The following is a 55,867-nucleotide window of genomic DNA, read 5'->3' as shown; positions in this document are numbered from 1 at the left end:
CCGCCGAGGAACTCAAAGTCGCGCAGCAGTCGCTGGCCTTGCAGAAGCAACGCGCGGACGTGTCGCGCCGGCTGCGCGACGCGGGTCGCGGCAATCAACCCGATGTGACGCGCAACCAGACCCAGGTCGATACCCTCGCGGCGGATATTCCCCGTTACACGGCGCGGCGCCAGATTGCGCAATACCGGCTCGCGGCGCTGCTCGCACGCGCCCCGTCCGATTTGCCGCCGGCCGTGCTGGCCTGCAACACGCTGCCGCAAATCCGTCAGCCGATTCCAATCGGCGACGGCGCCGCGCTGCTCAAACGCCGTCCGGACGTGCGCGAGGCCGAGCGTCAACTGGCGGCTTCGACGGCACGCATCGGCGTCGCAACGGGTGCGCTGTATCCAAGTGTGAGCATCGGGGCATCGGCGGGTTTGACGGGGGTTCTGGAGGACCTCGGCACGTCGCCTACCGCGCGCTGGGCGTTCGGCCCGCTGATCAGCTGGACCTTCCCGACGAATGGCGCGCGTGGCCGCGTGCGTGAAGCGCAAGCCTCGAGCAACGTCGCGCTGGCGAAGTTCGACGGCGTGGTGCTGACCGCATTGCGCGAAACCGAAACCAGCCTCGCGACCTATGCGTCCGACACCATGCGCGCCGACGCGTTGCGTGCCGCACTAAAATCGGCCGCCCAGTCGGCGGATGAAACCCATCGGCTATACCTCGCCGGACGCGAGTCGTTCATTTCGGATCTGGATGCGACGCGCACGCTGACTTCGACGAAGTCTCAGGTGGCGGCCGCGGAAGGTCAGGTCGCCATCGATCAGGTCAACCTGTTCCTCGCGCTGGGCGGTGGGTGGGAGACCGATACGCAAACGGCGCCGGGGGCTGTGGGGTCGAACGCTGGGTCTAGCGCTGGATCTAACCCTGGACCCAGCGCCACAACGCCCGCTGTTGCGGCACCGGCCAAGGCCATGCCCACGGCCGCCGTCAAAGCGCCCTGACTCGGTTTGGGACGCCTTAGCCCGGCAACGACCCGACAACCCGAAAACCGCGCTCGCAGGTCCGCACGTTTTGCAGCTCAGCCTGCAAATCACGTGCGATCTGCGCGGCCGCGTCTTCAGGACGCGCCTTGCCGCACATGAAAATATCGAGCGCCGCAAAGCGATGCTCGGGCCACGTGTGAATGGTAATGTGCGACTCCGCGAGCAGGACCACGCCCGTCACGCCATGTTCGCCGCCGAAGTGATGAAAATGCGCCGACAGCACCCGCGCCCCAGCCGCACCCGCGGCGCTTACGAGAATCGTTTCAAGCGCTGCGGCGTCGCGCAGCAACGTCGCAGCGATGCCGCTCAGATCCGCCAGCACATGTGAGCCGCAGGCCTCGCGCGGAGTGGGCACGGATGTCATGACAGCGCGCTCACTTATGCGCCCCATACGATGAATAACCGCTGCGTGCGGACGTACTGCCGTAGCCGCCGCCGCTGCTGCCGCCGCCATTTCCGGTCATGGATGTGCAACTGAACATGACGACCACAACGAGCGCGTAAAGCACGTATAAAAGCTGTCTCACGCTTACCTCGACGTGCTTCGTGACGCGCTCTTGCGCGACACGGCAGAATCTTCATGTACCGCGCGCCAGATCCACTCCGGCGCCCACAAGGCGACCATGCCGACGATCACCAGCACCGTCGAGCCGTCGAATTCGAACAGTTTGTTGAAGTTGATAAACGCCATCGCGACGGTGGCGATCCAGGGCCACGGGCCGAACGCGCCTTTCCTCGGCCCTTCGCTTATCCCCGTCACGTTGCCGCTCGCAGACCCGGCCGCACCGCGGCTGGCCGTCTCGACCGACAGGTCCGGCACGCCGAATCGTTCGGCCACCTTGCTATTGCTCAAAGGCTTTGCGTACGACCAGACGATTTCGTCGGCGGTGGTTTCGCGCGTCATCTTGAAGTCGCGCCACGCGAAATCGGTGATCGACGTCTTGTCGCCCACCTCAACTCGCCAGTTGAAAGCACCCGCCACATACACGACTTCCGCGTCGTAGCGCTCGCGTTCGCGGTAGGTCTTGCCGGCCTCGAGCACCTGGCCGTCCTGGCTGATCATCGGCCAGCGGTTCAGCACATCGACACGCTCCCAGTTGCCTTCGCTATGCACGAGCCAAAGAAAACCGCGTTCGAGGTTGTGAAGCAGATATTCATCCCAGTTTGATTCGGCGCCGGGCGTACGGCAGCGCATCAAACCGAGCACCGTGTATTTCGCGCCGTCAAACGTGGCGCTCGCGCCCAGCTGCAGCGCGGTTTCGATCGCCTCGACGCTGCGCTGCTTCGAAAACAGCGTGGCCTGTTCCGCGCTGCAATCGACACCCGCATGGCACGATCCGCAGATCACGTAGTTCGCCACGCCGGCCGGGCAATCAAGCGACGCCCCGCAACTCGGGCAGGCGAATGCAGCAAGCTCGCCCCGATAACGGCCGGCGGATTCGCGAATCTGCGCTTCGTCGCGCAGCCCCTGGCAGGCGAGCGCGGCCAACTCGACCGACTCGCCCTCATACACCACCGGTTTGCCAGACTGCTGGTCCGCATCGGAATAGTCGAGCGTGACGAACCTGTCTTCGTAGCGGAAATCCGCGACACGCGCCTGCCAGCCGTCACCGACGCGAAACGGCAACTCACCCTCGCCGCCAACGCACTGCGCCGTACGAATATCCGACGCGAGATAGCGCTTGCCGCTGAATTCGAACGGCACGCCCGGGCTCAGTGAATCGAATGACGGAAGAGCACTACCGTTACCGTCGAGATCCTTTTGCGTGGTGATCGCGTATTGCCCCGATGCATCGGAGAGCCACGCAAACGTGCCGTCGTCGAAAGCGGCGTACCACTCGGTCCAGTAACCCGCGTCGTAGCGTAGCTGGATGCGTCCTAGCAGCGTGAAAGTACGCGAAGCATGGAGGCCAGTGGCGCCGAGTTGCAGCGGCGAATAGTCCTCGAACACCGAGGCCATCTCGCCGATCCGTTCGACCGCTTCGCCGCGCTTGAGCAAGGTGCTGCGGCATGACTCGCACACGGCCATCACCGCCGCGGCGGAGCGGAATTCGAGCGGCGCGCCGCATTGTGGACACGAAGTACTGAACATCGAGCGTGTTTATTTCGTCAGCTTGGCGAGAATCTCGGCTTTCGCCTTTGCGTAGTCGTCTTCGGTGACGAGGCCCTTGTCCAGCAGCGTCTTGAGTTGCTGCAGGCGCTCCACATAATCGTTCGAGGGGGCTTGCGCGGGTTGTCCCGTCTGCCCTTGGGTCTGCGTCTGCGGATTGAGCGCGCCCGTCATTGCCTGACCGATCGCCGCGCCGGCCGCCATACCGGCACCCACACCGGCGATGCCGCCTGCGTTCTGCGCCGCCAAGGGGATGGATTGCGCGGCCTGGTACTGCGCGAACTTGTTCAGATCGCCGCTCATGCCGACGCTGATACGTGCATCGAGCGTCTTTTGCAGCGCCTCGGGCAGCGACACGCTTTGCACGGTGAACGAATCCAACGCAACGCCGTAGCGCGCGAATACCGGCGCGAGCGCCTGGCCAATGCGCTGCGACAGCAGTTCCTGATTCGCGGCCATATCGACGAACGGGACATCCGCCGTTCCGAACGCCACGCTCATTGCGGTCACGACCAGGTTGCGCAATTGCTGTTCGAGATCGTCGACGGTGTAGATCGCGCGCGTGCCGCTGATCTCACGATGAAACGACGGCACGTCGACCACGCGATACGAATAGATGCCGAATGCACGCACCTGCACAAGCCCGAATTCACGATCGCGGATCGTGACGGGCTGCGGGGTGCCCCAACGGCGGCCGAGCTGCAAACGCGTGCTGAAGAAGTACACGTCGGACTTGAACGGCGACTCGAACAGCTTGTCCCAATTGCGCAAGCTGGTCAGCACAGGCAACGTGCGGGTGCTCAAGGTGTAAAGCCCTGGACCGAATACATCGGCAATCCGCCCTTCGTTGACGAACAGCGCCATTTGCGATTCGCGTACCGTGAGTTGACCACCGTACTGGATTTCCTGGTCTTCCATCGGATAACGCCAGGCTAATACGCCGTCGCGCTCTTCCGTCCATTGCAGAACGTCGACGAATTGCTTGCGAATAAATGATCCGAGACTCATTTTGCACTCCTCGCGCGAGGCGCCCGCTTACAAGGCAATTGTGTGAATTGGGTTGAACGGAAATCAGGTCAGACAGGCCGCGTTGATAATCCCGACAACCAGCGACGCGCTGCCCATCAGCCCGCCCATAGCAGTATTGCGCGTTTCGATCGCGTGGTTCATGCCGGGCAAAAGCCGGGTAAGCAAAGCGTAAGTAGCGACCTGCACGATCATCGCGCCGAATGCCCAGATCAGCACCAGCAGCAGCGTGGAATTGTGCGCGATGCTCGAGGCCAGCGTCAGGCAGAAACCGACCAGCGCGCCGGCGAAGGAAAGGAGTGCCGCGATATTGCCTTCGCGTATCAAAGCCAGTTCGTCGAACGGCGTGACCTTGAGGTAAACTGCCGCGAATCCGAGGATCAGCGCAAAAGCCGACAGTAAATGAATCCCATAAGAAAAGGCGTCACCCATTTATTCCCCCGGATTTTGCATGCCGCGCATGCCGTTTCTACCGGCCTTGATTATGCCGGCAGCGCCGATCGACGGCTCGCAGAAATCGCCGCCAGTATATCCAGATCGGACCGGGGTGCCCAGCACGATGAATAAACATAATCGCACGCTGATTCTCTCCGTACTGGTGCTGGCCTCATGCGGATTGGGTTACGAACTGATCAGCAGCACGCTGTCGAGTTATTTGCTGGGCGACTCGGTGTTGCAGTTCTCGTCGGTCATCGGCTGTTATCTGTTTGCGATGGGCGTCGGTTCCTGGCTAGCCAAATTCATCGACGATGACGACGTGCTCGATCGCTTCGTCGATATCGAATTGCTGGTGGGTTTGCTCGGCGGTCTGTCGGCGGCCATGCTGTTCGGTGTGTTCGCGTGGCTCTCGGCGCCGTTTCGCGCGGCGCTCTATGCGGTGGTGCTGGTGCTCGGCGCCTTGATCGGCATGGAGATTCCGCTCGTGATGCGCGCGTTCCAGCAGCGCCGCCAGGCGTTTCGCCATACCGTCAGCGATGTCCTGAGCTTCGACTACCTCGGCTCGCTCGCGGTCTCGCTGCTGTTCCCCCTCGTGCTCGCGCCACGTCTCGGCCTGCTGCGCACCGGCTTTCTGTTCGGCATTCTCAACGCGCTGGTCGCGTTGTGGACCACGCACACGTTCCGCGCCGAAATCAGCAATGTGCCGTCCAAGCTGGCCCGTGCCGCGCTCGTGATCAGCCTGCTCGCGGCAGGCTTCGTGCTCTCGGAGCGTCTCACCCATTGGGCCGAACACGGTCTTTATGGCGACGAGACGATCTTCTCCGAAACCACGCCGTACCAGCGCATCGTGCTCACGCAATGGCACGACGACATGCGCCTGTACCTGAACGGCAATCTGCAATTCTCGTCGCGCGACGAGCATCGCTATCACGAGGCATTGATTCATCCGACGCTCGAAGCGCTGCCGTGGGCCAAACATGTGCTGGTGCTTGGCGGCGGCGACGGTCTTGCCGTGCGTGAAATTCTCAAGCATCGCAACATCGAAAGCGTGACGCTGGTCGATCTCGATCCGGCGATGACCACCCTGTTTTCGAATTCCGCGCCGCTCGTCAAACTCAATCAAGGCTCGCTCAAAGATCCCCGCGTACATGTGATCAACGACGACGCCGTGCGCTGGCTCGAATCGAATGCCGAGGTATTCGACGCCATCGTGGTCGATTTCCCCGATCCGACCAACTTCGGTTTGGGCCGTTTGTATTCGGTGCCGGTGTACCGGATGCTCTCGCGGCATCTCTCGGAAAACGGCTATGCCGTGATTCAGTCGACCTCGCCATATTTCGCGCCGCACGCGTACTGGACCATCGTCGATACCTTGCGCGAAGCGGGCTTCAATACGTGGCCGTATCACTGCTATGTGCCTTCGTTCGGCGACTGGGGGTTTGTGATCGCGGGCAAGCGGCGCGATTACACGATCCCAACGCACTATTCGGTGCCCACGCGCTGGCTCGACGCGCAAACCGCCGTCGAGATGTTTCACTTCCCCGCCGATATGCCGGCCTTGCCGATGGCGCCGAACCAGTTGAACGACCAGCCGCTCGTCCGCCTTTTCGACGAGGACTGGAAGCACGTGCTGCGCTGATGGATCGCCGCACTTTTCTGCTCGCCGGCGCGGCGGCTTCGCTTGCCGGCTGCGGCCGCACCGGCTGGATCGAGACGACGCCGGTGATCGACAGCCCAGGCATGCGCGAAGGCCACGCGCTGCGCGACCATCGCAGCTTGCCGGCGCCCTCGGGCACGATCGAAACCGATATCGCGATTCTGGGCGCGGGCGCCGCGGGCTTGTCGTGCGCGTGGCAACTCGCGCGTGCGGGGCACAAAGATTTCGTCGTACTGGCCGGACCGGAGTTCGGCGGCAATGCGGCGGGCGGCCAGTATGGCGATCTCGGCTATCCGAAAGGCGCGCACTACCTGCCTTTGCCCTCGATGGAGTCGACGCACCTGCGCGATATGCTCGCCGACCTCGGCGTGATTGAAGCCGATCCGTTTACAGCGCGACCGGTGTTCGATGAACGCGTGCTTGTGCATGCGCCTGACGAGCGCCTGCTGATCGACGGCCAGTGGCAGGACGGTCTCGTGCCCACCCTCGGCATCAACCAGGCAGAACTCGCCCAGCAGCAGCGTTTTTTCGCTTATACCGACTCGTTGCGCACGGCGTTCGGCGAGGACGGCCGCAAAGTGTTCTGCATTCCGCTCGCGCAGTCGTCGCAAGATGCGCGGTGGCGAGCGCTTGACAAGCGCTCGTTCAGGCAATGGCTGCTCGACGAGGGTTATACCGCGCCGTCGCTGCACTGGTATCTGAACTACGCCTGCCGCGACGATTTCGGCGCGGGTTACGAACGTGTCTCCGCATGGGCCGGCTTGCATTACTTTTCGGCGCGCGGCGGCCATGCGCGCAACGCGGAGGATGGCGCGGTGCTGACCTGGCCGGACGGCCTGCACAGCATGGTGACCCGGCTGAGCGCGTCCATCGGCAAGCGAGTGGGCGAGCACGCATGGTCGCTGCCCGGCTTCGCTGCCCGTGTCGACGAGAAAGCCGGCGGCGTCGAGGTGCTATGTGTTCGTATCGACAGCAACAACGTGCCCACCACCTTCGTGCTGAAAGCGCGCCGCGCGGTCTGCGCCATGCCGCTCTTCGTCGCGCAGCACGTGATGCCGCAATCGCTGCACGCCTACGGTTTCGACGCCGCACGCGATCTGCCGCCGCGCGCGCCGTGGCTGGTGTCCAACTTCCTGATGGACGGCATGCCGCGCGAAGCGCAAGGCGTGCCGCTCGCGTGGGACAACGTCGTTTATCGTGGCGACGGTCTCGGCTACGTGGTCTCGACGCATCAATTGATCCGCTTGTCGCCGCCGCAGCGCTCGGTGTTCTCGGCTTACCAGGCACTGAACCTCGATGCGCCCGACGACACACGCCGCTGGCTCGCCGCCGCGCATCCCGACGACCTGCGTGCCCAGGCAGCGATCGACCTGGTGCCGGCCTATGGCCGCGATCTGTGGCGCCATGCCGCCGCGCTGGAAATCACCGTACGCGGTCACGCCATGGCCACGCCCGACGTGGGCTTCCTGAGCCGCCCCGGCCTGCTCGCCTTACGCGACGCCCCGGGCCCGATTCTGTTCGCCCATGCCGATCTGTCGGGGATGTCGCTGTTCGAGGAAGCGTCCTATTGGGGCGTGTTGGCAGCGAACCGGGCAATCGCCTGAGGATTGCGCCTCGCCATATCCGGGTAAATCGCTATTTTTGATAAGCTTTCTTTTACCTTTCAATTGAGGTTAAATACAAGCCTTCAACTACTCGTTACGGGGCACGTATGTCGAACTTCATGCAAGGCGCAGCCACGTTGGGCGGCTGCATTGGCGTTTTCACGGTAGTAGTGGCGGTCGTGGAGATGCTGGCGAACTGAGCCCGCCGGGCTCGTGACCGGCTCACCCAGGCGTTCCTGTCTGCGGTAATGCCGGCCTTAAGCGGACCGCCGTTTTGCAGCCGCCTGGTGAATCGCCGCCCTTACCCTCGGATACGTGCCGCAACGGCACACGATGTTGGACATCGCCGCGTCGATGTCCGCATCGGTGGGATGCGGTTTCTGTTTGAGCAGCGCGCAGGCCGCCATCAGTTGCGCGCTCTGGCAATAACCGCACTGCACCACATCGAGATCGATCCATGCCGCTTTTAGCGCCTGCGCTTCGGCGCCCTGCACGCCTTCGATCGTCGTGATCTTCTGCAAGTGCAAGCTCGACATCGGCGTCTGGCAGGCAAGGCCCGCCTTGCCGTCCAGGTGAATCGTGCACGCGCCGCAAATGCCCACCCCGCAACCGAACTTGGTGCCGGTCATGCCGAGGTCGCAGCGCAGCACCCACAGAAGCGGCATGTCCGGTTCAGCCTGCACAGCGACCGCCCGGCCGTTGATGTTTAGTGATCCCATGTTTTCTCCGTCAATCTGAGCGTTTTACGCAACCCTCAACGGCAGCGCGCGCAGGCGCTGGCCGGTCAGCGCGAATACCGCGTTGGCCACCGCCGGTGCAACCGGCGGCACGGCCGGTTCGCCGACGCCCTGCGGGTGCATCTGGCTTGGCATGATGTCGACTTCGATCACCGGACAGTCGTTCATCCGCACGACAGGGAAATCGACGAAGTTCTTCTGCGCCACCTGCCCGCCGACGATAGTGATTTCGTCCTGCAACGCAGCCGAGAGGCCGAATACGATGCCGCCCTCCATCTGTTGACGAATCAGGTTTGGATTCACCGGCAGTCCACAATCGATCACGCAGACCACCCGATGCACGCGAATCTGCCTGTTCGCCCCGACCGATACTTCCGCCACCTGCGCGACGACGCTCCCGAACGCTTCGTGCAGCGCGACGCCGCGCGCCCGCTTTGTGCCATCGGCGGCATGCGTCAAGGGATGTCCCCAATCCGATAAGGCTGCAACGCGCCTTAGCACCGCCAGATGGCGCGGATGCTGCGCGAGCAGCGATGCGCGAAACGCGATCGGGTCCTGACCTGCGGCCAAGGCGAGTTCATCGGTAAAACCCTCGGTGAAAAACGCCTGATGCGAATGGCCGACCGAGCGCCAGAATCCAATCGGGACCGGTAATTCAACGATCTTGTGCGCCACGCGCGCGGCGGGCCATTCGTAGGGCTGATCGAATCCGCCCTCGCACGTGGTCTTGTCGATCGGAATGCGCGGCACACCGTAGTAACGCGCGAGCGCTTCCGGCACGATCGCCTGACTCGCTGAAGTGGCATGCCACGCAACGAGCTTGCCGTCTTTGTCGAGACCGGCCTTGAGTCGCGACACGCACGCCGGACGATAGAAATCATGGGTGAAATCCTGCGCACGCGACCAGATTGTTTGTACGGGGCGGCCACCGCCTTCGCGCGCAATCGCCGCGGCTTGAGCGATGAAATCGAGTTCGAGACGGCGCCCGAAAGCCCCGCCGAGCAGTTGCGTTTGCACGTCGACCTTGTCGGCGTCGATGTCCAGCGCTTTCGCGACGTGCTGCCGCGCGAGCGCCGGCATTTGCGTGGAAACCCAAACGGTGGCCGCGCCATCCGCAACCTGCACCGTGCAACTCACCGGTTCGACCGCGCCATGCGCGAGATACGGTGCGTGGTACTCGGCGCTGATCGTGCGCGCCGCGCCGCTCAACGCGGCGTCGACGTCGCCACGGTGGTAGTAGGTGTGGCCGTCGCTGTCATCGAGCGCTTGCGCGAGCTGGGTGTCCACGTTTGCGCTCGACAGATTGGCTGCAGCGCCGTCATTCCACACCACGTTGATAGCGCTGACCGCGTTCATCGCGCGGAACGGGTTATCGGCGATCACCGCGACGCCGCCGCTGCCACCCGCGTAGGGCTCCAGCGAAAAGGCCTTGATAAAGCCGGGCATGGTCCTGGCAGGCGAGGCGTCGAAATGCGCCACCGTGCCGCCTAAAGTGGGACACATCACCACGCTTGCGTAGATAAGACCGTCTGGCAGCGCGTCAATGCCGAAGCGCGCCGTGCCGTTGATTTTCGACGCGGCTTCGATACGCCGCATCGGTTTGCCGATCAATTTGAACTCGGCGGGATCTTTCAGCGCGACCTTGCGTGGCAACGGTTGCTGCGCGGCCATCGTGGACAGTTCGCCGAAGCTCGCCTTGTGGCCCGCTGCGTGCAGTACGTAGCCGCCTTCCGTACGGCATTCGCCGGGTGCCACTTTCCATTGCGCAGCCGCCGCGCCGATCAGCATTGCGCGCGCCGAGGCGCCGGCTTCGCGCATCGGCGTCCATAGATCGTTCATGCTCGATGAACCGCCTGTCATCATCGTGCCGGCGTCGCGCACCAGCTTGCGAGTCATCCAGACCGTGGCGCGCTTCACGGTGCTGTCGTCGTCCGGGCGAAACGGTAGGTCGTCGACGATGTTCTGCACGCTGTTGTAGATCCTGTCGATCGGCGAGTTCTCCACTTGAACCTGCGACCAGTCGGCATCGAGTTCTTCGGCCAGCAGCATCGCAAGGCCAGTGTGGATACCCTGGCCCATTTCCGCTTTGCACACCATGATCGTCACGGTGTTGTCCGCGGCGATCTTGACCCAGCCGTTGAGCGCGACCTGGTTGCCTTCAGCGGGCAAAGGCGTGGTGGGCGTCAGACGCTGCCCCGGCGACAGCACCGACCAGCCGACCAGCAGCACACCGAGCGCGCCGGCGCCGCCTAGCAGGAAGGTTCTGCGCTTTAACATCGTATGGCTCGATCGGCTTGCACGGTGGCGGGGACGCTGTGAAAGCGCGGGCTGGCGCGGGAGTTTGTTTCGCCGGAACAGTAGTAAGACGGAAGAGTGGGTGGGGGACTGAAAGCCAAGAGGTTTCAGCCGAGTTGCACAGTGCAGGCAGAGGCGCTTCGAGGAAAGGGCGGATGCGAGCCGTGTGTCAGTTCATTAAATGTTATTCGTCGCGTGGTGGCACGCTGCAGCGCAACTGGCTTGAACGGCGGAAAAATGCGAGACGTGGCGGATTTTTGCTTTCACCCGCCCTCCCGAATCACCTCAATCAATGCCCGCAGTCCCGCCGGCACATGACGTCGTCCAGGATAGTAAAGACATAACCCGTCGAACGCCGGCGTCCAATCTTCCAGCACACGCTGCAACGTGCCCGCTTCCAGATCCGCCGCCACGTTCCATTCGCTCATATACGCCAACCCGAAGCCCTCGCGCGCCGCCTCCATGATGAGCAACGGCTCATCGAGCGTCAGCATGCCCTGCACATCCACGCTGAAAGTCTCGCCGCGCCGCTCGAACTCCCAGTGATAAATACGCCCGCTCGGCATGCGCATCCGGATGCAACGATGCGCACGCAGATCGTCCGGCATGCGCGGCTTCGGATGTTCGGCGAAATAGGCGGGACTCCCAACGACTGCAAAACGCTGCGGCCGGTTGAACGGCACAGCGATCATGTCCTGCGGCACAATCTCAGCCAACCGAATACCGGCATCAAAGCCCTCTACCACGATGTCGATCATGCGCCCCTCGGTGACGAGATCCAGCTTCATCTCCGGATAACGCCGAAGGTATTCCAGCAGCAAGGGCATCACCTGGCGCGCCGCGCCCGTCGATGTGTTGATGCGCAGCGTGCCCGCAGGCGTGTCGCGAAAGCTGCCGGCCTGCTCGATGGCCACACGGATGGTCGACAACGCCGGCGCCACACTGTCGACGAATTGCGCGCCCGCTTCGGACAACGAGACGCTACGTGTGGTCCGATTGAAGAGGCGCACGCCGATGCGTGCCTCCAACGCCGCAATGGCATGGCTCAGCGCCGATGTCGACACGCCAAGTTCCGTGGCCGCTGTGCGAAAGCTGCGATGGCGCGCCACCGCAAGCACGCCCTCCAGTTCGCTCAAACCAGGCGTCTTCATTATCCCATCCTGCTCAACGAATCATCCTTGATTATATGGCTAGTCGGCTTAATCCATTGAGCCTATCTTTGAGGCAACAACTTTCTGGGTAGGAGCTTTCATGCAGCAAATCGACAAGGTTTATATCGACGGCGCGTTCGTCACCCCGCACGGCGAGGAGTGGTTCGATCTCCACGACCCGGCTAAGGAAACGGTGATCGGCAAGGTGCGTCTGGCCGACGCGGAAGACGCTCGCCGCGCGATCGCAGCCGCGAAACGCGCCTTCCCGGCGTTTTCCCGCACCAGCAAGGAGGAGCGGATCGCGCTGCTCGGACGCATGCACGTCGCGGTTCAGGCGAGAGAAGACGAGTTGTTTGAAGCGATCGTCGAGGAATACGGTGCGCCGGTGTCACGCGCGCGCTGGATGGCGAAGCACCCTGCGGACGTGCTGGCGGAAGTCATCAAGGTCTTGCAGACCTATGATTTCACCCGCCGCGCCGGCACGGCCGACGTCATCATGCAACCGCTCGGCGTCGCCGGACTGATTACGCCGTGGAATAGCAATGGCGGCTTTATCTGCGGGAAGCTGGCCGCGGCGATTGCGGCGGGCTGCACGGCCGTCATCAAGCCGAGTGAAATGAGCGCGCTCCAGACACGCATCATCACCGAGGCGCTGCACGAGGCCGGCTTGCCCGCGGGCGTGTTCAATATCGTTACCGGCCGGGGCGACACCGTGGGGGCGGAAATCAGCGCGCATCCGGACGTGGCGAAGATTTCCTTCACCGGATCGACGGCAGTCGGCAAGACGATTCTGCGCACGGGCGCGGAGACATTGAAACGCGTCACGTTAGAGTTGGGTGGCAAATCGCCGACGGTCATACTCGACGACGCCGATTTCGCGCAAGCGGTGCCGTTGGCGCTCCAGGCAGGGTTCATGAACAGCGGTCAGGCGTGCATCGCCGGTACGCGGATTCTTGTGCCGCAGAGCCGCCTTGCGGAATTCGAAGAGAAGGTGCGCGTTGAAGTCGCTCGCACGCAAGCCGGTGATCCGCGCGATCCAGCTACGCAAATCGGCCCGATGGTCAGCCGCAAACAGTGGGAGCGTGTGCAGCGCTACATCGGCATCGGCATCGAAGAAGGCGCGCGCCTGATTGCTGGTGGCGAGGGCCGGCCGGAGGGCGTGGAGCGCGGCTGGTTCGTGCGCCCGACCGTATTTAGCGGCGTCAGCAACGACATGACCATTGCCCGCGAGGAGATTTTTGGGCCGGTGCTGTCGATCATTGCGTATCGCGACATCGAGGAAGCGATTGCAATCGCCAATGACACGAGCTACGGGCTGCAAGCCTACGTGCTCTCAGCCGATGCGGCGCGGGCTCGCGCAGTCGCCACTCGCATCGACGCAGGACGCGTACTGATCAACACGTTGGCACACGAACCGGCCGCACCGTTCGGCGGCTTCAAGCAATCGGGTATCGGGCGTGAATACGGCACGTTCGGGCTGGAAGCATTCATGGAGCCCAAGTCGTTACTCGGCGTGAACTGAAAACAGCGCCTGGTTGATTGACGGGCGCATCTGATCGCTCAGCCGGCGGCGCGTCAGCATTTGCACGACGCACCGCCGGATGCCGCCTTCACCGCCGATTCGACCCCGACACGACATCGATCCACACGGCCAGCACGAGAATGCTGATCGACCGCAAATGGCGTCCATCTGTGCCCCTCATGACTCGCGCGTTCGGGATATAAACAACGGCTTCCCGGGTTAGCCGATTTCCCGTTCATACAAATTTTTGTATAACCATCAATGATCGATGGAAAACCATTGAGGTTCTGCGGCAATGCATTGGACGACTTGCGCGAATTCCCACTCCCGGCTCGGCGTGACGCCGGCCATCAACTCGATCAAGTCCAGCGTGGCCGTGATCCGGACGATTGGAAGCCAGTCAACACGATAGGCCAAGGAGTACGGGAAATCCGAATTCGAGACGCGGACGGCGCATTCCGGATCATTTACCCGGCCAAGTTCGCCGACGCGGTTTATGTTCTTCATTGTTTTCAGAAAAAGACGCAGAAGACCCGCAAAACTGATCTTGATCTGGCGACCAGGCGCTATCGCGAATTGAACGAGGTTAAGCCATGAGCAATCAAACATTTTCGAGCGTCTGGGATGCCATAGAGGACACGCCGGAACAAGCGCAGAACATGAAGCTCCGGTCAGTCCTGATGATGGCGCTCAAGGACCATATCAAACGTGCCGGAATGAGCCAGGCAGAAGCCGCAAAGCATTTTTGCGTTACCCAGCCACGCGTGTCCGATCTCATGCGTGGCAAGATCAACCTGTTCGCGCTTGATGCACTCGTCAATATGGCGGCAGCGGCGAACATGCGCATCGAGATGCGTGTCTCGGATGCGCCGGCTAAACGCACTAACAGCAGCAGCGCCAAAACAGCCGCGCGCAAGAAGCCAGCAACGCCGGCAAAAAAACCGGTTGCGGCAAAGAAACCCGCTACCAAGGCGCCGGTGCGGCGCAGCAAGGGCGCCACCGTTGCCGACGCGCGCGCCCTCTGATCGGCAACTCAGTCGCGGCAATACCCGATAATTCACGTAATTTCCGCCGAAGTGGCACGGCGGCGCGTCAGCATTTGCATGGCGCACCGCCGGATGCCTCCTTCACCGCCGATTCGACCCCGACACCACATCGATCCACACGGCCAGCACGAGAATGCTGCCCTTCACGATCATCTGCCAATACGCGTCGACGTCGAGCATCGACATGCCGTTATCCAGACTCGCCATCACCAGCGCGCCGATCAATGCACCGTAGACCGTTCCGGAACCGCCGCGCATCGACGTCCCGCCGATAAAGCACGCGGCGATCGCATCGAGTTCGCCCATCGATCCCGCCGACGGGGAGCCGGCCGCGAGCCGCGCCGTATTGACGATGCCGGCGAACGCGCACATCAGTCCCATCAGCGCGAAGATGGCCAGCTTCACACGGTTCGTATTCACGCCTGAGAGCCGCGTCGCTTCCAGGTTGGAACCCACCGCATAGATGCGTCGCCCGAACACGGTCTGCGTCGCGATCCACGTGAAAATACCCAGCAGCGCGAGCAGCAGCAGAACCGGCACGGGAATCCCGCCATAACGATCGAGCGTGGCGACAAACGCCGCCAGAATCACGCCCGCGCCGACCACCTTTACGACGTCTTGCCAGATCGGCACCACGCGTAACTTATAGCGCTGGTGGTTACTGCGTTGCCGCACCGTCAAAAAGGCCAGCACAACAAACAGCACGACGGCAAGCGTATCGCCCACAAGACGTGGCAGATACCCCTGACCAATGAATACGAAATTGTCCGAGACCGGCGCAATGGTCGAACCGCCCGTAACGCCGAGCAGAATGCCGCGATACGCGAGCATGCCGCCGAGCCCGACAATAAACGAAGGCACACGCCGGTACGTCGACCACCATCCGTTGAACATGCCGACAAGCACGCCAAGCAGCATCACCACCGGTACGGTGACCCCGATCGGCCAGTGCCGGTTCACATCGAGAATTGCCGCGACACCGCCGAGCAGACCCAGCAACGAGCCGACCGACAGATCGATCTCACCCGCGATGATCACGAACACCATGCCGCACGCGAGCATGCCGGTAATCGACATCTGCCGCAGCAGATTCGACAGATTGCGCGGCGTCACAAACGCGCCGTGCGTCAGAAAGGAAAAGAACATCCAGATCACGGCCACAGCGATCAGCAACGCGAGAATCTTGTAGCGTGCGAACAGTTGCTGGATGCGCTGCGTGCCGCCGAACGCGCCTCGCGGTGCGGCGCCTTCTGCGGATTGGGAAGTGACGTCGGGAGTCATGCGGCACTCGCTGCGGTTGGGTTCGTGGATCGCTGTACAGGACGGATCGCGGCGCTGAGAATGTCCTCTTGCGTGAGGCCGTCGTTGACGAAATCGCCGCGCAATTCGCCTTCGCCAATCACCAGCACGCGATCGCTGATGCCGAGCACTTCGGGCAATTCGGACGACACCATCACGATCGACATGCCGCGCTGTGCCAGTTGAAAAATCAGTTTGTAGATTTCGTATTTCGCGCCGACGTCGACGCCCCGCGTCGGTTCGTCGAGAATCAGCACCTTCGGGTCGGTCAACAGCATGCGCGTCAGTACAGCCTTCTGCTGGTTGCCGCCCGATAGACTCGCGATCGAAAGCATAGGATGCGCCGCGCGCACTGAGAGCCGCTTCATCTCCGTATGAATCGTATCGAGTTCGGCGGCGGAATCGATTCGCCCCCCCTTCGCGAAGCGTTGCAACACGGCAAGCGTAATGTTGTGGCCGACACTCAGTCCCGGCACGATGCCGTGGCGCTTGCGATCTTCCGGCACCATGCCGATGCCGGCGCGAATCGCATCGACAGGCGCGCGAATCTTCAATGGCTTGCCTTCCATCATCACGCTCGCCTCGCACACACCCGGATACGCGCCGAAGATCGCCTGCATCAGCTCGGTACGCCCCGCGCCGACCAGGCCGGCAACGCCGAGGATCTCACCGCGCCGCAGCGCAAATGACACATCGCTCACACGCTTGCGCCGCGGATTGGTGACATCGAAACAGGTCACGTGGCGAGCTTCGAAGATCACGTCGCCGATCGGATGGGGTTCACGCGGAAACAGGTTCTTGATCTCCCGGCCCACCATCAACGAGATGATGCGGTCGGTGGTCAATGCGTGCATTGGCTCGGTCGCGACATGGCGGCCGTCGCGAATCACGCTGATCGTGTCGCACACGGCCGCGACTTCGTCGAGCTTGTGCGAGATATACACGCAGGCAACGCCGCGCCGCTTCAGATCGCGCACGATATCCAGCAGGATGCTTATCTCTGTGGCAGTCAGCGACGACGACGGTTCATCGAGAATCAACAGTTTCGCGCGCTTGTTCAGCGCCTTTGCGATTTCGATCAGTTGCTGATGGCCGCCGCCGTAATTCATCACGGGTTGCGCGGAGTTGATTCCGCGGATACCGAGTTCGCGCAGCAATTCATCGGCACGCTGATACATGGCCGCGTAATTCATTCTGCCGCCGGGCAACGTGATCTCGTTGCCGAGAAAGATATTCTCCGCAACCGAAAGTTCCGGCACCAGCATCAACTCCTGGTGGATGATGATGATGCCCGCACGTTCCGTGTCCCTGATGCTCGTGGCTTTCAGCGGCTCGCCTTCCCAGACTATTTCGCCATCCCAGGTTCCGTGGGGATAGACGCCGGAGAGCACTTTCATCAGCGTCGATTTGCCTGCGCCGTTTTCGCCGCACAAGCCCACACACTCGCCCGGCGCCACCGTCAGGTCGATGCCATCGAGCGCCTTCACGCCGGAAAATGCTTTGACGATGCCACGCATCGTCAGTAATGGTTCACTCATTCGCTATGCCTCGCTGCAGGGCGCGTGATCGTGCCGATGTGCCTGGCGCATACCAGGTACATCGGCTTGAACTACGCACACGTTACGCTCATTGGCTCGCGAGCTGGGCCTGGGTATAGAAGCCGTCCTTGATGACCACGTCAACATTGCTCTTGGTGAGCAACGTGGGTTGCAGAAGCACCGTGTCGACCTTCTTCTTGCCGTTGTCGTACTGTGCATTAAAGTCCGGCTTCTCGCCCTTCGCAAGCGCGACCGAGAGTTTCGCCGCTTCACTTGCGATCAGCTTTAGCGGTTTGTACACGGTCATGGTCTGCGTGCCGGCAATGACGCGTTTCACCGCCGCAAGATCGGCATCCTGACCCGAAACCGGCACCTTGCCCGCCATGTGCTGTGCAGCAAGCGCCTGAATTGCGCCGCCCGCTGTGCCGTCGTTCGAGGCGACGATCGCATCGATCTTGTTGTTGTTCGCCGTGAGCGCATCTTCAACGATACGCAGCGCCGTCGACGCGCTCCACTCCGGCACCCACTGCTGACCGACGATCTTGATATCGCCCTTATCGATCGCGGGCTTCAACACTTTGAGCTGACCTTCGCGCAACATCTTCGCGTTGTTGTCGGTCGGTGCGCCACCGAGCAGGAAGTAGTTGCCCTTCGGCTGCGCGTTGTAGACACCTTGCGCCTGGAGTTCGCCGACCTTCTCGTTATCGAACGAGATATAGGCGTCCACATCGGCGTCGAGGATCAGGCGGTCATACGAAACGACCTTGATGCCCGCTTTCCTGGCCTCTGCGACCACATTGCCGAGCGTCTTCGAATTGAACGGCACGATGACAATCACGTCCACGCCGCGCGAAATCAGGTTTTCGATTTGTGAAATCTGCCGTTCTTCGCTTGCATCGGCGGATTGAACCGATACTTTGGCCCCGAGTTTTTCTGCTGCGGCAACGAAATAGTCTCGATCGCGCGACCAGCGCTCGACACGCAGATCGTCGATACAGAAGCCAATTTCAGGGTGATCCTTGCTTGCATGCGCGAGCGGCGCGGCAAGCGACAGGCTGGCGAGTACCGCTCCACACACAAGCGAACTCAGTACGGTACGGCGCGTTGCGAATTTCATGTCTCACTCCTGTTCTGATAGCCCGAATACCGGATTGGACGGTCTGTGCTGCGAGCCACAGAGCCGGACAAGCGACAACCGAAAGCGTCTTTTATTCGCGCAGTCAACGTGGCCGCGCGTTTCTTATGTTTTACTGCGTGCCCTGTTTCAGGCGTTACTTCGCGACTACCTTTTAGCGCTTGCTGTAAATCGCCTGATTCACAACGTTTTCCAACTGCTCCTGCCGACCGCTCACATGATGCGGATTCAAACCACGTGTCAGCGCATCCGTGGCCAGCGTCGAAAGCGAATAGTCGCCCTTGAGAATCTTGCGGCCGAATTCCGACTCCCAGCCTGCGTAACGCTGACGCTTAAACTCTTCGAGCCGGTCGTTCTCGATCAACGTCGCGGCACGCTCGACGGCGAGCGCCAGGTTATCGATCGCACCGACATGGCCGAAGAACAGATCTTCCGGATCGACGCTCTGCCGCCGTACCTTTGCGTCGAAGTTCATCCCGCCGCTGGTGAAACCGCCGTGCTTGAGAATTTCGTAGAAGGCCAGCGTCAGTTCCTCGACGCTATTCGGAAACTGGTCCGTATCCCAGCCGTTCTGCGGATCGCCGCGATTCGCGTCGACGCTGCCGAAAATCCCGAGCGCATAAGCAGTGGCGATCTCGTGATGAAACGAGTGGCCGGCAAGCGTCGCGTGATTGGCCTCGATGTTCACGCGAATCTCTTTCTCCAGGCCGTATTGCAGCAGGAAGCCGTGTACGGTCGCCACGTCGTAGTCGAATTGATGCTTGGTCGGTTCCTGCGGCTTCGGCTCGATCAGCAATGCGCCTTTGAAGCCGATCTTGTGCTTATGTTCGACCACCATGTGCAGGAAACGGGCAAGCTGATCGCGTTCACGTACGAGATCGGTATTGAGCAGCGTGTCGTAGCCCTCGCGGCCGCCCCACAACACATAGTTTTCACCGCCGAGCCGTTGCGTCGCGTCGAGCGCGTGTCGAACCTGCGTGGCGGCGAACGCGAAAATCTCCGGATCGGGACTGGTCGCGGCACCCGCCGCGTAACGCGGATGTGAGAACAGATTCGCTGTGCCCCATAGCAGTTTGATGCCGCTATCCTGCTGCTTGCGAGCGAGATAGTCGGCGATGCGCGTGAAGTTCTCGCTATAGGTTTTCAGACTGTCGCCTTCCGGCGCGACGTCGGTATCGTGAAACGTGTAGTACGGCGTGCCAAGCTTCGAGAAAAACTCGAATGCGGCGTCGGCCTTCTGCTGCGCCCGTTCCATTGCGTCGCCAGCTTGCTGCCATGGACGCCGGAACGTCCCCTGCCCGAAGATATCGACGCCTGGCCATACGAACGTATGCCAGTAGCACACGGCGATCCGCAGATGTTCTTCGAGTGTCTTGCCGAGTACGCGCTTGCTCTTATCGTAATGGCGATACGCAAGCGGGTTATCCGATTGCGGGCCTTCGTAGCGAATCGCGGGAATATGTTCGAAGTAGGACATCAGCGTCTCCATTTTTATGCTGCACTGCAACCCGTGCGGCATCGCCGCGCCGGTTGACAAGGTGACGCCATGCTGCCGCTTGCCAGATGCATCGGCAATTGCGAAATTGCGCAGCGAGCTTAATGTTTCTTAGTGCCCACGCGTTTGTTTCACACCGGCGCGAGCTTCGCGGCCTAGAATAACCAGACGCTTAAAAACGGTGCCGCCTTCGGCGTGCATCCAACCGCAACCATCTTGCATGGGACCAGAGTAAGGCGCTAAAGCGCCAACTCTGGCCGACAGGAGACGAAGGCGCAGCGAGTCCCGCCGATCCGCACGCCGCCCCTTGCCATGACCCGTCCGCAAACACCACAGACGACCCATCGGATTGCGCTGCTGTTCAACGCGAACAAGGTCTACGACCGCGAGATCATCACCGGAATCGGCAATTACCTGCTGTCGACCCGCGTGGCGTGGGATCTCTTTCTCGAAGAGGATTTCCGCTGCCGGCTGACGGGTATCGAGCGTTTCGATGGCGACGGCATCATTGCGGATTTCGACGATCCCGCAGTGGGCGAGGCCCTGCGCGATTGCCCGTTGCCGGTGGTGGCGGTGGGTTCATCGTTTGAAGATTCGGCACACTACCCTCCGGACTTACCCTATATCGCAACCGACAACGCCAAGCTCGTGTCGCTCGCCTACACGCATCTGATTGGCGCGGGTCTCGAACATTTCGCGTTGTATAGCCTTCCCCAGGCGCAGGAAAATCGCTGGGCGCAGCAGCGTGAGTTGGCGTTTGCTCACCTGCGCAGCGCGGACGGTCACAGCGCCGGGCAGATCGGCACCGAGATTTATCGCGGCCTGTCGACCAGCGCGCCGTCGTGGAATCAGGCAACCGAGCAGCTCACCGCGTGGCTGAGCCAGTTGCCGAAGCCGGTCGGCATCATCGCCGTCACCGACGCCCGCGCGCGGCATTTGCTGCAGGCCTGTTTGATCGCGGGTATTCCCGTGCCTGAAGAAGTGGCGATCATCGGTATCGACAACGATCCGCTTACGCGTACGTTGACGCGCATTCCGCTTTCCTCCGTGATTCAGGGCACCGAAGAAATGGGGCGAACCGCCGCTCACCTGCTGCATCAAATGCTGCACGGCGCGCGTTTTCCGGGGCGGCGCATTCTCGTGCCACCGGTCGGCATCAATGTGCTCGAATCGACTAAACACCAGCCGCTCGCGAGTCCGTATGTGATGCGCGCGCGGCACTTCATCCGCCAGTACGCCTGCCAGGGCATTCGTACCGAGCAGGTTGCGGATTATGTGGGCGTGTCGAGATCGTCGCTCGAAGAGTACTTCCGGCGCGAACGGCAGTGCACCGTGCATCAGGAAATCTTGCGTCACAAGCTCGATGTCGCCAAGGCACTGCTTGCCAGGCGCGATGCGTCGAGCGCTGAGGTGGCGATCCGTTGCGGCTTCACTTCCCTGCAATACATGTACGCGGTATTTCGCCGCGAACTCGGCTGCACGCCACGCGAATACCAGGAACGGGCGAATTCGACGACAGCGCCCGGTTGAGCATGCCCTCCATTTTTTATCTGTACCGATCACATGATCAGCATTGCACCTCTTTCTTCTGAGCCATGGGGCACGCTGCCCGGCGGCGATCCCGTGCGGCTCTTCACGCTGCGCAATGCGCACGGCATGAAAGTGGCCGTCAGCGACCTGGGCGCGACGCTGGTCTCCTGGCATGCGCCAGACCGCGCAGGCCGGCTCGGCGACATCCTGCTCGGCCACGACACACCCGCTGAATACGTTGCGGCAACCACTTACATGGGCGGACTGATCGGCCGGTGGGCGAACCGCATTGCCGATGCACGCTTCACGCTCGACGGTATCGACTACACGCTCGATCGCAATGAAGGGGCGAATCTGCTGCATGGCGGCGCGCAGGGTTTTCATCGCGCAGTGTGGGACGTGAGCGAAGATCACGGCGCGCTGGTCATGCGCCTTGAATCACCTGAAGGCGACGCCGGTTTTCCGGGCAACGTCACAGTGCAGGTGCGTTACACGCTCGACGACGACGGCAGCTTGACGATCGCCTATGAAGCCATGACGGACGCAGCGACGCCACTCAATCTGACGAGCCATCCCTACTTCAACCTGACGGGCCGGCGCGGCGCCGATATTCGCGGCCACGTGCTCTCGATCGACGCCGACCGGTTCTTCGAAGTCGACGCATCGATGATCCCTTGCGAGCTCGCGGAAGTAGCGGGCAATGCGTTCGACTTCCGTCAAAGCGCGCCAATCGGCGCGCGGCTCGATTGGCCGCATGCGCAGCTAGCGAGGGCCGGTGGCTTCGATCACTGCTACGTGCTGCATGGCACACCCGAGGCCACAGTGGCTGGAGGCGAGCGGCCGGTACGGCAGGCCGCCTGCGCCTATGACCCCGGTAGCGGACGCGAGTTGACCGTTTCGACCGATCAACGCGGTTTGCAGTTCTACACCGGCAATTCGCTAAACGGCGACATAGGACGCGGTGGCATCGCCTACCAGCCGCACGCCGGCCTGTGTCTGGAAGCCGGCGGCTTCCCTAACGAAGTCAATATGACCGCGCAGGAACAGGTTATCGTGCGACCCGGCAGTGCCTACCGGCAGACGACCACGTATCGCGTGGGCGTACGTTCTGGACTCTGAAGCAATTCTCCCTGTCTCACGAAACGCATTACATAACGCCGACTTATCATTTGCAGCAAGACTGAATTACCCGTTTAGGGGTTTGCCCTGGAGCACCCGCTTCCTAGAATCGTTCATAGGCCGTCGAACTCACGTTGCGGCGCCGGACAAAACAATTCTCGGAGGGACGCATCATGAAATCGCTGATCAAGGCAATCGCACTGGCCGTTGTTATCACCGCCCCGGTGGCGTCGTTCGCGCAGTCGGAGCAACCGCTGACCCGCGCTGAGGTCAAGGCGCAATTGATCCAGATTGAACAGGCCGGCTACAACCCCGCCGCTTCGGGTGACTCTACCTACCCGGGGGATATTCAGGCAGCCGAAGCACGCGTAGCCGCACAACATGACACCACCGGCTACGGCTCCTCTGCAAACGGCTCGTCGCAAACCGGCACGACCGCACCCGCTGCGCCCGCAACTCAGCCGGCGCCGATGGACGGTCAGTAAACAGCCAGCGCTATCCGCCGCTGCATCGTTCGATGCGAGCCGTGCCTGTTCAAGCGCGTGCTCGCATGAATGCGTTCCACCGCGCATGACTATGACAGCGCGGTGTCAGAAAATCCTTTGACGAAAATAATGGCTCATATATCCTAGGGCGGCAGTCTGGTGGTTCTCGTCGTGCGGTCGAACTGCATCAACGAGGACTTCTATTCAACATCGCTTCGGGTTCCATCGTGAAAGTCCGTGGTCCATTGGTGAGATACCAGCCTGGTCGGGAAAGAACTTTCCTGTCTGGCTGTTCGATCGCTCATCAGGGGAGCAACTGCGCTTCGCCATCCCGCCCCCTGTCCATCGATACCGTATTGTCGCGGCGCTCCGTCCGCCGGCACAACGTCATTGCAGCCCCCGCAGCCATCGGGGTGCGAACTGACGAAATCGCGTCGCTTCTGCCCTAGCCCCCTTCTCTTTTCGCGAGCAAGTGTTGCATGCGATCAGGCCGCTTATTGAGCGGTCGAATGCCTGCAATGTGTTTGTCCGTCCCGCTTCGCAAGTTGCCTTGCTAGCGTTGGCCGGTTCATAGCGCTCGTCCGTCTACGTTCCATTTAGCTCTGCTGTGCGCTTGCGCCGCGGCAGGCGGCGTCACGCCCCGGTCTCATCCGCATTCGTGCGGGACATACGGGCGTGCGGGTCGTCACGCTCGTGCATCTGCGCCTGCGCCGCGGCGAAAACTGAAGACCGCAATCCAGGAGAAAGTTGAATGAAGATTCGTCATGCCAAGCTTGTCTCGTTCACCGGCACGATGCTGTGCTCGCTGACCGCTCTATCCCCCATGAATGCTGCATGCGCAGCGGACACGACGATCAATGTCTACAACTGGTCGGACTACATCGCCAAAGACACGATTCCCGGCTTCGAAAAGCAATCCGGTATCACCGTGAAGTACGACAGCTACGACAGCGACGACACACTGCAGGCAAAACTGCTGGCAGGCAGCTCCGGCTATGACATCGTTGTGCCTACATCGAGTTATATGGCGCGCCAGATTGAAGCCGGCGTGTATCAGAAGATCGACAAATCGAAGATGCCGAATCTCGCGAACCTCGATCCCAGCTTGATGAAGCTGATTGCGGATGCGGATCCCGGCAATCAATACGGCGTGCCGTGGGCGTGGGGCACCGACGGTATCGGCTATAACGTTCAGGCCGTGAAAAAAGCACTCGGCGCCGACGCGCCGATTGACAACTGGTCGCTGTTATTCGACCCGGCGAATCTCTCGAAGCTGAAAAGCTGCGGCGTGTCTTTCCTCGACGCGGCCGCCGATGTTTTCCCAGCCGTGCTTCAGTACATGCATAAGGACCCGAACAGCACCAATCCCGGCGACTACCAGGCCGCGTATGAAGTGCTGAAGAAAGTGCGGCCGTATATCACGCAGTTCAATTCATCCGGCTACATCAACGATCTGGCGAACAACGATATCTGTGTGGCGCTCGGTTATTCGGGCGATGTGGGAATTGCACGGCGACGGTCAGCGGAAGCGAAGCGTTCGTATGAGGTGCGGTTTTCGAACATCAAGGACGCGGGTCTGCTCTGGATGGACGTGATGGTGATTCCGAAAGACGCTCCGCATCCGGAAGCGGCGATGAAGTGGATGAACTACATCGAAGATCCGAAAGTGAGCGCGGCGATTACTAACGAAGTGTTCTATCCGACGGCGAATCGGGCGGCAAGGCAGTTTGTGACGCCGGCGATCGAGCAGGACGCGAACGTGTATCCGCCCGAGGCCGTGCTGAACAAGATGACGTTGATGCGGCCGCAGCCTGCGCCGATCATGCGGCTCGAGAACCGGCTGTGGGCGCAGTTGAAGTCGGGGAGTTGAAGAGGGGTTGTTGTGTTGTGCTTTGGTGATGTTGAGTGACGTTAGGTGACTGCTTTCGCAGCGTGGCGCATGCAGTGGGTGTGTGCGTCACGTCCTTTTTGAAGCTTTGATTTTTAACTCTGTTTGCATTCGAGACATTATGAGCATTTTGAACATCGTAGATTTTTCGCAGCCTGCCAAGGAAAGCGTCGAGTACATGCCGAAGACGGAAGCGGTGCTTGCCGGCGATCCGTTGCAAGCGGTTCACACGCATTTTTCCAGTCCGTGTGGGCAACTCGTGGCCGGGGTTTGGGAAGGCGCTTGCGGTCAATGGACGGTGAACTTCACCGAGAGTGAGTATTGCGAGATTCTTGAGGGCGTGTCCGTGATTCGGGATGCGGATGGAACAGCGAAGACTGTCCGGGCTGGGGACCGGTTCTTGATTCCGGCGGGGTTTAAGGGAACGTGGGAGGTTCTTGAGCCGTGCAAGAAGATTTTTGTTTCAGTGGAATTTAAGGGGTAGGTCGTGGTGTCGGTAGTGTCGTGCGTTTCCGATTTCGACGAACTGCCAATCGCGGCTGCTGCCTGCTGGAAGCAGGCTGCGATTGGCAATCTCATGACTGACGGAAAGATCAATAGCTCTGGGCCACCTTGAACTGAAGGCGCAGCAGCAGATAGAACGCGCAAACATGCGTAATCATCAGCAGTGGCACATAGATGATCGGAATCGCGTACGTAGCGCCCAACTCTCCCGCATGCGCCGGAAGATCGACCTGGATAGCGTGGTAATAGTCGAGGATGAGGTCGGCCGCTCCCACAAGATTGAACGCTACGACGAACAGCCAAAAGAGGGAGCGTATTCGGGCTGTGAGTAGCGCCAGCATCGCCAGAACTCCGGTTGCAAAGTCACCATATGCGGCGAACACGGCGAAGCTGGCAGGCAGATCGGGACTGACGACGCCCGGCAGAATGAAGACCAGCCCGAAGAAACGAAAGCTGTGCAACGTGGCGATGGCGCGTTGCGCGTCGAATGGGTCCATCGACTTGAGCTTGGGCCAGACGTACACACGGAAGCAAAGCAGCCAGGCGACATACCCCAGAACGAGATGCAATTGAAAGAGAAGGTCCGGTGGCATGTTGCCTCCTGTCAGGTGTGGTCTGGCGCATTGAGGCCAGGATGGGGATCCGCCGGCGGGTCATCCGCAGGCGTAGGTGTACCATGGCCTCTCGCGAGCGACTATTCATCACAATGTTGACGGGCTATGAAGCAGAACTTCACAGTCAGGCAAGGCGCGCTCGATGGCGTGGAAGTGTTCCTGAGCGTTGCCCAGCATCGCAGCTTTCGCCGGGCAGCCGCGGAACTCGGCGTGACACCATCGGCCGTCAGCCAGGCGGTGCGTGTACTTGAAGCGCGGATTGGCGCGGCGCTCTTTATACGCACCACGCGTAGTGTTGGCCTGACCGAAGCGGGTGAACGGTATCTTTCGCAGGCAAAGCCGGCCTTCGAAGAGCTTGTCGCCGCTAGTGAGGTTGCGCGCGGACTGGGTCAACGGCCTGCCGGGTTGTTGCGTCTTTCCGTGCCGCGCGCGGTGGTGCCAATTCTGCTGGAACCCCTGATCGCATCCTTCTGCCTGGCTTATCCCGAAGTCGAAGTGGAGATCGCCACAAGCAAGGAGCTGATCGATCTTGCAGCGGAGGGGTTCGACGCCGGTATCAGGCTCGGTCAGTTCGTCGACGCCGATATGATCGCGGTACCGTTGACGCCACCGCTTCGTCTCATCGTCGTCGGCAGCCCTGCGTACTTCGCAGGGCGCAGCCCGCCCAGCCACACGGACGATCTGCGCCAGCACGCATGCTTGCGATGGCGGCGATCCAGCGGCGCGCTCGCACTATGGTCATTCAACGACAACGGCCACCCGATCGAGATCGCCGTATCCGGGCCATTCATCGCCCACGATTTTCCCACCATGCTCGGCGCGGCAGTCGAAGGTATGGGCCTCGCACAGCTACCCGAGCCGATGGTCGCCGAAGGGTTGAAAGCGGGAAAACTAGTACAGGTGCTGGAGTCGTTTGCGCCGGTGATACCGGGCGTGTTTCTCTATTATCCAAGCCGCCGGCAGATGATGCCGAAGCTGCGTGCCTTCATCGATCATGTGAAGAGCCGCCCTGGAGATCAGGGCAAAATCCCGGATACACGATGATTATTATTGGCGTGCCGGGTTGCGGGAAAGAGAGACGCGGCCGTTGGCCGAGTCAACACGCCGCGCGACGCCACACCATGTGCTGATGTCTTTGTTTGGCTAAAGCTCGCGATCAACAACACATTAACTCAAGAGAACACACATGCCAGTCGTAGGTATCGACCATATCCAGTTGGCAATGCCCGCAGGCGAAGAAGCTGCGGCAAGGTATTTCTTTGGCGACATCCTCGGACTTCGCGAGCTGCCTAAACCCCCTGAACTGGCTGCCAGAGGCGGTGTCTGGTTCGCATGCGGCACGGTTCAATTGCACCTGGGCGTGGCGAAGGATTTCACGCCTGCGCGAAAGGCTCATCCAGGGTTCATCGTGGATCAGCTCGCGCCGATCGTGGCCAGCCTGAGCGCAGCAGGCCATGACGTGAAGAGCGACACGCCCACTCAAGGTTTTACGCGAGTCTTCACGGCAGACCCATTTGGGAATCGCATCGAGCTCCTGGAGCCGGTTCGGTAGGTGTGAGGACCGCGTCGTCAGTTGGATCGATATGAAAATATCGCTTGGACGCAGGTCAACTAAACGATCAATACGCGGCCGGTCTGAACTGTCTCGGCGTTGCGCCCACAAGCTTACGCATCATTCTTCTAAGCGCCGTTGGATCGCTGTAGCCTACTTGCTCGGCGATCTGTTCGACCGTCATCCGACTTGTGGCAAGCAGCATGCGCGCCCTGCCGAGGCGAATGCTTTGCAACAGATCCTGCGTGCTACGGCCCGTCGCGGCTCGCACGTGTCGCGTGAAGGTCCGCTCCGACATACAAAACCGCGCCGCCAGTTCTGCCAAACCGGGTAGCTGAGGCAGCGAAGCCTCTACGTGCGTGATGATCTTGTCCACCAGCTCGCTCCCGCTCGCGAGCAACGACGGAGCGATGAACGGCGCCTGTGCCTGTCGCGCGTCGACAAGAAGCACACGAGATACGGCATCCGCCAGCGCCGGCCCGAACTTGCCACGCAGCAAATACAACAGCAAATCGGTTTGTGCGAGTGCTGCACCCGCCGTCACGACTCCACCATCCTCGATTACCATGCGGTCCGCATCGACGGTGCAGCGTTTCTCCAAACGTTGAAGTAGCGGCGCCAGCCACCACGACGTCGTCGCCCGGCGACCGTCCAGCAGACCGGCCGCCTGAAGCAGGAAGACAGCGGAGCAGGATGCCGCTACGGTGCCGCCACGCTGCGCATGACCCCGTAAAGCCTTAATCGCCATGAGCGCATCGGCTTGCTCCATACGGTGCGGTAGATCGGTTGGGCTTTCAAGTCCCAGTCCGGGCACGATCCAGATCGAGCCATCGGCGCGCAGGGTCTTCGGCAAAGGCTTCGCTTCGATTGAAAGACCGTGCCCGAGTTGCACCCTGTTGCCGGCAGCCGAGTAGATTCGCCACCTGGGCGCGGCAACGCCAACGCGTGCCGACACCGAAGCTGCAGCCGCGAGGATATCGAGTGTTAGCGTGACACTCGAGGGATAAGCGCCACTGAGAACCAGAATCGTGAAATCGTAGAATGGCTGAATACGCATGAAAGACGTCCTATCAGACACTCGGATTCTGCGTTCACCGGCGCTCTAATGCAAGCTTCCGTACACAAATGCAGAGGCCCACTTGCCGAACCTTCTGGTCAAGCTTCCCAAGGATTCATTTCCTGCCAGCCATCGCGACACGCTGGTGCGCTTGCTTAACGATGCTGCCGCAACTGCAGAGCAGATTCCCGACGACGCGAAGAAACGCTTCCTATGCTGGGTCGTGATCGACGAAGCCGCGCCAGGATTGTGGACCTGCGGAGGGATCGATGTCACAGCCCAGGTTTTGCCGTGCAGTGCGATGATCTACGTGCCCGCTGGAGTGCTCGACGCGGCCACCCGCGCCCGATACGTTAGTCTGGTCCACGATGCATTCAGGCAAGCTTTGCCCGCTGCAGACCAGCGCCACCTTGCCACCTCGGTGATCGTGCACGATGTCGCGGAAGGTTCATGGGGAGCAAATGGCGCAATCTGGCGTCTCCCGGACTTTGCGGACGCAGCGGGGTTCGTCCACTTGAGATCGCTTGTTCGACAGTGATCTACACCCTAAACGCCGCCCACTTCGAAGGCATTCTCACGGCCGGTGCTGCGCTCAAGTGGGAAGAAGGCGGCTTGCAGATTACATCCACCATTCAGGAGAGCGTCGCGACCTTCCAGCCACTACTTGATGCTGCACTGCAAGATTGGCTGACGAGGCTCAAGACAGTCTGCGAAGCCGAGTCATTGCACGGCAAATAATTCGACCGCCTGGAACTTGGCGGGTTTTTTTTGCTCGTGCAATATCAACCCGTTGCGTTCAGAAGCGGGGACATCTCCACCCAGGAATGCCCAGCGGTGCTTCCTCAGTTCCACGAACTCCAAGGAGATGACAGATGGAAATCCGCGACCCGTCGCCGGGCCTCTACAACGAAGACCTCGCGCCCGCCAGGCAGCGCAACTGGGGTGCCTTCAGCATCTTCAACGTCTGGACCTCGGACGTGCACAGCCTCTGGGGCTATTACCTCGCCGCCAGCCTGTTCCTGCTATGCGGCAGCTTCACCAACTTCCTGCTCGCGATCGGGCTCAGCTCGCTGGTGATCTTCGCGTTGATGAACCTGATCGGCTACGCCGGCGAGAAGACCGGCGTCCCTTATCCGGTGCTGGCGCGCGCCTCCTTTGGCGTCTGGGGCGCCAACCTGGCGGCACTGGTACGCGCCGTGGTGGCCTGCTTCTGGTACGGCGCCCAGACGGCAGCCGCGGCAGGTGCCATGGTCGCGCTGCTGATCCGCAATGACAGCCTGATGGCATTCCACAAAGGCGCACAGTGGCTCGGCCACTCGCCGCTGGAGGTGATCTGCTACGTGATCATCTGGGCGCTGCAATTGCTCATCATCCAGAAGGGCATGGAGACGGTGCGCAAATTCCAGGACTGGGCCGGGCCGGCGGTGTGGATCGCGATGCTGATTCTCGCGATCGGCCTGTGCGTCAAAGCCGGCGGCTTCTCGTTCTCCCACGGCATTCCAATGAACGCGCTGCTCGAGAAGACCAGCGACGCCGGCGTTAGCGGCGAGCCGGGTTCGTTCTGGGCATTGATGGCCGTGGGTGCGACCTGGATCACCTACTTCGCGGCGCTCTACCTGAACTTCTGCGACTTCTCGCGCTATGCGAAAAATCGCGACGCGGTAAAGAAAGGAAATCTGTGGGGCCTGCCAGTCAACCTGATCGCGTTCTCGCTGGTTGCGGGCGTCACCACCATCGCCGCCTTCAAGGTGTATGGCGAAGTACTGCTCCACCCCGAACAGATCTCGGCCAAGTTCGATAGCTGGGTGCTGGCGCTCATCGCGGCGCTGACCTTCGCGGTCGCCACGCTTGGCATCAACGTGGTGGCCAATTTCGTCTCGGCCGCGTTCGACATCTCCAACACGTTCCCGAAACGGATCAGCTTCAAGAAGGGGGGCTACATCGCCGCGATCATCGCGCTGGTGCTCTACCCGTTCGCGCCGTGGGAAGGTAACGCCGCGCACTTCGTCAACGCCATCGGCGCCACGATGGGCCCGCTGCTGGGGATCATTCTGGTGGACTACTACCTGGTGGCCAAGGGCAACATCAACGTGGCGGCGCTCTACCAGGAGTATGGCGAATACCGCTACGAAGGCGGCTGGAATGTCAACGCGCTGACCGCGGCGGCAGTCGGCAGCGTGTTTTCGACCTTCCTGCCTAATTTCACCAACCTGCTGCCGGTCTGGTGGAATACCTATGGGTGGTTCTTCGGCGTGGTGATCGGCGGTGGCATCTACCTGATCATGGCGACGCTGCGGCCGCGTACCGCGATCGCGCCGACCCGCGCCTGAGGTTTTTTTGGGGAGCGAGTCACGATGGTTCCCGGCTTTTAGCAATACGGAGCACGCACGGCAACAATGCCGATGGTTAACCGTCGGCGGTCATGCTAGGATTTCTCTCAAACAACTCCGGAGACTGCTATGCCGTTCATCTGTGAAAACGTTGAATGTCGCGCCGTGCTGGCCCGCGGACAGGTCAGGTCCATTCAGGAGAACGAGGGGTGGTGCTTCTACTGCCCGGACTGCAAAGCGAGGAACGAACTGAAGGACATCGGCGTGCCGGGCGGCGCTGTCGAGTTGATTCAACCGGAGCGATCCGATCTCCCGCACAAAGTGGTTGCAAGGGCCCAGCCATTGGAGGACGGCAAGTACGCGGCGCAATTGAGCGTACAAAGGGCACTCGGCATGAAGGGAACTTACGCGGTCGAAGAACGCTGGGACCAGCTCGGTGTGTTCCCTGACGCACACGCAGCTGTCGCACATGCGAAATCCATTGCGGCAGATTTGCTGCACCGCAAGGCATAACGCCCCGAGTCAAAACCGCAGTCAACCGTATGCACCTTGCGCGGATCTACAGCCAGCTTGCGACCGTAGATCCGCACAACCATCGGGTGCCGCTTGACACCCGGCTAGACGCAACGCCACAGCGTTGAATTCATATAGCATCACTCACGAAGCATCGGCGGGAACGAGCTTGACGAACAGTTTGGCGGCTTCGTTGCCATGGGACAAGGCACGCAATGCGAGCGAGAGCGCTAGCTGCGCGTCGTGAGCGACTGCGCTACGGTCCTGATCGAAGAGCTTGACGGCGTGGCGCATGTGTTGCGCGGCCTGATCGTGAAGCTCCGCTGCCGTTGCGTGATGTTTGCCCGCGTTTGCGCTGTCTGAAGTAGCGCCGGTCGACGCAGCGGTGACCGGCGGTGTATTGGCGCTGTGTATTCCTGCCTCGTGTGCCTGATCGATTGCGTGCAACGTGTGGCCATGGGCCATCATCGCCTGGTGCGCAGCGTGGGTGTGGTCTTGCCCGGGCTCGAAATACCGCGACGCCGCGCGGTGATATCGCGCGGCCTGCTCGTGATGTGACGCCGCGGCTTCAAGATGTCCCTTTTTATTATGCTTTGTGCTCATACCGGCTCCTGTACGACTGTCGGACCGACTCCGATGACGACCGATTCGAAAACGCGGTGGCGGGTCGAAAACCACCAGATCCGAATTTACACGCAGTTGCGCTTTCGATAACAGAGCGATCTACGCCCCCCTGTCACGTTGCCAGCTTGCACGCGGTGCTAGCGAGCACCCCTGCCGGCCCTAAACTACGCGCATACGGCCAGCCTTCCCCGGAACTCATGCCCGCTCGCGAAGACCACAACGATCCGCCGCTTGCCCCGCTCCCCGCACCGGTCAGCGCCGACGCCTTGCAGGACCCTGCCTTGCTGCGCCGCCTGCTACGCGCCAAGGACCGCATGGACGCCGCCTCGCACGAGGCGTGGCCCGTCAAGCGTCTGGCTGAAGTCAGCGGTGTCTCCGAGGCCCATTTCGCGCGTTCCTTCAAGCGGGCCTTCGGCGTTCCGCCGCACCGCTACCTGCTGACGCGACGCATCGAACAGGCCACCACCCTGCTGCGCGACACCGAACTCAGCATCACGGATATTGCCTTCGCCACCGGCTGGGAGAGCCTGGGCACGTTCGGGCGCATCTTCCACGACATCACCGGCCAAAGCCCCAGCGCCATGCGTCTCGAGACGCAAACCAACATGCCTCAACTCGATCGCGTACCCGCCTGCGTCCTGAAGGCCGCGCAGCGCCCCGACCTCACCATCGCAGTTTTGGAGAAGCGCCGCCGCGTCGCCAAAGATACAGTCCCGCCGTCAACCAGGGAGGAACCATGACTCAAGGTATCAATGTGGTGGGTGTGTACGTCGATAACCAGGACGAAGCGCTCACGTTCTACGTCGACAAACTCGGATTCCGCGTCCATACGGACGTGCGCAACGGTCCCTACCGCTGGCTGACGGTCCAGCATCCTGAGCAGCCGTCGTTCCAGCTCGGCCTGTTCACACCCGGCCCGCCCATCCACGACGAAGCCACCGCGCAAACCCTGCGCGCCATGGTCGCCAAAGGGGCCATGCCGCCTCTCGTCCTCGCGGTGGCCGACTGTCGCGCCAGCTACGCCGAATGGAAAGCCCGCGGCGTGGAATTCACCCAGGAACCGATAGACCGCTTTGGCAGCGTCGATGCCGGTTTCCGCGACCCCGCCGGTAACGGCTGGAAGATGATCCAGGCCCCGAGGAGCTCGACATGATCGCCAACAGCTGGATTCGCCAATTTCACCGGTGGATATCCATCATTTTCACGCTGACGGTTATCGCCAACTTCGTCGCCATGGGCCTGAGGAAGGGACTCCCGCCGCCCTGGATCACCTACGCGCCGCTACTGCCGCTGGCCCTCCTGCTGTTCACGGGGCTTTACATGTTTGCGCTGCCCTACTTCAACCGCTTCAGCCGCCTGCGCCGCTTTAGCCGCAGCAGTGCCTAGCGGCTGCTGTCCGGAAAGTCGGGATAGTGTTCAAACGTGCGCTTGATGAGTTGTCGAAGCCAGATGTTCGCCGGCTCGTCGTGAAACCGGGGATGCCAGAGCTGGCGAAGCGCAAACGGTGGAAGCTGCACTGGCGGCGGCACAATCCTGACGGTCCCGAGCTTGGCGAAGACGTTCCCAAGCTCCAGCGGCACCGTGGCGATCAGTTCGGGATGTTCGTCGATCAACAGCGGCACAACCAGGAAGTGTGGCGTGGTCAGATAAACATTCCGATGGATGCCGTACTCGTCGAACGCACTGTCATAAGCCGCGCCCGCGCGCCCCGTCAAGGAAACGACAATCTGCGGCATCGTCTCGAACTGTTCACGCGTAATCGATTCGCCGACCTCCTTGTTTCGCACGCTAACCATCGTCACGAACGAGTGCAGAAACAGTTGTTGCTGGTAAAGATTGTCAGGCGCGGCACGGATAGATCCCAAGGCGAGATCGACTTCTCCGGACGCCAGCAGTCCCTCGATCTGCTCGATCGGGACTTGCACGGATCGCAGCGTGCAGTTCGGCGCCTCCTCGCGCAGCCGCCTGATAAGCGGCGGCAGAAAGACCAGTTCGCCCATATCCGTCATGCAAAGAACGAAGGTGCGGCGCGCCGTCGAAGGATCAAAGCGCGCCTGCGAGACGACGTCCTGGCGCAAGGTCGTCATGACTTCAACGATCGAAACGCCAAGCATGGTGGCCTTCGGTGTCGGCTCCATGCCCGATGGCGTCTTGACGAACAGCGGGTCCTCAAAAAACGCCCGCAGCCGATTCAGCGCATGGCTCATGGCCCCTTGCGACAACCCCACTTCGGATGCCGCTCGCGTCACGCTTCGTTCGCGGAGCAGCGCGTCGAAGACCACCAGCAGGTTCAGATCGAGATCACGTATATGCACGCTGTGCATTCCTTGCATTAGTCCCATTGGCTTGACGCATGATGGTGCCGAATCTATCTTGAGGTCAAGCGTGCCAACCATAGGCCGCACCCACATGATGGAGACAAGGATGTTTATCAGGAATACGTGGTACGTGGCCGCCTGGTCGCACGAGGTGGAAAACGAAGCGCTGTTCGCGCGCGTCATTACCGGCATTCCGGTTCTGCTGTATCGCGAGGAAGGCGGTAGCGTTGTCGCGCTCGAGGATCGTTGCTGTCATCGCGGCGCGCCGCTGTCGGTTGGCCGGCGCGAGGGCGATTGCGTCCGCTGCATGTATCACGGCCTGAAATTCGACAGCACCGGGGCGTGTGTCGAAGCGCCGGCCCAACAGCGCATTCCACCGCAGGCGAAGGTTCGAACTTTCCCCGTCGTCGAGCGGCACCGCTGGATCTGGATCTGGACCGGCGACCCATCTCTCGCTAACCCGGAGACGATTCCTGACACGCATTGGATCGACGATCCGCAGTGGCGCAGCCTGCCCGGTTACATCCACTACGACGTGAACTACCTGCTGATCTGCGACAACCTGCTGGACTTCTCGCATCTGCCGTTCGTGCATCCCACCACACTAGGTGGTCCCGAAGACTATGCCCGGGTACAGCCCAAAGTCGAGCGGATCGACGGCGGGGTTCGCATCACACGCTGGACGTTGAATACGGATGCACCGCCGTTCGCCGCCGCCGTCAAGAACTGGCCTGGCAAGGTCGACCGTTGGAACGTTTATGACTTCACCATTCCCGCGATTCTACGAATGGATTCCGGCATGGCGCCGGTGGGTACCGGCGCGCAGGAGGGTGCGCGTGTCGACGCAGCCGAATTCCGTGGCTGCCAGGCACTCACGCCCGAGACGGAAAACTCCACGCACTATTTCTTTGGCCATCCGCACAACTTTGCGATTGACCAACCCGACGTCACGCGAGCGATCCATCAGGCCGTTGTCGATGCATTCGACGAAGACCGCGACATCATCACCGCTCAGCAGAAGAATCTTGCACTGGATCCTGGCTTCAGGATGATGCCATTCGGCATCGACGCCGCGTTGTCCCAGTTTCGCTGGGCAGTCAATCAGCGGCTTGAAGAAGAGAAACAGCAGATGCCGCAAGCGGTCGCCGGAGCCTGAGATGATCCAGGTGAAAGTCACGCAACTGAAGCGCGAGGCGGAAGGGATCCTCGGCATCGAGTTGCAAGCCGCGGACGGCGCGACGCTTGCTCCGTTCGAGCCCGGCGCGCATATCGATGTCCATCTTGCCGACGGTCTCATACGACAGTATTCGCTTTGCAACGACGCCGCGGAAACAGACCGTTATCGTCTTGGTGTGAGCCTGTCCGCGACATCGCGCGGCGGATCGAGCTATCTGCACGCGTCGCTTCGCGAGGGCGACTCGCTGACGATCAGCGAGCCCCGCGCGTTATTTACTTTGTCACCCGTAGCGGCATCGCATCGTTTCATTGCCGGCGGAATAGGCATCACGCCGATTCTCAGCATGATCCGCTGGTGCGTCCGTCATTCAGTGCCCTGGCACCTGCACTATTGCGTGCGTTCACGAACGTGCGCGGCGTACCTCGATGAATTATGCGCGTTCGGCGACAACGTTGATGTGTACGCCAACGACGAATTCGCCGGCAAGACACCTGACATTCAGGCATTAATAAGCGATGTGGCGGCCACGGAGCACATCTATTGTTGCGGACCAGACGGACTCATGGACGCCGTACTGCATCACGGCCGGCAATGCGGCATACCGCCCGAAAACCTGCATGTCGAGCGCTTCACCGCATCGCCGCCGCGCGGTGCCGATAACAGTGAACGGGTTTTCACGGTCGTGCTCGCAAAACAGGGACTACGCTGCATGGTTGCGCCCAATGAGTCGATACTCGAAAGTCTCGAGCGTCAGGGCGTCTGTCCACCGTTTTCCTGCCGGGAAGGATTGTGCCGCAGTTGCGAGGTTGAGGTCCTGTCGGGAGACGTCGAGCATCGCGATTACGTATTGAGTGAGGATGAACAGGCGGCTAACAAATCGCTCATGATCTGCGTGTCGCGAGCGAAATCCGACGAACTGGTGATCGATCTCTAGTCGTCCGGGTCGAACATTACTTTCCAGAATGCGTCGCACTTTCCAGAAGCCGATTGCCCTCGGCCGCGGAAATCTTTGCCACTCCTCCGTGGCAAGAAGCGGTCCGGTGAGCGACGCAACGCTCACACCGCCCGGCTTGCCATAGTCGATTCCGGCACGGCCAAGCGATCATTCGACAGGAATGAAAAGATCGCCGACAATTCAAGCGGACTCTCACCAGAAGCCATACCCGTTAGAGACGAGGCGAATAGTGTCGAACCCAGCACGCGAGTTGTTGAAGGCAACCGAAATCGACGCAATGGAGCCGCAGTGCTCCATCCATCCATTGAATGAGCGGGCGGTTCGCCTTAAGAAGTCGCTGAGCGACATGACCGGACTCACCCAGTTGGGCTTTCATCTCATCACGCTGCAACCAGGGCACGAGTCCACCGAATATCATCGCCACCTTTACGAAGAGGAATGTGTCTACATCCTCTCCGGCAAAGGAGAGGCAACGATTGACAATCAGGTACACGAAGTCGGACCCGGGGACTTCATGGGTTTTGCCCGCGGTGGCGCTGCACACACATTGTTGAATACCGGACACGCCCCACTCGTTCTGATCGTCGCCGGTCAGCGGCTGGAGCAGGACGTCTGCGACTACCCGCACAAAGGCAAGCGTCTGTATGCGGCGGGCACCAATAAGGTTTTCGTGGACCTCGCCGAAGAGAGTGAAGATTGAGGACTGACTCGCTCCGCACTCACACTTGTTGGCACGAACAAAAATGCGGAGGCCGATATGTCCTCATGCAGTCATTTCATCGCGATGGAAGAACCAGCGGCCTCACTCCTCGTGTCGGTCCTTGTCGTTAGCTGCTCGCTGCAACAGGATCGGCCCCCGGGTCGCTGACGTGGGCAGCCGTATAAATCAACCCCATCAGATGGCCCATTTGCCGCGCAGTGACTTGCTGCCCGTCGGTCTGGTGGACGACGACAATGTCATTCATGGGATCGACCACCACGAACTGGCCACCGTGACCGTCGGCCCAGAAACCACCGGGCGGCAAATCCATGGCCTCAACGCGCCGATCAGGAAACCCCGTCCACCAGAGATAGCCGTATCCGGAATGAAGATGCGTTTCCGACCAGGCCCGGGTGCTTTCCGCGACCCAGCTTGCGGGAACGATAGCCTCGTTATTCCATTGGCCGGAGCGCAGATACAGCAACCCGAAACGAGCGAGGTCACGCGCGCTCATATGAAACGGATAGGCCGGAAACACGGAATTCCGTCCGCGGACGTAGCGCCCGTCCTGAGGCCGGTAGTCCTGCATGCCGATCGGACTCGCAATGCGTTGCTGGAAGCTTTCGAAAATCGATGCACCGACCGCTCGCTCGTAAATCGTGCCGAGGACATTGAAATCCCAGTTGTTGTAGTACCAGAAGGTGCCGGGAGAATGGCTGCCGCGAGCAGGCCGCAGTCGCTTCTCCCCGGCGGTTTCGTAAAGTGCCGGGTGATATACGCCGGAACGCGCCTGGAGTAACTGCCGAACTGTCGCCTGTTTCTCCGCGTCGGTCAGACCGGGAGGCGTATCGTCGATATTCAGGCTTGCCAGGCTTGCGTCAAGGTCAATTTTCTTCTCCGCAACGGCGATGCCAATCAGCGCACTGAGAAGACTTTTGCGCACCGAATGGATCTCCAGCCTGCGTGTCATGTCGCCCCAACTTTCAACGATACGACCGCGATGCACAATGACGAGCGTCTCCGTGCCGACCGACTCGGCATACGCATGGACCTGTGCGAGTGCGTCAGCCGCCCATCCTGCCTGCTCTGGCGTAATTCTGTCCCACTCCTCTCCCGGCCAGTCCACAGCGTCAGGCGACTGGCCCGCAAAGGCGATTGACCTCTGCGTCACCAGTCCTGCCATGGCAAGTGCGAGAAAGGCCCGGCGAGTGATTTTCAAACTCATCTCCTGTGGCAGACGAGAATCGTGGCCGTCCAAATGAACAGAGTTGTCAGGATCGACACCACGAGCCGTTTCGAATCATGCGTCCGCGCTGCCTGAAGCGCTCACGAAAATCATTTCGTACGCTGACACGTTAAACGGCGGATTGCCGGAATTCCGTTGGTAGGTCGATCAGCACAATCTTGCTAAATATTACGCACTGGACCTGTCCGAAGATGCAACGCACCGTTCATCGGCGCGTTGTCTTCGCGTGAGATGCGTTGCGGGGCGGAATCAGGCGCCAAGGTCCAGGGTCCAGTGTCAATAACAGCACCGGATCGAAAGCGACGTACAGGAGCGTGAATACCCAGATAGCAGCGAGTCCGCGCACGAGAAGCAGCGCATGCACGATCTGCACCGCATCGTCTAGCCAGATCACGATTGGCTTTCGCGTGACCTGCCTTACTGCAAGCCGGGCATGCTGCTTCTCACCTTACAAAGGAATGCTTATTAAATCCGTGCGACCTACTTCATGCCGTAACCACCCACGGCTCCAGAAACGCCTCTTCAGTGCCTGTCGCGCATCACTTCCCACCAATCGCGATGATCCATCCGTTTGAGTTTCCGCCGTCGCGTCATTTCACGCCAATAGTGAACGGAGACCAGCAGCACGGCGGCGCTCAGCCCACACAGGCCCACGACGATTCCTGTCCACGATTCGGCCACGAAACACTCCTTGACGGTCAAACTGATCAAGCGATACGTGTCATTCGTCGCGCGGAAGACGAGCGAAAGCTCTCAGAAACATGTGTCCGTCATGGGTGATGAGAGGACGTCGCTGCCCGGAAGAGAGGTCTTCCAGCGTGACGAGCTGGCGGTCTAGAAGCGCCTCCAGATCGGCGCTGTCCAGATTCAGGAGATCCGGCGCATCCTTGAGTAACATAAGGGTCGCGAATTCATGTGGACTGAGCATCTCCGTCTCCTGGCTGAGCCTGTTGCTTCGCTGGGAATCTGATCCATTGGCCTCGCCCGGCGAGCAGGATCAATTCGGGGATGGCTGCTGCGGGATGCTACCTTGTGTCCGGTGGCATATCGCGCGCCAAGGCACCCATCATAATGCTGAGGTGTCCAACAGATCAATATGTGGGAAACGCTTTTTACTGCATATTTATGGTGTCTTCGCAAAGCTGTCGCGGTGCAGCATGGCCCGTCAGTCGGCGAAACGTGATCGGCGTTGCGCCACGTGTTGGTCAGCGCACAGACATGACGTGTACCGGACCGATCCTGATGAATATCCTGGCAGCGCTTCCATACGCCAAGCCTGCATACTCGAGGCGAGGCCCGAATACCGGGCGCTGTGATCGAAACCTGAAGGAGACAACAGTTGACCACCTTCCTCTTACGTAACGGCGCGCTTCTCGATCCCACCCGCACCGATCTGCTAGAAGGCTTCGAAGTCCTCATTGAAGACGGCTTCATCCGCGAAGTTTCCGACAAGCCGATCAAGAGCAGCAGCGCGCGCGTCATCGATGTCAAAGGCAAAACGATCATGCCGGGTCTGATCGATTTGCACGTGCATATCGTCGCGATCGAGTTCAACCTGCCGCGTGTTGCGACGCTACCCAACGTGCTGGTTACACTGCGCGCCGTGCCGATCATGCGCGCGATGCTGCGCCGCGGCTTCACGACCGTGCGTGACGCGGGCGGTGCCGGATATCCGTTCAAGCAGGCGGTCGAGTCAGGGCTCGTCGAGGGGCCACGCCTCTTCGTATCCGGTCGCGCGTTAAGCCAGACAGGTGGTCATGCCGATCCGCGCGCCCGCTCCGACTATATGCCGCCCGATTCGCCCTGCGGATGCTGCGTGCGCGTAGGCGCGCTGGGCCGCGTGGCGGATGGTGTCGATGAAGTACGCCGGGCCGTGCGCGAAGAACTGCAGATGGGCGCCGACCAGATCAAGATCATGGCTTCGGGCGGCGTCGCTTCACCCACCGACCCGGTCGGCGCGTTCGGTTACTCCGAGGACGAGATCCGCGCGATCGTGGCCGAAGCGCAGGGACGCGGCACCTATGTGCTCGCGCATGCCTATACGCCGGCGGCGATCGCGCGCGCGGTACGCTGCGGCGTGCGCACGATCGAACACGGCAACCTGATTGACGAGGAGACTGCCCGCGTCGTCGCGGAACACGGCGCGTATGTCGTGCCGACCCTCGTCACTTACGATGCGCTTGCAAGTGAAGGCGAGAAATACGGGCTGCCGCCGGCAAGCATTGCCAAAATCGCGGACGTGCATGGCGCCGGCCTGCACTCGATTGAGATCATGAAGCGCGCCGGGGTCAAGATGGGTTTCGGCACGGACTTGCTCGGCGAGGCCCAACGCCTGCAAAGCGACGAATTCCGGATTCTGGCCGAGGTTCTGTCACCGGCCGAAGTGATCGCGAGCGCAACCGTGGTTGGCGCGGAAGTACTCGGCATGCAGGACAAGCTCGGCAGAATCGTACCGGGTGCTCACGCCGATGTGCTGGTGGTCGACGGCAATCCTCTGAAGTCTGTCGATTGCCTGTTAGGTCAGGGCGAACATATCCCGCTCGTGATGAAGGATGGCCAGCTCTTCGTCAACGAACTCGAAGGGTGTTGACCGTGTAAGCCTGTGTTCATAGTGCTAACAGTCCCTATCGGAGTCTGTTCATGTCGATGATTTCAGCCCGCATCGAACGCCTGCCGTTTTCAGGTTTTCACCGTCGTCTGCTATTGATGGGTGGCCTCGGCTACACCTTCGACGCGATGGACGCCGCCGTGCTCGCCTTCCTCCTGCCGGTGCTGCGCACGCAATGGGGGCTGACGAGTGTGCAGACCGGCGTGCTGGGAAGCGGCACGTTCATCGGCTATTTCGTCGGCGCGATGTTCGCAGGCATGCTCGGCGATATCATCGGCCGACGCAAGGTCATGATGTTTGCGCTCGTGATTTACTGTGTCGCGTCTCTTGCCAGCGCACTCGCGAATGATTGGGGATTTTTTCTCGCGACGCGCATTGTCGCCGGCCTGGGGACGGGCGCGGAAAGCGCCATCGTCGCGCCGTTTCTTTCGGAGTTCGTGGCGCGGCGGTATCGCGGGAGTTTCACGGGCAGCCTCGCGGGGTTCTTCTCCTTCGGTTTCGTGGCGGCTGCATTGCTCGGCTATCTGGTGATCCCGCTCGCCCCCAATGCATGGCGCGCGGTGATGGTTATCACCGCGCTGCCTATTCTGATGCTGCTCTGGTGGCGCCGTGCCTTGCCCGAATCGCCGCGCTGGCTCGAAGCGCGCGACCGGCACGCGGAAGCCGACGCAATTGTCTCGCGAATGGAGGCAGAGGTAATCCAGGCGGGCGGGCAGTTGGAGCCGCTGCCCACAATGGGCAACGCCACCGTTCCGCTCGCAGCGGGACGTGCCTCGATCGTCGCGAACGTGAAGGCGTTGTGGGCCACCAGGCTCGCGCGCATCACCGCAATGACGTGGCTGATGTGGTTATCCATCACGTTCAGCTATTACGCTTTTTTCACGTGGATTCCCGGCCTGCTGGTTCAGAACGGGATGACGATCACGCGGAGCTTTTCGTATTCGCTCGTGATTTACCTCGCACAGATCCCGGGATACTTTTCCGGCGCGTGGCTCAATGAGAAGATCGGCCGGCAGGCAACGATCGCGTCATACATGGTATTGGGCGGCGTATCGGCGCTTGGCCTTGCATTGACCCGCACAGATGCGGGCATCATGGTCTCGGGCATCCTGCTTTCGTTCTTCATGAACGGCACCTATGCGGGCGTCTATGCCTATACGCCGGAGGTGTTTCCCACCGACGTGCGCGCAACGGGCACGGGGCTCGCTTCGTCGATCGGCCGGCTGGGCGCGATCGCGGCGCCTATCCTCGTCGGGTACGTCTATCCGCGGCTGGGATTTGCCGGCGTGTTCGGTGCAACCACACTGGTCCTGCTGTGCGGTGCGATGGCCGTGGTGCTGATGGGGGTGCCGACGCGCGGAAGATCGCTCGAGGACATTGCAGCAGGCCAGATCGAACGGTAAGACATCAGCTTGCGGTCCCAACCCGGCTATCGCCGTCAGCGTGCCATTCGTGACACCCCTGTGTCACCCCAGTGTCACCCGTGTATCACGCACCTCGAATTCGTGCAGCCATCGCGCATGGCTTTGGCGAACTGACGTTCTTATGACATTATTTGCCAACGCAGACGATGTGAGCGTTAATAATGCAAACCACGTCGCGTAGCGAGGCAACCAACACGCAGCAGGCGCTTTGCGGCAGGCATCGCTTCGCGCGCCACACTGCTATCGCTTCATTCACTCAGGGACAAAGCCATGAAGTTGACAATCGTCGCACCACTTTTGATCGTTTCGTTACTCGGCATGTCTACCGCTGTCTTCGCGCAGCAACACGACGACAATCACGGCGGCCCGCCCCAGCACGAGAGACAGAACCCGGGTCACGGGGGTCAGTATGGGCACGGTCACGGGCCTGCGCCTCACGAAGCGTCCATGGGAGGCCCCGGCGGCCCCGTTCCTCACAACGATTGGCACAGGGGTGACCGGCTCCCGGCCGAGTACCGCGATCGCAATTACGTCGTCGACAACTGGCACGAGCACGGCCTGCAAGCACCGCCCCGCGGCTATCAGTGGGTCGGCGTGAACGGTGACTATGTACTCGCCGCCATTGCGACGGGTGTCATTGCAAACGTCCTGCTGAACGCACACTAAGCAACCGAATCGAAATCGATTGCTTTGCCCGGTGAAAACGAACTTTCATTCTGCGGATCGTGAACACCGGTGAGTACGGTGGCCCGTCGTTACGGGCCACCGTACCATTCCGTATCGTGAGCTGGCGAAGCCATAGGCCACCCTAAGTCACCCGATTATCAGCCGAACGTGCCACGAAATTTCTCTTCGGCATCCGAACGAGTATTGATTTCGACCAGGACGCCGCCCGGCACTTCACAGAAGAAACGCGAGCCGCGCTCATGCTTGAACACGTCGGTTTTCATCACGACGTCGGCCGCGACCATCTGGCCATGAAGCGAGCGAACATCATCGAGCGTGGGCAGCTCGAAGCCGATGTGAAAGTTGTGCGGCCATTCGACCGGATGGTCGGCGGCGTCTTCGATCACGATGTCGAATCCCGGACGTTTCAGCAACCAGCTCGCGCCTCGCGCGGCAACGGTGCAGCCCAGATGCGCCTCGAAAAAACTGGCGGTAGCGCTCACATTGGATGAGGGGAAGCTCGCGTGATTGAGCTTCATGGTGGTGGTGATATCGGTCATGTCGATCTCCGTTGTTCTGGTTCGCTCGTTGCGTTCCGTACGGAGAATGTTACGAGTAAAAGCTCGCGTTCAATACTCGCGTCGCCGCGCTCGCGCCGCCTGCCGCCGAGCCTTGTGCTACGGGCGTTTCAGCCCGCGCGTCGGGATCTTGCGTGCAGCGTACTCGCGTTTTCCCCTGGGTTTGTCCTCGGGTTGCGGCGTCTCCGTGGCAAGCGAATCGCCGTTCAAGCCGGCACTCGCACCCGACATCATCGTCAGATAGCCCAGCACGGCGGCCGTTACCCGGCGCGTGAGTCCGGCCATATCCGTCTCGCCTCGCTCACCGGCCTCGTCGACGAGACCACGGACGATCGCCATCAGATCGCGTGCGGCGAGAACCGTGTCGTCCTGCGGTGGCAAACCATCACTCGCAAGGATCTGCTCCAGCAAGCCGTGCATCGTTCCGGTATCCGGCAGCGCCTCGCGCAACTGTGGTCTGCTCTCTTCGACGTCGAGTAGCCGTGCGAGAGTGGGCCTCGCAAACTGCTGCCGCACCGAACAGCCAATCAGATGATTGAGCGCGGCCAGTCCGCCCGCATGATCGAGCGCGCTCCGCGCGTCCTGATAGAAGCGTTCTTTCTCGCGCAGCATTAGCGCGATCGTCAACGCGTCCTTGCCGGGGAAGTACTGATACAGCGAGCCGACGCTGACGCCGGCGCGCTCCGCGACCGCGTTCGTATTGAAACCTTCGAGTCCCTTCATTTCGAGCACCTGCGCGGCCGCCTCGAGCAAGGTGGCAACCATGCGCTCGGAGCGGGGTTGGCTGGGCGCCCTGCGCGGTTTGAGCGGAGACGGAGTCAGCTGTCGAGGCATGCGGTGATCACGTGTACGAGTGGTTACGAATGGTTCAGGCCGGCAAGCCAGGAATCTCAACGCCGAATGTTTGCAGTATCAGCACGACATTGAACGACAGGACGACGAATGCCGCGAGTGTAGCGATCACGGCGACGAGCGCTCGGTTTTTGTAAGGGCCCATCACGTCCTTGCTGCAGGTGAACCATACCAGCACAGCCATCGGCAGCGGCAACGCGAGGCTCAATACAACCTGGCTGAGAACGAGTGCCTGAGTCGCATTGACCCCAAGCGCCACCACGACGAAACTCGGCACCATGGTAACGGCGCGGCGTACCCATAGCGGAATGCGAAAACCCACGAACCCTTGCATGATCATCTGGCCCGCCATGGTGCCGACCACGGAACTCGATATACCCGAAGCGATTAGCGACAACAGGAAAATCCCCGCAGCCCCGATGCCTAAAAGCGGCGCCAGCGTGTGATAGGCCGTTTCGATCTCCGCCACTTCCGGGTGTCCGCTGTGAAATGCACCGGCCGCCATGATAACCATCGCCATATTGACGAGACCGGCAATGGTCAGCGCGATGACAACCTCGATATTCGAGAATTTCAGCAACTTTGCGCGCTCGCTCTCGGTTCTCGCCGGTGCCCGGCCTTGCGTGAGTCCGGAGTGCAGGAAAAGCGCGTGCGGCATCACGGTTGCGCCCACGATACCGACTGCGATCGTCAGCGCGTTCGCGTCGGGCAACTGGGGGGAAAACGTATGGGCGAAAACACTCCGCCACGCAATCGGCGTAATGAACAGCTCGGCAAGATAGGACAAACCAATGATGCCGACGAGTGCGCCGATCGCCAGTTCAAGCGGACGAAAACCCGCGCTCTCGAACAACAGCAGGCCGTAAGTCACAATCGCCGTGACCACCATGCCGCCAAGCAATGGCATGTGAAACAGTAACGACAGCCCGATTGCTCCGCCGAGAAATTCGGCCAGATCGGTTGCCATCGCGGCGATTTCGCTTACGCCCCACATGCCCAGCACAACCTGTTTCGGAAACCGTTCGCGGCACAGTTCCGCGAGGTTGCGCCCGGTGACGATGCCGAGCTTCGCCGAGAGCGCCTGAAACTGCATCGCCACAAGGTTCGCCAGGAGCACCACCCAGAGCAACGCGTAACCGTATCTGGCGCCCGCCTGAATATTCGTCGCAAAGTTGCCCGGGTCCATATAGGCAACCGAGACCACCACGGCCGGTCCAGCAAACGGCAGAAGCATCAGCGCGCCGCCACGGCGGCCTTCCAATACCGCTCGGACGGCAAGCGTCGTGCGCTCGGTTCTCGTCGCCGGTCTGGATGCCTTATGAACGCGCTCGTCCAAGCTCTTGCTCCTTGCTCATAAAAATGACAGGAGAATCCGAAAGACCTGGCAGGCGTGGCATTGACGGTATCGCATCGCCACATTGCCACTTACACCGACGACACTTCGCAACAGCGGAGCAGTCGTCGCGCCCACATCGGACAGTGTAATAAATGTACCGCAGAGTGCGATTACCCGTCCTGCCGCCAACCTGGGCCAGGCGAATCGCGGACATGGCTGAGCGCCGCGCCAAAGGTGCTTTGAAATGAACACCTGGCCGACGATCTCCGCGTAATTGGCCGGTCTACTTGCACGAGGAGTAATCTTCGGTACTGGATATGAAACAGGGGCCATACCCCGGCCCTCCACGGCGGTTCGAGCCGCCATGACGACATGTCCAGATGAAGTCCTCATCAATACCGGAGTACGCACGATACCGGCGGCTTCGAACCCGTCCGGCCGCGCGTCTTCGCGGATGAGGACAACACGGTCAATCGACGATATGACTTGAGGAGCCAGGCCAATGGGAAGCACCAGCGCAATTGCGGCGGCGGCAGTCGCCTTCGTGGGTAGCCACTTTCTCCTGTCCCATCCGCTGCGCGGGCGTTTGGTCCGCGCAATCGGCGACGTGGGGTTCCTCGGTGTCTATTCGGTGGTCGCGTTCGTGACCTTCGGCTGGCTGGTCGTGGCCTATGTGCACGCTCCTGTCACCGCGCCGCTTTGGGCGGCGGGAGACGTGCTGTGGGCGGTGGTGACCCTCGTCATGCTGATTGCGTCGATCCTTCTGATGGGCTCCCTGATCCGTAACCCGGCGCTTCCCACTGGCGGCCAGCCCGGTCCGTTCCCGGAAACGGCGCTCGGCGTGTTCGCGATCACGCGTCACCCGATGATGTGGGCGTTCGCGCTTTGGGGGCTGTGCCACGTCGCGGTGTTCCCCGTGACTAAAAACATCATCCTCGCGACGGCTATTATCTTCCTCGCGCTGGTTGGCGCCGCCTTGCAGGACCGGAAGAAGGAGCAACTCCAGCCCGATCTCTGGCCCGCATGGGAGTCGAAGACGAGCTACCTGCCGTTCGCGGCGATCGCCGCCGGCCGTGCGCGGCTGGGCGGCTTCGGCTCGCACGCGCTATTGGGCGGCCTCTTCGTCTGGCTCGTCGCGAGCTGGGCGCATGGGCCGCTCACCGGCTGGGCCGCCGGCATCTGGCACTGGCTGTAGCGGCGGCCTGACGGCCCGACGGCAATCCATCAGGTCAGGCAGGAAGCGCCGGCGCTGCGGGGAAGTCCACCGGTACGCGCGTCGTGCCGTGCAGATAGTTGGTGACGGTCTTGTCACCGATCGCGACGATCACATCGACCAGATTGGCCTTGGTCCACCCCGCGGCGAAGAAGGCATCGACGAACGCTTGATCGGCATGCCCGCGGTTAACCGTGATGTTCTTTACGAGGCGTGCGAGCGCGTCGAACTTCGCGTCGAAACTGGCCCTGCCACCGCGGATTTCGAGAATCTGTTCGTCGGTGAAGCCGTTCATCTTGCCGATCACGGTGTGTGCTGCCAGACAATATTCACAGTCGTTCACCTGGCTTACGACGAGGTTCACGATTTCGCGCGCCTTGCCCGTGATGCTGCTCTTCGCGTTCTGGAACGCGAGGTAGCTGCCCAGCGCATGCTCCGAATGGGCCAGCGTCGCGTAGAGGTTGGGCACCTTGCCGAGACTGCTCTTGAGCTTGTCGAAAATGGCCTGGTTAGCCGGAGAGACTTCGTCGCGCGTTGGGACATTGATGATGGTCATGGTGATGCTCCTGAGTGAAAAAATGAGGCGATGAACAAAGCGGGTGAAAGAGCGCGTGCGTGATTGCGCCCGTTATTGCGCCCGTTATTGCGCCGTATAAGCGCCGTCGACTGCGATGCTCTGCCCAGTGAGGTAGCGCGCCTTATCGCTCGCCAGGAACACGATGGTCTGGGCGATCTCGTCCGGGGTCGCGGCGCGGCGCGCCGGTATCGTCGCGAGGAAAGCGGCCTTGCCTTCTTCACTGCCGCCGGCAAAGCGATCGAGCATTTCAGTGGCGACCGGACCCGGCGCCACGGCATTAACGCGCACGCCGGCGGCGGCGCCTTCGAGCGCCGCGCTCTTCGTGAGGCCTTCGACCGCATGCTTGCTGGCCGCGTAGACCGACGCGCCCGCGATACCGACCTGGCCCGCGATCGACGAGAGGTTGATGATCGAGCCCGCACCCTGCGCGAGCATCACGCGCATCTCGTGCTTGAGCGACAGCAACGTGCCGAGCACGTTGACGGAGAACGTGTCTTCGTAGTTGGTCGCCGTCTGCTCGACGATCGGTGCCAGTTGACCTTCCGTGCCGGCGTTGTTGACCGCCACGTCGATGCGCCCGAAACGCTCGACGGTCTGCTCGACAACTGCGCGCACTTCAGCTTCGAAGCGCACATCGGCGCGCAGGAATTCGGCTTCGGCGCCGAGGGCGCGCAGTTCGGCGGCAAGCGCCTGGCCGGCCTCTTCGCGACGGCCGCTGACAACCACGCGGCTTCCTTCACGAGCAAAGGCAAGAGCGGTAGCGCGGCCGATGCCGGTCAGCGCGCCAGTGATAAGAACGACAGGTGAGTTCATCTCGGTACTCCTTGGTTTGGGTTGCATCGAATCGCGTTTGCGATGACTGAACTCTGACTGATTCCAGGTTGGCGATATAGCGGGTGTATGCTCCTATAACTAATTCCACCCAGGAATATATTGAGCAAAATGGACAAACTGCAGGCTATGAAGACTTTCGTGCGCGTGGTGGAGGCGGGCAGTTTTTCCGCGGTCGCGCACGAGGCCGACACGACGCAAAGCGCCGTCAGCAAACAGGTCGCGGCGCTCGAGCGGGAACTGGGCGCGCGCCTCCTGACGCGAACCACGCGTTCGCTCGCACTGACGGAAGAAGGTGAGCACTATTTCGAGCAGGCGCGGCGCCTGGTGGCGGAGATCGCGGAGGCCGAAGGCGCGCTGCGGCGCGGCGAGCAGCAACTGACAGGCTGGCTGCGAATCGCAGCTTCGGTGGGTTTTGGGCGCCTCAAGCTCATGCCATTGGTTCAGTCGTTTCTGGCGGAACACCGGGGCGTGAAGATCGACCTGCGTCTGAACGACGGTTTTGTCGATCTCGTGGAACAGGGGATCGACGTCGCGGTGCGCATTGGCGATCTGCCGGACAGCAGCCTGATCGCGCGTCGCGTAGGAACAGCTCAACGAATGCTGATGGCGCATCGCAACTACGTGCGCTCACTGCCTAAAGGAACGAAGGCGCCGCGCACGCCCGACGACCTGATCGAGCACAACTGCATCGTCTACACCGAACTGGCAATGCGCAACGCGTGGCGTTTTACGGCGGGGCCCGGCGCGGCGGACCCGGTTGGAACCACGCGTGTCGTGCGGGTCGAAGGCAATCTGCAAACCAACAGCAGCGAGGTCATGCGGGCGTCGGTTCTTGCGGGTATGGGAATCGGCTATTCGCCGGACTGGCTATTCGATGACGAACTGGCCAGCGGCGACGTGCAGCGGATGTTGCCGGACTGGGAAACGATCCCCATCCCGATCCAACTGGTGAGCCCCGTGGAGCGCCGGCATTCGGCCAAGGTCAAGGCGTTCGCCGACCACGTCGGCAAGGCGATGGCGCGTAGCTGAAAGACCGCTGAGGCCACTGGGCTGCTTCGAGCCGAATGGTCCCCAGACGTTCTCGCATCAGATCCAGCAGCGCCACGATTTTTTCGGTGACGATACCGTGCGCGTCGGTCCGGCTTTACAGATAGCTGCAGACGTAGTCGAGCGTTTCGATCACGTCGATATCGAAGCGGCTCTTGCCCGGCACCGAGAACGACTCGCCCGCGCCATACGTCTTCCACTCGTCGCTGCCTTCGAGGCGGATACGGCATTGGCCGGCCTGCACCTCCATGAGTTCCGGTGCGTCGGCGCCGAAATTGAGCGCGCCCGGCAGGATGACGCCAAGCGTCTTGCGCGTGCCGTCGGCAAAGAGAACCGTGTGCGAGACACACTTGCCGTCGAAATAGACGTTGGCTCGTTTGATAACAGAAACCTGATCGAATTGCGTTGCGGCCGTCATGGCGGTCTTCCTCTGGATCATCGTGAATGGATGCGTTGGCGCCGCGTGGCGGCGGGCGGTGCGCAATCTGCGCGGATCGCCTGCGTTTGGACTTTCGGTTTGGCGCCAGCCCGCCATCATACAGGCGGCCGACGGCCCCGGTCAGGGTCCCTCGTGCAATGGCGGCCCTGTCGGAGCGGCAGGGCGATGTGATCCTGTGACGGCTAGTCGACCCGGCACCAACGGCCGGATTCCGGGCACACGCTGACAGGTTCGCCGTTCAGACGAACTTGCTCTGCATCCAGTTGCAACGAGGCCGAAGCGGCGACATCGAAGGCGACCTCAAGTGCGTGCCCGACGTGGGCGTCTTCGATGGGAAGTTCCCAGGTCAGGAATAGCTGGACCCAATCCTGGTCCGGCGTGAAGTCGGACACCTTGAAACCGCTGCTGTGGCGCTGAATGACGCCATGTGGCTGGCACGTATCGAATACCACCGCCGTGCCTCGGGTCAGAGGAATGCGAAGGTCCAAAGCGGGGAAATGCAGATCCAACCCTCTATCCTCGCTCAAGAAAAGATTGCAGAAGGCGGCTCCGCCATATTGCTCGCCATCGTGGTGATACCTCGCGCCGCGGCAGGCCATGAGGGCTACGTCGCTGGCAGCAAGCACCCCGGGTAATCCAAGCGCGCCCGCCCAATCGGCGATGGCCTGCACGCAGCGCGTGTAGTCCGGCCAGCGCATCCGTGCGCGCGCCAAAGGCATGACCTCGACGTCACCGGGCTCGAGAACCATGCGCGACGATATCTCCCGATCCCAATCGGCAAGCAGACGTGCCGGAGGCGCAGGCACCTCGACCGTCCCTGTTAGCACGATGTCGCTCACGCGTCGGCTGCGGAGGGCTTCGCCGCTCCAGAAATAGGAGGTCAGCATGTCTGGCACGCGATGCTGTTGAGAGGGCTGATTCATCTGCGCGATTGTAACGATTCCGAGGGACCGCTTCGGCGCAGATCGGCCGACTACCACCGTTCGTCCCAATGACCTCAGCAGCAAGCGCTCTGAAATCCTGGCGCATGGAGGCTTCGTTCTTTTCCCACGTCGAGGTCGAGGTCCAGATCGAGAAGAAACCGTTCGAGTACCGCGACTAGTGCGAGCGGCGTTTCGTTCATCGGATAGTGGCCCGCATTCGCCAGGACCTCGATGGTCGCGAGCGGATATCGTCGAAGGTATGTTTCGGTCATCAGTTTCCGATTGAATACCGGATCATGCTCTCCGACGATGACCTTCACCGGGTGCCCGCCCCCGATTTCATCGCTAAAGTCCGTATCGGCCCACGCGCGCAAATACGCTGCAAACGCCTGCTTTGATGAATGCGCTTCCGAATAGGCGGCTTTCCATTCGACCCACGACGAGGGCAAGCGATTGCCCGTACTTCGATCGATGATCGTCATGCGGTGGTCCCGCCGGCCGACGGCGCCTTCGAACAATGCGCGCTTATCGGCGTCGAATGCGATGCCGCCGCAGGGTACGGGCGCTAGCGGAATCAGCGCGCGCACACGCTCAGGCGCGCACGCCGCGATCTTTTCGATCGCCATGCCGCCCATTGAATGACCTATCAGGCTGAACGTACGAAATCCAAGCGCGTCGGCCAGTGCAAGCGTGTCGGCGGCGATTTCGTCGATCGTGTATTCGCCGCAGACTTCCTTCATGCCACCGTATCCACGGTAGTCCATGAAGACGTAGCTGAACCTGTCCCGCGATAGCCATGCCTCGATCGGCTCGAACGCGTGCGCGTCACCGAACCAGCCATGCAGCACAAGGACGGCGTGCGGGCCGTGGCCCACCCGATGGAATGTATTGCGCATCTCGACTCCGAAACGAAGGAACAATTGAACCGGCTAGCGTGGCCGGCGTGCCTTCAACGCATTGAAACGCGGTGTTCGACAGGCATGCGTTGCATCGTAAAGATGAACGGAGCGGCCCGCCTTCGGTATCGGGTCAAAAACTGTAGAATTCGAGCCATGCGCAATACCCTGATCGATCCCTACGAGGACATTCCCCGTAGCGTCGTTGTGACCGCGAACGACTATCCCGCCGGCTTCACGTTTCCCTCGCATTCGCATCGGCGCGGGCAATTCGCGTTCGCCTCTCGTGGCGCAATCAGTCTCGCCACGCCGGCGGGCAACTGGCTCGTGCCGCCGCAGCGGGCGTGCTGGGTCCCCGCGGGCGTCGAGCATGAAATGACGATGAGCGGTGCGGTCACCATGGTGAACACGTTCGTCTCGATCGAGACGGTACGAGCGGAAGGACTACCCACTCAGTGCAGCGTGTATGGGGTGTCGCCGCTGCTCAAACAACTGCTCGACGAGGCAATCGATCTGCCGCCCCTGTACGACGCCGGTGGACGCGCCGGCAAACTGATGGCCCTGCTGGTCGCCGAGATTGCGGCCGCGCCGCAGTTGTCATTGAACGCGCCGTTGCCCGCGGATCCGCGTCTTGCGCGCGTGTGCCGGCGTCTATTCGCGGCGCCGTCGATCGCCACTGATCTGGATGCCGTCGCCGCCGAAGCCGGGATGAGTCGGCGGACCTTCACGCGCCTGTTCCGCACGCAGTCTGGCGTCAGTTTCGGGGCGTGGCGCCAGCAGGTCTGCCTGCTGGCGGCAATCGAACGCCTGAGCCTGGGCAAGCCGGTGACCCAGGTAGCACTCGACCTCGGGTATGCGAGTCCTAGCGCGTTCGCGGCCGCCTTCCGCCGTGCGCTGGGCGAAACGCCGAGCCAATACGTGGAAGCTCGCTCTTACCCGGTAAAACAATAGGCAGGTCCGAGCATCACGCCGCGAGCGCCTGCGCGGCAGATCGCGATGGTCACCGGCACCGAGGCACACAAGGCACCTGGACTGTCATGCGTAGCGCTCCGCGCACGTTCGTTTCCGATGAGAAAAGTTAATGGGCACGCCCCGCCGAAACGCCCCATGCCGCCGCCACTCACCCAAATGTTATGATCGGAAACACCTGACGCCTCGCCAAGGCGCGCATTTGAGCCACACCCCATGGACACCCACCTCACCAAATCCGCCGACCCATCCACGACCGACCTCGGTCGACGCGTTCGCGCCGCCCGCCAGGCGCAGGACTTGACGCTGGAAACCGCGAGCCGCCTCTGCGGCGTCTCCCGCTCTACGCTGTCCAAAGTCGAAAACGGCCTGATGTCCCCGACTTTCGACGTCCTGCAGAAAATCGTGCTCGGCCTGAAGATCGAGATCGGCGAGCTCTTTGGCTCGACACCTAAAGTTAGCGCCAACGGCCGCCGCGCGTTGACCCGCAAGAACGAAGGTCAGCGCCACGCGTACCGTGGCTATCAGATGGAGTTACTCGCCACGGATCTGGCGCACAAAGCGATGTTGCCGTTTCGTATCCGCATCTCGGCACACACGCTGGACGCGTTCGATGACTGGGGCCGTCACGAGGGCGAAGAATTTCTGTACGTGATTAGCGGCAGCGTCTGCCTGTATTCCGAGCTGTACGCGCCGACCCATCTGAACGCCGGAGACAGCCTTTACTTCGACAGCCGCACCGGCCACGCCGCGGTCTCCACCAGCGAAGAAGACGCCGAAGTGTTGTGGATGGCGACCAGCGCCGACATTCCGCAGACTTCTGCCACGGCCACGGCAGAACCGGCGAAAAAATAACGACAGCGTTCGGCGCAGGCCACAGCGCGTATCAACGCCGACGCTACCGCACTTTAACGGCGCGCCGCCAATGCCCGCTGCGCCAACTGCGCGATATGCATCGCATGACGCCCGGTCCCCTGCGCGATCTGCTCACGGCAACTGAAGCCGTTGGTCAACACGATCGTTTCCGCATTCGCAGCGGTCGCAGCACGCACAGCAGGAAACAGCCTGTCTTCGCCGATCTTTTCTGAAAGTGCGTGATGCTTGTCGTTGAAGCCGAACGATCCCGCCATCCCGCAGCATCCCGTATCGAGCAGTTTCCATCTCACGCCGAGCTTGTTCAGCAGCGCGGTGTCGCCTTGCATGCCGAACAGCGCCTTCTGATGACAATGCCCGTGCACGATCACGTCGGCGGCAAGTGTCGGCCATTCGAACGGCTGACGCGCGACGAAATCGGAGAACAGAAAAGTTTGCGCCGACAACTGCTTCGCTAACGCGTGACCGGGGAGCTGCTTGAGCAACTCATCCTTGAACACCGACAGGCAACCGGGTTCGAGACCGACCAGTGGCACACCCTCGGCAATATCGTCACCGAGGTCGTCGAGAATCGTGCTCAGCAACTCGCGCGCACGGTCGAGCAAACCAAAGTCATAGAGCGGACGTCCGCAACACAAGCGGTTCTTTGGCAGCACGACGTGCCAACCCATTTGCGTCAGCACATCGGCAGCGGCCTGCGCGATCTCAGGCGTAAAGTGGTCGTTGAAGGTATCGACCCACAAGATGACTTTCTTCACCTCACCACCAGCACGAACGCGAGTGTCACCCTCAGTCTTAAGCGATCGTCGCGCAATCTGCCGATAAGTCTGCGTAGCAAACTTCGGCAATTCCCGTGCTTGCGCCACCCCGGCAGCCCATTTCCCAACCGCAGCCAAACCCGGCGCCGACGTCATAAAATTCGTCAACCGCGGAAACCTCGCCGCCCACGGCGCCCATTCGCCAATCCGCCCCATGAACAGCGCCTGGCGCGGTCGACGATTCGTCTCGTAGTAATGCGAAAGAAACTCCGCTTTGTACGAAGCCATATCCGTATGCGTCGGGCAATCGGATTTGCAGCCCTTGCATGCGAGGCAAGTATCGAGCGCCTCCTTCACTTCGCGGCTTTGCCAGCCATCGGTGAGCACGTCGCCTTGCAGCATTTCCCAGAACAGATGCGCGCGGCCGCGCGTCGAATACTTCTCTTCGCGTGTGGCGCGATAGCTCGGGCACATCGTGCCGCCTTCGAGCGAGCGGCACTTTCCCATGCCGATGCATCGCTCGATCTCGCGCTGAAAACCATCCCCTTGCTGGCTCGCGAACGTGAGCTTCGTTTGCAGGGTCACGGGTTTGTACGCCGGCCCCATACGCAGATTCTCATCGGCGCGATACGCATGCACGACCTTGCCAGGATTCAATCGATTGGCCGGGTCCCAGATCGCCTTGAACTGCTCCATCGCCTGCATCAGTTCGGGGCCATACATGATCGGCAGGAACTCAGCCTTGGCCTGGCCGTCGCCGTGTTCTCCCGACAGCGAGCCACCGAATTCGACCACCAGTTGTGCCGCTTCGCGCAAGAACTTGCGCCACGTCGCGACGCCTTCCACGCTGCGCAGATCGAAAGTAATGCGAGCGTGCACGCAACCGTCGCCGAAATGGCCGTACAGACTCGTCTCGTAGCCGTAACGATCCACCAGCGCCTGAAACGCGCGCAGATAATCGCCAAGACGCAGCGGATCAACCGCCGCATCTTCCCAGCCGACCACCGGATCGGGCGTGCCCGTCTCCACCGACAAGGCCACCGCCGAGGCCCCCGTCTCGCGGATCGACCATACCTTCGCCTGCAACGCGCGATCCTCGACGAGCATCGCGGACACATTCGGCCCCGCTTCGCCCGACGAAAAATACGCCGCTGCGGTTTGCGCCTGACGCACCGCGTCGCCTT

58 protein-coding genes and 1 pseudogene (2 of these 59 cut by a window edge) are annotated in these 55,867 nt (G+C 61.3%); 30 read left to right on the top strand and 29 right to left on the bottom strand.

Annotated features, from left to right (window positions below; translation table 11 throughout):
• A protein-coding gene (locus PQR67_RS11075) for an efflux transporter outer membrane subunit (protein WP_408458247.1) crosses the window boundary here: on the top strand, positions 1-983 show its 3' portion. It extends 598 nt beyond the left edge of the window; the window shows 983 of its 1,581 coding nt (coding positions 599-1,581); the start codon falls outside the window, past its left edge; it ends in the stop codon at positions 981-983.
• Positions 984-999: 16 nt separating this feature from the next.
• Here PQR67_RS11075 and speD read toward each other — a convergent pair whose 3' ends face one another.
• From speD to PQR67_RS11050, 5 genes are all read right to left on the bottom strand, one after another.
• Entirely contained in the window at positions 1,000-1,389 is a 390-nt protein-coding gene (speD, locus tag PQR67_RS11070; protein ID WP_408458244.1) for an adenosylmethionine decarboxylase, read from the bottom strand.
• Between the two features lie 10 nt (positions 1,390-1,399).
• Positions 1,400-1,552: a hypothetical protein gene (locus tag PQR67_RS11065; RefSeq protein WP_408458241.1), complete on the bottom strand. Its 153-nt coding sequence runs from the start codon at positions 1,550-1,552 to the stop codon at positions 1,400-1,402.
• A 2-nt stretch (positions 1,553-1,554) separates the two neighbouring features.
• Entirely contained in the window at positions 1,555-3,117 is a 1,563-nt protein-coding gene (locus PQR67_RS11060; protein ID WP_408458238.1) for a DUF4178 domain-containing protein, read from the bottom strand.
• A 9-nt stretch (positions 3,118-3,126) separates the two neighbouring features.
• The gene (locus PQR67_RS11055; protein ID WP_408458235.1) at positions 3,127-4,143 is read right to left on the bottom strand and encodes an SPFH domain-containing protein; all 1,017 of its coding nucleotides are present in this window, start codon (positions 4,141-4,143) and stop codon (positions 3,127-3,129) included.
• A 63-nt stretch (positions 4,144-4,206) separates the two neighbouring features.
• Positions 4,207-4,593 carry a DUF350 domain-containing protein gene (locus PQR67_RS11050; protein ID WP_408458232.1) on the bottom strand — a complete coding sequence of 129 codons (387 nt, stop codon included), beginning with the start codon at positions 4,591-4,593 and terminating at the stop codon, positions 4,207-4,209.
• Positions 4,594-4,720: 127 nt separating this feature from the next.
• On the opposite strand from PQR67_RS11050, the gene PQR67_RS11045 reads away from it, so the two are divergent.
• Complete coding sequence (locus PQR67_RS11045; RefSeq protein ID WP_408458229.1) at positions 4,721-6,238, top strand: polyamine aminopropyltransferase; 1,518 nt, start codon at positions 4,721-4,723, stop codon at positions 6,236-6,238.
• Entirely contained in the window at positions 6,238-7,860 is a 1,623-nt protein-coding gene (locus PQR67_RS11040; RefSeq protein WP_408458226.1) for an FAD-dependent oxidoreductase, read from the top strand. Before PQR67_RS11045 ends, PQR67_RS11040 begins: the two co-directional genes overlap by 1 nt.
• Before the next feature lie 257 nt (positions 7,861-8,117).
• Here the strand turns inward: PQR67_RS11040 and PQR67_RS11035 are convergent, their stop codons facing one another.
• The 3 genes from PQR67_RS11035 to PQR67_RS11025 form a co-directional block, all read right to left on the bottom strand.
• Complete coding sequence (locus PQR67_RS11035) at positions 8,118-8,579, bottom strand: (2Fe-2S)-binding protein (RefSeq protein ID WP_408458223.1); 462 nt, start codon at positions 8,577-8,579, stop codon at positions 8,118-8,120.
• A 24-nt stretch (positions 8,580-8,603) separates the two neighbouring features.
• Positions 8,604-10,874, bottom strand: coding sequence for a xanthine dehydrogenase family protein molybdopterin-binding subunit (locus tag PQR67_RS11030; protein ID WP_408458220.1), 2,271 nt, complete (start codon positions 10,872-10,874; stop codon positions 8,604-8,606).
• A 281-nt stretch (positions 10,875-11,155) separates the two neighbouring features.
• On the bottom strand, positions 11,156-12,043 hold the full coding sequence (locus PQR67_RS11025; protein ID WP_408458217.1) for a LysR family transcriptional regulator: 888 nt from the start codon (positions 12,041-12,043) through the stop codon (positions 11,156-11,158).
• A 100-nt stretch (positions 12,044-12,143) separates the two neighbouring features.
• On the opposite strand from PQR67_RS11025, the gene PQR67_RS11020 reads away from it, so the two are divergent.
• The 3 genes and pseudogenes from PQR67_RS11020 to PQR67_RS11010 form a co-directional block, all read left to right on the top strand.
• Positions 12,144-13,565, top strand: coding sequence for an aldehyde dehydrogenase family protein (locus PQR67_RS11020; RefSeq protein ID WP_408458214.1), 1,422 nt, complete (start codon positions 12,144-12,146; stop codon positions 13,563-13,565).
• 261 nt (positions 13,566-13,826) lie between these two features.
• Entirely contained in the window at positions 13,827-14,162 is a 336-nt protein-coding gene (locus PQR67_RS11015; protein ID WP_408458211.1) for a type II toxin-antitoxin system RelE/ParE family toxin, read from the top strand.
• Positions 14,159-14,434: pseudogene (locus PQR67_RS11010) on the top strand (helix-turn-helix domain-containing protein); the annotation flags it as partial. The gene PQR67_RS11015 and the pseudogene PQR67_RS11010, both read left to right, overlap by 4 nt.
• Before the next feature lie 258 nt (positions 14,435-14,692).
• Here PQR67_RS11010 and PQR67_RS11005 read toward each other — a convergent pair.
• The 4 genes from PQR67_RS11005 to xylA form a co-directional block, all read right to left on the bottom strand.
• Entirely contained in the window at positions 14,693-15,892 is a 1,200-nt protein-coding gene (locus PQR67_RS11005; RefSeq protein ID WP_408458208.1) for a sugar ABC transporter permease, read from the bottom strand.
• Entirely contained in the window at positions 15,889-17,448 is a 1,560-nt protein-coding gene (gene xylG / locus PQR67_RS11000; protein ID WP_408458205.1) for a D-xylose ABC transporter ATP-binding protein, read from the bottom strand. Before xylG ends, PQR67_RS11005 begins: the two co-directional genes overlap by 4 nt.
• A gap of 88 nt (positions 17,449-17,536) precedes the next feature.
• Positions 17,537-18,565 carry a D-xylose ABC transporter substrate-binding protein gene (gene xylF, locus PQR67_RS10995; RefSeq protein WP_408458202.1) on the bottom strand — a complete coding sequence of 343 codons (1,029 nt, stop codon included), beginning with the start codon at positions 18,563-18,565 and terminating at the stop codon, positions 17,537-17,539.
• Positions 18,566-18,737: 172 nt separating this feature from the next.
• Positions 18,738-20,060 carry a xylose isomerase gene (gene xylA / locus PQR67_RS10990; protein ID WP_408458199.1) on the bottom strand — a complete coding sequence of 441 codons (1,323 nt, stop codon included), beginning with the start codon at positions 20,058-20,060 and terminating at the stop codon, positions 18,738-18,740.
• A 330-nt stretch (positions 20,061-20,390) separates the two neighbouring features.
• Between xylA and PQR67_RS10985 the strand changes: the two genes are divergently transcribed.
• The 5 genes from PQR67_RS10985 to PQR67_RS10965 all read left to right on the top strand — a co-directional run bounded on the left by PQR67_RS10985 (position 20,391) and on the right by PQR67_RS10965 (position 25,584).
• On the top strand, positions 20,391-21,608 hold the full coding sequence (locus PQR67_RS10985) for a XylR family transcriptional regulator (protein WP_408458197.1): 1,218 nt from the start codon (positions 20,391-20,393) through the stop codon (positions 21,606-21,608).
• A gap of 33 nt (positions 21,609-21,641) precedes the next feature.
• Entirely contained in the window at positions 21,642-22,727 is a 1,086-nt protein-coding gene (locus PQR67_RS10980) for an aldose epimerase family protein (RefSeq protein ID WP_408458195.1), read from the top strand.
• 173 nt (positions 22,728-22,900) lie between these two features.
• On the top strand, positions 22,901-23,212 hold the full coding sequence (locus PQR67_RS10975; protein WP_408458193.1) for a DUF4148 domain-containing protein: 312 nt from the start codon (positions 22,901-22,903) through the stop codon (positions 23,210-23,212).
• 793 nt (positions 23,213-24,005) lie between these two features.
• Positions 24,006-25,082 (top strand): polyamine ABC transporter substrate-binding protein, encoded by a 1,077-nt coding sequence (locus PQR67_RS10970; RefSeq protein ID WP_408458290.1) that lies wholly within the window; start codon positions 24,006-24,008, stop codon positions 25,080-25,082.
• 139 nt (positions 25,083-25,221) lie between these two features.
• Positions 25,222-25,584 (top strand): cupin domain-containing protein, encoded by a 363-nt coding sequence (locus PQR67_RS10965; RefSeq protein ID WP_408458190.1) that lies wholly within the window; start codon positions 25,222-25,224, stop codon positions 25,582-25,584.
• A 109-nt stretch (positions 25,585-25,693) separates the two neighbouring features.
• Here PQR67_RS10965 and PQR67_RS10960 read toward each other — a convergent pair whose 3' ends face one another.
• Positions 25,694-26,197: a DUF8737 domain-containing protein gene (locus tag PQR67_RS10960; protein WP_408458187.1), complete on the bottom strand. Its 504-nt coding sequence runs from the start codon at positions 26,195-26,197 to the stop codon at positions 25,694-25,696.
• A 126-nt stretch (positions 26,198-26,323) separates the two neighbouring features.
• On the opposite strand from PQR67_RS10960, the gene PQR67_RS10955 reads away from it, so the two are divergent.
• Both PQR67_RS10955 and PQR67_RS10950 read left to right on the top strand, forming a co-directional pair.
• On the top strand, positions 26,324-27,262 hold the full coding sequence (locus PQR67_RS10955) for a LysR family transcriptional regulator (protein ID WP_408458184.1): 939 nt from the start codon (positions 26,324-26,326) through the stop codon (positions 27,260-27,262).
• A gap of 142 nt (positions 27,263-27,404) precedes the next feature.
• A complete protein-coding gene (locus tag PQR67_RS10950) occupies positions 27,405-27,770 on the top strand; it encodes a VOC family protein (RefSeq protein ID WP_408458181.1) in 366 nt (121 codons plus the stop codon).
• A 67-nt stretch (positions 27,771-27,837) separates the two neighbouring features.
• Here PQR67_RS10950 and PQR67_RS10945 read toward each other — a convergent pair whose 3' ends face one another.
• Positions 27,838-28,827 (bottom strand): GlxA family transcriptional regulator, encoded by a 990-nt coding sequence (locus tag PQR67_RS10945; RefSeq protein ID WP_408458178.1) that lies wholly within the window; start codon positions 28,825-28,827, stop codon positions 27,838-27,840.
• A gap of 82 nt (positions 28,828-28,909) precedes the next feature.
• Between PQR67_RS10945 and PQR67_RS10940 the strand changes: the two genes are divergently transcribed.
• The 4 genes from PQR67_RS10940 to PQR67_RS10925 all read left to right on the top strand — a co-directional run bounded on the left by PQR67_RS10940 (position 28,910) and on the right by PQR67_RS10925 (position 31,670).
• Positions 28,910-29,365 (top strand): tautomerase, encoded by a 456-nt coding sequence (locus tag PQR67_RS10940; protein ID WP_408458175.1) that lies wholly within the window; start codon positions 28,910-28,912, stop codon positions 29,363-29,365.
• Entirely contained in the window at positions 29,362-29,565 is a 204-nt protein-coding gene (locus PQR67_RS10935; RefSeq protein ID WP_408458172.1) for a hypothetical protein, read from the top strand. Before PQR67_RS10940 ends, PQR67_RS10935 begins: the two co-directional genes overlap by 4 nt.
• A 134-nt stretch (positions 29,566-29,699) precedes the next feature.
• Positions 29,700-31,157, top strand: coding sequence for an NCS1 family nucleobase:cation symporter-1 (locus tag PQR67_RS10930; RefSeq protein WP_408458169.1), 1,458 nt, complete (start codon positions 29,700-29,702; stop codon positions 31,155-31,157).
• A 129-nt stretch (positions 31,158-31,286) separates the two neighbouring features.
• On the top strand, positions 31,287-31,670 hold the full coding sequence (locus PQR67_RS10925) for a hypothetical protein (RefSeq protein ID WP_408458166.1): 384 nt from the start codon (positions 31,287-31,289) through the stop codon (positions 31,668-31,670).
• A gap of 144 nt (positions 31,671-31,814) precedes the next feature.
• Here PQR67_RS10925 and PQR67_RS10920 read toward each other — a convergent pair whose 3' ends face one another.
• Positions 31,815-32,273, bottom strand: coding sequence for a hypothetical protein (locus PQR67_RS10920; protein ID WP_408458163.1), 459 nt, complete (start codon positions 32,271-32,273; stop codon positions 31,815-31,817).
• A gap of 218 nt (positions 32,274-32,491) precedes the next feature.
• Between PQR67_RS10920 and PQR67_RS10915 the strand changes: the two genes are divergently transcribed.
• The 3 genes from PQR67_RS10915 to PQR67_RS10905 are packed head-to-tail and all read left to right on the top strand — an operon-like array spanning position 32,492 to position 33,680.
• Positions 32,492-33,034 (top strand): helix-turn-helix domain-containing protein, encoded by a 543-nt coding sequence (locus tag PQR67_RS10915; protein WP_408458160.1) that lies wholly within the window; start codon positions 32,492-32,494, stop codon positions 33,032-33,034.
• On the top strand, positions 33,031-33,447 hold the full coding sequence (locus PQR67_RS10910; RefSeq protein ID WP_408458157.1) for a VOC family protein: 417 nt from the start codon (positions 33,031-33,033) through the stop codon (positions 33,445-33,447). Before PQR67_RS10915 ends, PQR67_RS10910 begins: the two co-directional genes overlap by 4 nt.
• The gene (locus PQR67_RS10905) at positions 33,444-33,680 is read left to right on the top strand and encodes a hypothetical protein (protein ID WP_408458154.1); all 237 of its coding nucleotides are present in this window, start codon (positions 33,444-33,446) and stop codon (positions 33,678-33,680) included. The genes PQR67_RS10910 and PQR67_RS10905 overlap by 4 nt, the downstream gene beginning before the upstream one ends.
• Here PQR67_RS10905 and PQR67_RS10900 read toward each other — a convergent pair.
• Positions 33,677-34,618 (bottom strand): LysR family transcriptional regulator, encoded by a 942-nt coding sequence (locus PQR67_RS10900; protein WP_408458287.1) that lies wholly within the window; start codon positions 34,616-34,618, stop codon positions 33,677-33,679. The genes PQR67_RS10905 and PQR67_RS10900 overlap by 4 nt on opposite strands.
• Before the next feature lie 100 nt (positions 34,619-34,718).
• Here PQR67_RS10900 and PQR67_RS10895 point away from each other — a divergent pair, with 100 nt between their 5' ends.
• The 3 genes from PQR67_RS10895 to PQR67_RS10885 all read left to right on the top strand — a co-directional run bounded on the left by PQR67_RS10895 (position 34,719) and on the right by PQR67_RS10885 (position 37,444).
• Positions 34,719-35,768 (top strand): aromatic ring-hydroxylating dioxygenase subunit alpha, encoded by a 1,050-nt coding sequence (locus tag PQR67_RS10895; RefSeq protein WP_408458151.1) that lies wholly within the window; start codon positions 34,719-34,721, stop codon positions 35,766-35,768.
• 1 nt (position 35,769) lies between these two features.
• Positions 35,770-36,723, top strand: a complete 954-nt coding sequence (locus PQR67_RS10890) for a PDR/VanB family oxidoreductase (protein WP_408458148.1) — start codon at positions 35,770-35,772, stop codon at positions 36,721-36,723.
• 298 nt (positions 36,724-37,021) lie between these two features.
• Positions 37,022-37,444 carry a cupin domain-containing protein gene (locus PQR67_RS10885; RefSeq protein WP_408458284.1) on the top strand — a complete coding sequence of 141 codons (423 nt, stop codon included), beginning with the start codon at positions 37,022-37,024 and terminating at the stop codon, positions 37,442-37,444.
• Between the two features lie 127 nt (positions 37,445-37,571).
• Here the strand turns inward: PQR67_RS10885 and PQR67_RS10880 are convergent, their stop codons facing one another.
• The 4 genes from PQR67_RS10880 to PQR67_RS10865 form a co-directional block, all read right to left on the bottom strand.
• Positions 37,572-38,669: a serine hydrolase domain-containing protein gene (locus tag PQR67_RS10880; protein WP_408458145.1), complete on the bottom strand. Its 1,098-nt coding sequence runs from the start codon at positions 38,667-38,669 to the stop codon at positions 37,572-37,574.
• 226 nt (positions 38,670-38,895) lie between these two features.
• Entirely contained in the window at positions 38,896-39,084 is a 189-nt protein-coding gene (locus PQR67_RS10875; RefSeq protein ID WP_408458142.1) for a hypothetical protein, read from the bottom strand.
• A gap of 128 nt (positions 39,085-39,212) precedes the next feature.
• Positions 39,213-39,371 carry a hypothetical protein gene (locus PQR67_RS10870; protein WP_408458139.1) on the bottom strand — a complete coding sequence of 53 codons (159 nt, stop codon included), beginning with the start codon at positions 39,369-39,371 and terminating at the stop codon, positions 39,213-39,215.
• A 40-nt stretch (positions 39,372-39,411) separates the two neighbouring features.
• Positions 39,412-39,618, bottom strand: a complete 207-nt coding sequence (locus PQR67_RS10865; protein ID WP_408458136.1) for a hypothetical protein — start codon at positions 39,616-39,618, stop codon at positions 39,412-39,414.
• A gap of 411 nt (positions 39,619-40,029) precedes the next feature.
• On the opposite strand from PQR67_RS10865, the gene PQR67_RS10860 reads away from it, so the two are divergent.
• The 3 genes from PQR67_RS10860 to PQR67_RS10850 all read left to right on the top strand — a co-directional run bounded on the left by PQR67_RS10860 (position 40,030) and on the right by PQR67_RS10850 (position 43,388).
• On the top strand, positions 40,030-41,280 hold the full coding sequence (locus PQR67_RS10860) for a metal-dependent hydrolase family protein (protein WP_408458133.1): 1,251 nt from the start codon (positions 40,030-40,032) through the stop codon (positions 41,278-41,280).
• 50 nt (positions 41,281-41,330) lie between these two features.
• Positions 41,331-42,701: an MFS transporter gene (locus PQR67_RS10855; RefSeq protein ID WP_408458130.1), complete on the top strand. Its 1,371-nt coding sequence runs from the start codon at positions 41,331-41,333 to the stop codon at positions 42,699-42,701.
• Positions 42,702-42,992: 291 nt separating this feature from the next.
• The gene (locus tag PQR67_RS10850; protein WP_408458127.1) at positions 42,993-43,388 is read left to right on the top strand and encodes an RcnB family protein; all 396 of its coding nucleotides are present in this window, start codon (positions 42,993-42,995) and stop codon (positions 43,386-43,388) included.
• Positions 43,389-43,546: 158 nt separating this feature from the next.
• On the opposite strand, the gene PQR67_RS10845 is transcribed toward PQR67_RS10850, so the two are convergent.
• From PQR67_RS10845 to PQR67_RS10835, 3 genes are all read right to left on the bottom strand, one after another.
• Positions 43,547-43,948 carry a VOC family protein gene (locus PQR67_RS10845; protein ID WP_408458124.1) on the bottom strand — a complete coding sequence of 134 codons (402 nt, stop codon included), beginning with the start codon at positions 43,946-43,948 and terminating at the stop codon, positions 43,547-43,549.
• A gap of 117 nt (positions 43,949-44,065) precedes the next feature.
• Positions 44,066-44,731 carry a TetR/AcrR family transcriptional regulator gene (locus PQR67_RS10840; protein ID WP_408458121.1) on the bottom strand — a complete coding sequence of 222 codons (666 nt, stop codon included), beginning with the start codon at positions 44,729-44,731 and terminating at the stop codon, positions 44,066-44,068.
• Between the two features lie 103 nt (positions 44,732-44,834).
• Positions 44,835-46,154, bottom strand: a complete 1,320-nt coding sequence (locus PQR67_RS10835) for an Nramp family divalent metal transporter (RefSeq protein ID WP_408458118.1) — start codon at positions 46,152-46,154, stop codon at positions 44,835-44,837.
• 502 nt (positions 46,155-46,656) lie between these two features.
• Between PQR67_RS10835 and PQR67_RS10830 the strand changes: the two genes are divergently transcribed.
• Positions 46,657-47,349, top strand: a complete 693-nt coding sequence (locus PQR67_RS10830; protein ID WP_408458115.1) for an NnrU family protein — start codon at positions 46,657-46,659, stop codon at positions 47,347-47,349.
• A gap of 34 nt (positions 47,350-47,383) precedes the next feature.
• Here PQR67_RS10830 and PQR67_RS10825 read toward each other — a convergent pair whose 3' ends face one another.
• The gene (locus PQR67_RS10825; RefSeq protein WP_408458112.1) at positions 47,384-47,923 is read right to left on the bottom strand and encodes a carboxymuconolactone decarboxylase family protein; all 540 of its coding nucleotides are present in this window, start codon (positions 47,921-47,923) and stop codon (positions 47,384-47,386) included.
• Between the two features lie 84 nt (positions 47,924-48,007).
• Complete coding sequence (locus PQR67_RS10820) at positions 48,008-48,757, bottom strand: SDR family NAD(P)-dependent oxidoreductase (RefSeq protein WP_408458109.1); 750 nt, start codon at positions 48,755-48,757, stop codon at positions 48,008-48,010.
• Between the two features lie 147 nt (positions 48,758-48,904).
• Here PQR67_RS10820 and PQR67_RS10815 point away from each other — a divergent pair, with 147 nt between their 5' ends.
• Positions 48,905-49,807, top strand: a complete 903-nt coding sequence (locus PQR67_RS10815; protein ID WP_408458106.1) for a LysR family transcriptional regulator — start codon at positions 48,905-48,907, stop codon at positions 49,805-49,807.
• A 115-nt stretch (positions 49,808-49,922) separates the two neighbouring features.
• Here the strand turns inward: PQR67_RS10815 and ppnP are convergent, their stop codons facing one another.
• The 3 genes from ppnP to PQR67_RS10800 all read right to left on the bottom strand — a co-directional run bounded on the left by ppnP (position 49,923) and on the right by PQR67_RS10800 (position 52,083).
• Positions 49,923-50,243 carry a pyrimidine/purine nucleoside phosphorylase gene (gene ppnP / locus PQR67_RS10810; RefSeq protein ID WP_408458103.1) on the bottom strand — a complete coding sequence of 107 codons (321 nt, stop codon included), beginning with the start codon at positions 50,241-50,243 and terminating at the stop codon, positions 49,923-49,925.
• 203 nt (positions 50,244-50,446) lie between these two features.
• Complete coding sequence (locus PQR67_RS10805; RefSeq protein WP_408458100.1) at positions 50,447-51,151, bottom strand: hypothetical protein; 705 nt, start codon at positions 51,149-51,151, stop codon at positions 50,447-50,449.
• A 110-nt stretch (positions 51,152-51,261) separates the two neighbouring features.
• Positions 51,262-52,083, bottom strand: coding sequence for an alpha/beta fold hydrolase (locus PQR67_RS10800; RefSeq protein ID WP_408458097.1), 822 nt, complete (start codon positions 52,081-52,083; stop codon positions 51,262-51,264).
• 156 nt (positions 52,084-52,239) lie between these two features.
• Here PQR67_RS10800 and PQR67_RS10795 point away from each other — a divergent pair, with 156 nt between their 5' ends.
• Both PQR67_RS10795 and PQR67_RS10790 read left to right on the top strand, forming a co-directional pair.
• Complete coding sequence (locus PQR67_RS10795) at positions 52,240-53,034, top strand: AraC family transcriptional regulator (RefSeq protein ID WP_408458094.1); 795 nt, start codon at positions 52,240-52,242, stop codon at positions 53,032-53,034.
• Positions 53,035-53,268: 234 nt separating this feature from the next.
• Positions 53,269-53,907 (top strand): helix-turn-helix domain-containing protein, encoded by a 639-nt coding sequence (locus PQR67_RS10790; RefSeq protein WP_408458091.1) that lies wholly within the window; start codon positions 53,269-53,271, stop codon positions 53,905-53,907.
• A 53-nt stretch (positions 53,908-53,960) separates the two neighbouring features.
• Here the strand turns inward: PQR67_RS10790 and PQR67_RS10785 are convergent, their stop codons facing one another.
• Positions 53,961-55,867, bottom strand: partial view of an FAD-binding and (Fe-S)-binding domain-containing protein gene (locus PQR67_RS10785; protein ID WP_408458088.1) — the 3' portion only. The gene runs 1,117 nt beyond the window's last position; 1,907 of the gene's 3,024 nt are visible here — the last part of the coding sequence; the start codon falls outside the window, past its right edge; it ends in the stop codon at positions 53,961-53,963.

It is taken from the genome of Paraburkholderia fungorum (genome assembly GCF_046026025.1).
Lineage (GTDB): Bacteria > Pseudomonadota > Gammaproteobacteria > Burkholderiales > Burkholderiaceae > Paraburkholderia > Paraburkholderia fungorum_E.
The sequence above is the reverse complement of the archived record's forward strand: the minus strand, read 5'-3'. Positions and strand labels throughout refer to the sequence as shown.

Coding starts and splice junctions, on each gene's coding strand:
- PQR67_RS11055 (WP_408458235.1), bottom strand. CDS start 4,143: ATGAGTCTCGGATCATTTATTCGCAAGCAATTCGTCGACGTTCTGCAA.
- xylF (WP_408458202.1), bottom strand. CDS start 18,565: ATGAAATTCGCAACGCGCCGTACCGTACTGAGTTCGCTTGTGTGTGGA.
- PQR67_RS10895 (WP_408458151.1), top strand. CDS start 34,719: ATGTTTATCAGGAATACGTGGTACGTGGCCGCCTGGTCGCACGAGGTG.
- PQR67_RS10830 (WP_408458115.1), top strand. CDS start 46,657: ATGGGAAGCACCAGCGCAATTGCGGCGGCGGCAGTCGCCTTCGTGGGT.
- PQR67_RS10920 (WP_408458163.1), bottom strand. CDS start 32,273: ATGAGCACAAAGCATAATAAAAAGGGACATCTTGAAGCCGCGGCGTCA.
- PQR67_RS10855 (WP_408458130.1), top strand. CDS start 41,331: ATGTCGATGATTTCAGCCCGCATCGAACGCCTGCCGTTTTCAGGTTTT.
- PQR67_RS10825 (WP_408458112.1), bottom strand. CDS start 47,923: ATGACCATCATCAATGTCCCAACGCGCGACGAAGTCTCTCCGGCTAAC.
- PQR67_RS10945 (WP_408458178.1), bottom strand. CDS start 28,827: ATGCGTATTCAGCCATTCTACGATTTCACGATTCTGGTTCTCAGTGGC.
- PQR67_RS10960 (WP_408458187.1), bottom strand. CDS start 26,197: ATGCCACCGGACCTTCTCTTTCAATTGCATCTCGTTCTGGGGTATGTC.
- PQR67_RS10950 (WP_408458181.1), top strand. CDS start 27,405: ATGCCAGTCGTAGGTATCGACCATATCCAGTTGGCAATGCCCGCAGGC.
- PQR67_RS11030 (WP_408458220.1), bottom strand. CDS start 10,874: ATGTTAAAGCGCAGAACCTTCCTGCTAGGCGGCGCCGGCGCGCTCGGT.
- PQR67_RS10905 (WP_408458154.1), top strand. CDS start 33,444: ATGATCGCCAACAGCTGGATTCGCCAATTTCACCGGTGGATATCCATC.
- PQR67_RS11050 (WP_408458232.1), bottom strand. CDS start 4,593: ATGGGTGACGCCTTTTCTTATGGGATTCATTTACTGTCGGCTTTTGCG.
- PQR67_RS10850 (WP_408458127.1), top strand. CDS start 42,993: ATGAAGTTGACAATCGTCGCACCACTTTTGATCGTTTCGTTACTCGGC.
- PQR67_RS11060 (WP_408458238.1), bottom strand. CDS start 3,117: ATGTTCAGTACTTCGTGTCCACAATGCGGCGCGCCGCTCGAATTCCGC.
- PQR67_RS11040 (WP_408458226.1), top strand. CDS start 6,238: ATGGATCGCCGCACTTTTCTGCTCGCCGGCGCGGCGGCTTCGCTTGCC.
- PQR67_RS11025 (WP_408458217.1), bottom strand. CDS start 12,043: ATGAAGACGCCTGGTTTGAGCGAACTGGAGGGCGTGCTTGCGGTGGCG.
- PQR67_RS10975 (WP_408458193.1), top strand. CDS start 22,901: ATGAAATCGCTGATCAAGGCAATCGCACTGGCCGTTGTTATCACCGCC.
- PQR67_RS10865 (WP_408458136.1), bottom strand. CDS start 39,618: ATGCTCAGTCCACATGAATTCGCGACCCTTATGTTACTCAAGGATGCG.
- PQR67_RS10925 (WP_408458166.1), top strand. CDS start 31,287: ATGCCGTTCATCTGTGAAAACGTTGAATGTCGCGCCGTGCTGGCCCGC.
- PQR67_RS10930 (WP_408458169.1), top strand. CDS start 29,700: ATGGAAATCCGCGACCCGTCGCCGGGCCTCTACAACGAAGACCTCGCG.
- PQR67_RS11035 (WP_408458223.1), bottom strand. CDS start 8,579: ATGGGATCACTAAACATCAACGGCCGGGCGGTCGCTGTGCAGGCTGAA.
- PQR67_RS10820 (WP_408458109.1), bottom strand. CDS start 48,757: ATGAACTCACCTGTCGTTCTTATCACTGGCGCGCTGACCGGCATCGGC.
- PQR67_RS11005 (WP_408458208.1), bottom strand. CDS start 15,892: ATGACTCCCGACGTCACTTCCCAATCCGCAGAAGGCGCCGCACCGCGA.
- PQR67_RS10915 (WP_408458160.1), top strand. CDS start 32,492: ATGCCCGCTCGCGAAGACCACAACGATCCGCCGCTTGCCCCGCTCCCC.
- PQR67_RS10900 (WP_408458287.1), bottom strand. CDS start 34,618: ATGCACAGCGTGCATATACGTGATCTCGATCTGAACCTGCTGGTGGTC.
- PQR67_RS10980 (WP_408458195.1), top strand. CDS start 21,642: ATGATCAGCATTGCACCTCTTTCTTCTGAGCCATGGGGCACGCTGCCC.
- PQR67_RS10815 (WP_408458106.1), top strand. CDS start 48,905: ATGAAGACTTTCGTGCGCGTGGTGGAGGCGGGCAGTTTTTCCGCGGTC.
- PQR67_RS11045 (WP_408458229.1), top strand. CDS start 4,721: ATGAATAAACATAATCGCACGCTGATTCTCTCCGTACTGGTGCTGGCC.
- PQR67_RS10845 (WP_408458124.1), bottom strand. CDS start 43,948: ATGACCGATATCACCACCACCATGAAGCTCAATCACGCGAGCTTCCCC.
- xylG (WP_408458205.1), bottom strand. CDS start 17,448: ATGAGTGAACCATTACTGACGATGCGTGGCATCGTCAAAGCATTTTCC.
- PQR67_RS10985 (WP_408458197.1), top strand. CDS start 20,391: ATGACCCGTCCGCAAACACCACAGACGACCCATCGGATTGCGCTGCTG.
- PQR67_RS10890 (WP_408458148.1), top strand. CDS start 35,770: ATGATCCAGGTGAAAGTCACGCAACTGAAGCGCGAGGCGGAAGGGATC.
- PQR67_RS11020 (WP_408458214.1), top strand. CDS start 12,144: ATGCAGCAAATCGACAAGGTTTATATCGACGGCGCGTTCGTCACCCCG.
- PQR67_RS10970 (WP_408458290.1), top strand. CDS start 24,006: ATGCTGTGCTCGCTGACCGCTCTATCCCCCATGAATGCTGCATGCGCA.
- ppnP (WP_408458103.1), bottom strand. CDS start 50,243: ATGACGGCCGCAACGCAATTCGATCAGGTTTCTGTTATCAAACGAGCC.
- PQR67_RS11015 (WP_408458211.1), top strand. CDS start 13,827: ATGATCGATGGAAAACCATTGAGGTTCTGCGGCAATGCATTGGACGAC.
- PQR67_RS10885 (WP_408458284.1), top strand. CDS start 37,022: ATGGAGCCGCAGTGCTCCATCCATCCATTGAATGAGCGGGCGGTTCGC.
- PQR67_RS10910 (WP_408458157.1), top strand. CDS start 33,031: ATGACTCAAGGTATCAATGTGGTGGGTGTGTACGTCGATAACCAGGAC.
- PQR67_RS10800 (WP_408458097.1), bottom strand. CDS start 52,083: ATGCGCAATACATTCCATCGGGTGGGCCACGGCCCGCACGCCGTCCTT.
- xylA (WP_408458199.1), bottom strand. CDS start 20,060: ATGTCCTACTTCGAACATATTCCCGCGATTCGCTACGAAGGCCCGCAA.
- PQR67_RS10840 (WP_408458121.1), bottom strand. CDS start 44,731: ATGGTTGCCACCTTGCTCGAGGCGGCCGCGCAGGTGCTCGAAATGAAG.
- PQR67_RS10880 (WP_408458145.1), bottom strand. CDS start 38,669: ATGAGTTTGAAAATCACTCGCCGGGCCTTTCTCGCACTTGCCATGGCA.
- PQR67_RS10805 (WP_408458100.1), bottom strand. CDS start 51,151: ATGCTGACCTCCTATTTCTGGAGCGGCGAAGCCCTCCGCAGCCGACGC.
- PQR67_RS10955 (WP_408458184.1), top strand. CDS start 26,324: ATGAAGCAGAACTTCACAGTCAGGCAAGGCGCGCTCGATGGCGTGGAA.
- PQR67_RS10795 (WP_408458094.1), top strand. CDS start 52,240: ATGCGCAATACCCTGATCGATCCCTACGAGGACATTCCCCGTAGCGTC.
- speD (WP_408458244.1), bottom strand. CDS start 1,389: ATGACATCCGTGCCCACTCCGCGCGAGGCCTGCGGCTCACATGTGCTG.
- PQR67_RS10965 (WP_408458190.1), top strand. CDS start 25,222: ATGAGCATTTTGAACATCGTAGATTTTTCGCAGCCTGCCAAGGAAAGC.
- PQR67_RS10790 (WP_408458091.1), top strand. CDS start 53,269: ATGGACACCCACCTCACCAAATCCGCCGACCCATCCACGACCGACCTC.